The organism is Pantoea sp. XY16 (assembly GCF_025153065.1).
GTDB classification, from domain to species: domain Bacteria; phylum Pseudomonadota; class Gammaproteobacteria; order Enterobacterales; family Enterobacteriaceae; genus Pantoea; species Pantoea alfalfae.
The window spans coordinates 115,343-172,682 of the sequence record NZ_JANZNP010000009.1 but is presented as its reverse complement, the minus strand read 5'-3'; the positions used below and the strand labels follow the sequence as shown (position 1 = coordinate 172,682).

The 57,340-nt window shown below is 55.5% G+C and carries 53 protein-coding genes; 31 read left to right on the top strand and 22 right to left on the bottom strand.

The annotated features are described in order from the left end of the window. Window positions 1-189: 189 nt before the first annotated feature. The 7 genes from dksA (at window position 190) to panD (ending at window position 5,760) form a co-directional block, all read left to right on the top strand. Entirely contained in the window at window positions 190-645 is a 456-nt protein-coding gene (gene dksA, locus N1689_RS14120) for an RNA polymerase-binding protein DksA (protein WP_008925615.1), read from the top strand. Window positions 646-718: 73 nt separating this feature from the next. Continuing rightward, complete coding sequence (gene gluQRS / locus N1689_RS14115; RefSeq protein ID WP_161731535.1) at window positions 719-1,597, top strand: tRNA glutamyl-Q(34) synthetase GluQRS; 879 nt, start codon at window positions 719-721, stop codon at window positions 1,595-1,597. A gap of 86 nt (window positions 1,598-1,683) precedes the next feature. Next, on the top strand, window positions 1,684-3,102 hold the full coding sequence (pcnB, locus tag N1689_RS14110; RefSeq protein ID WP_260059242.1) for a polynucleotide adenylyltransferase PcnB: 1,419 nt from the start codon (window positions 1,684-1,686) through the stop codon (window positions 3,100-3,102). Continuing rightward, window positions 3,099-3,584 (top strand): 2-amino-4-hydroxy-6-hydroxymethyldihydropteridine diphosphokinase, encoded by a 486-nt coding sequence (gene folK, locus N1689_RS14105; protein WP_260059223.1) that lies wholly within the window; start codon window positions 3,099-3,101, stop codon window positions 3,582-3,584. Before pcnB ends, folK begins: the two co-directional genes overlap by 4 nt. A gap of 83 nt (window positions 3,585-3,667) precedes the next feature. Next, window positions 3,668-4,462: a 3-methyl-2-oxobutanoate hydroxymethyltransferase gene (gene panB, locus N1689_RS14100; protein WP_161731541.1), complete on the top strand. Its 795-nt coding sequence runs from the start codon at window positions 3,668-3,670 to the stop codon at window positions 4,460-4,462. 15 nt (window positions 4,463-4,477) lie between these two features. After that, entirely contained in the window at window positions 4,478-5,332 is an 855-nt protein-coding gene (gene panC / locus N1689_RS14095; RefSeq protein ID WP_253421106.1) for a pantoate--beta-alanine ligase, read from the top strand. A 47-nt stretch (window positions 5,333-5,379) separates the two neighbouring features. Beyond that, entirely contained in the window at window positions 5,380-5,760 is a 381-nt protein-coding gene (gene panD / locus N1689_RS14090) for an aspartate 1-decarboxylase (protein WP_013356815.1), read from the top strand. Window positions 5,761-5,990: 230 nt separating this feature from the next. Here the strand turns inward: panD and N1689_RS14085 are convergent, their stop codons facing one another. Both N1689_RS14085 and N1689_RS14080 read right to left on the bottom strand, forming a co-directional pair. Continuing rightward, window positions 5,991-6,761, bottom strand: a complete 771-nt coding sequence (locus N1689_RS14085; RefSeq protein ID WP_161731545.1) for an ABC transporter permease — start codon at window positions 6,759-6,761, stop codon at window positions 5,991-5,993. Next, entirely contained in the window at window positions 6,758-7,687 is a 930-nt protein-coding gene (locus tag N1689_RS14080; RefSeq protein ID WP_161731547.1) for an ABC transporter ATP-binding protein, read from the bottom strand. The genes N1689_RS14085 and N1689_RS14080 overlap by 4 nt, the downstream gene beginning before the upstream one ends. A 108-nt stretch (window positions 7,688-7,795) precedes the next feature. Here N1689_RS14080 and can point away from each other — a divergent pair, with 108 nt between their 5' ends. Further along, entirely contained in the window at window positions 7,796-8,452 is a 657-nt protein-coding gene (gene can, locus N1689_RS14075) for a carbonate dehydratase (protein ID WP_260059222.1), read from the top strand. Window positions 8,453-8,533: 81 nt separating this feature from the next. Here the strand turns inward: can and hpt are convergent, their stop codons facing one another. Then, on the bottom strand, window positions 8,534-9,070 hold the full coding sequence (gene hpt / locus N1689_RS14070; protein WP_260059220.1) for a hypoxanthine phosphoribosyltransferase: 537 nt from the start codon (window positions 9,068-9,070) through the stop codon (window positions 8,534-8,536). Window positions 9,071-9,305: 235 nt separating this feature from the next. On the opposite strand from hpt, the gene N1689_RS14065 reads away from it, so the two are divergent. Beyond that, the gene (locus N1689_RS14065) at window positions 9,306-10,589 is read left to right on the top strand and encodes a cystathionine gamma-synthase family protein (protein ID WP_260059218.1); all 1,284 of its coding nucleotides are present in this window, start codon (window positions 9,306-9,308) and stop codon (window positions 10,587-10,589) included. Here N1689_RS14065 and cueO read toward each other — a convergent pair whose 3' ends face one another. After that, a complete protein-coding gene (gene cueO / locus N1689_RS14060) occupies window positions 10,590-12,185 on the bottom strand; it encodes a multicopper oxidase CueO (RefSeq protein WP_260059216.1) in 1,596 nt (531 codons plus the stop codon). 181 nt (window positions 12,186-12,366) lie between these two features. On the opposite strand from cueO, the gene N1689_RS14055 reads away from it, so the two are divergent. From N1689_RS14055 to N1689_RS14040, 4 genes are all read left to right on the top strand, one after another. Next, window positions 12,367-12,714: a YacC family pilotin-like protein gene (locus tag N1689_RS14055; protein WP_150010759.1), complete on the top strand. Its 348-nt coding sequence runs from the start codon at window positions 12,367-12,369 to the stop codon at window positions 12,712-12,714. Window positions 12,715-12,816: 102 nt separating this feature from the next. Further along, window positions 12,817-13,680 carry a polyamine aminopropyltransferase gene (speE, locus tag N1689_RS14050; RefSeq protein WP_161731553.1) on the top strand — a complete coding sequence of 288 codons (864 nt, stop codon included), beginning with the start codon at window positions 12,817-12,819 and terminating at the stop codon, window positions 13,678-13,680. 28 nt (window positions 13,681-13,708) lie between these two features. Further along, on the top strand, window positions 13,709-14,518 hold the full coding sequence (gene speD, locus N1689_RS14045; RefSeq protein WP_003854677.1) for an adenosylmethionine decarboxylase: 810 nt from the start codon (window positions 13,709-13,711) through the stop codon (window positions 14,516-14,518). A 174-nt stretch (window positions 14,519-14,692) separates the two neighbouring features. Next, complete coding sequence (locus N1689_RS14040) at window positions 14,693-15,985, top strand: glycoside hydrolase family 28 protein (protein ID WP_161731555.1); 1,293 nt, start codon at window positions 14,693-14,695, stop codon at window positions 15,983-15,985. Window positions 15,986-16,065: 80 nt separating this feature from the next. Here N1689_RS14040 and N1689_RS14035 read toward each other — a convergent pair whose 3' ends face one another. From N1689_RS14035 to N1689_RS14025, 3 genes are read right to left on the bottom strand one after another with little or no spacing between them, the layout of a single operon-like run. After that, entirely contained in the window at window positions 16,066-16,830 is a 765-nt protein-coding gene (locus N1689_RS14035; RefSeq protein ID WP_222924537.1) for a DeoR/GlpR family DNA-binding transcription regulator, read from the bottom strand. Window positions 16,831-16,836: 6 nt separating this feature from the next. Then, window positions 16,837-17,817 carry a D-threonate 4-phosphate dehydrogenase gene (locus N1689_RS14030; protein WP_260059215.1) on the bottom strand — a complete coding sequence of 327 codons (981 nt, stop codon included), beginning with the start codon at window positions 17,815-17,817 and terminating at the stop codon, window positions 16,837-16,839. Continuing rightward, window positions 17,810-19,069: a D-threonate kinase gene (locus tag N1689_RS14025; protein ID WP_253421099.1), complete on the bottom strand. Its 1,260-nt coding sequence runs from the start codon at window positions 19,067-19,069 to the stop codon at window positions 17,810-17,812. The genes N1689_RS14030 and N1689_RS14025 overlap by 8 nt, the downstream gene beginning before the upstream one ends. Window positions 19,070-19,256: 187 nt before the next feature. On the opposite strand from N1689_RS14025, the gene N1689_RS14020 reads away from it, so the two are divergent. From N1689_RS14020 to N1689_RS14000, 5 genes are all read left to right on the top strand, one after another. Beyond that, window positions 19,257-20,405, top strand: coding sequence for an iron-containing alcohol dehydrogenase (locus N1689_RS14020; protein WP_260059214.1), 1,149 nt, complete (start codon window positions 19,257-19,259; stop codon window positions 20,403-20,405). A gap of 11 nt (window positions 20,406-20,416) precedes the next feature. Further along, complete coding sequence (locus tag N1689_RS14015; protein WP_260059213.1) at window positions 20,417-21,301, top strand: dihydrodipicolinate synthase family protein; 885 nt, start codon at window positions 20,417-20,419, stop codon at window positions 21,299-21,301. 79 nt (window positions 21,302-21,380) lie between these two features. Then, a complete protein-coding gene (locus N1689_RS14010) occupies window positions 21,381-22,796 on the top strand; it encodes a sodium:solute symporter family protein (RefSeq protein WP_161731567.1) in 1,416 nt (471 codons plus the stop codon). Window position 22,797: 1 nt separating this feature from the next. Continuing rightward, the gene (locus N1689_RS14005; RefSeq protein WP_161731569.1) at window positions 22,798-23,997 is read left to right on the top strand and encodes an exo-alpha-sialidase; all 1,200 of its coding nucleotides are present in this window, start codon (window positions 22,798-22,800) and stop codon (window positions 23,995-23,997) included. Window positions 23,998-24,001: 4 nt separating this feature from the next. Continuing rightward, on the top strand, window positions 24,002-24,673 hold the full coding sequence (locus tag N1689_RS14000) for an SDR family NAD(P)-dependent oxidoreductase (RefSeq protein ID WP_202604838.1): 672 nt from the start codon (window positions 24,002-24,004) through the stop codon (window positions 24,671-24,673). Between the two features lie 48 nt (window positions 24,674-24,721). On the opposite strand, the gene yacL is transcribed toward N1689_RS14000, so the two are convergent. The 4 genes from yacL to N1689_RS13980 form a co-directional block, all read right to left on the bottom strand. Beyond that, window positions 24,722-25,099: a protein YacL gene (gene yacL, locus N1689_RS13995; protein WP_013356797.1), complete on the bottom strand. Its 378-nt coding sequence runs from the start codon at window positions 25,097-25,099 to the stop codon at window positions 24,722-24,724. 190 nt (window positions 25,100-25,289) lie between these two features. After that, complete coding sequence (gene acnB / locus N1689_RS13990) at window positions 25,290-27,887, bottom strand: bifunctional aconitate hydratase 2/2-methylisocitrate dehydratase (RefSeq protein WP_260059210.1); 2,598 nt, start codon at window positions 27,885-27,887, stop codon at window positions 25,290-25,292. 544 nt (window positions 27,888-28,431) lie between these two features. Next, window positions 28,432-29,166 carry an MBL fold metallo-hydrolase gene (locus N1689_RS13985; protein WP_260059207.1) on the bottom strand — a complete coding sequence of 245 codons (735 nt, stop codon included), beginning with the start codon at window positions 29,164-29,166 and terminating at the stop codon, window positions 28,432-28,434. Between the two features lie 86 nt (window positions 29,167-29,252). Beyond that, window positions 29,253-29,762 carry a phenolic acid decarboxylase gene (locus N1689_RS13980; protein ID WP_010253965.1) on the bottom strand — a complete coding sequence of 170 codons (510 nt, stop codon included), beginning with the start codon at window positions 29,760-29,762 and terminating at the stop codon, window positions 29,253-29,255. A gap of 105 nt (window positions 29,763-29,867) precedes the next feature. Between N1689_RS13980 and N1689_RS13975 the strand changes: the two genes are divergently transcribed. Both N1689_RS13975 and N1689_RS13970 read left to right on the top strand, forming a co-directional pair. Continuing rightward, a complete protein-coding gene (locus N1689_RS13975; protein ID WP_260059201.1) occupies window positions 29,868-30,767 on the top strand; it encodes a LysR family transcriptional regulator in 900 nt (299 codons plus the stop codon). A gap of 142 nt (window positions 30,768-30,909) precedes the next feature. Continuing rightward, window positions 30,910-31,545 (top strand): hypothetical protein, encoded by a 636-nt coding sequence (locus tag N1689_RS13970; protein WP_260059199.1) that lies wholly within the window; start codon window positions 30,910-30,912, stop codon window positions 31,543-31,545. A 265-nt stretch (window positions 31,546-31,810) separates the two neighbouring features. On the opposite strand, the gene lpdA is transcribed toward N1689_RS13970, so the two are convergent. From lpdA to pdhR, 4 genes are all read right to left on the bottom strand, one after another. Continuing rightward, window positions 31,811-33,235, bottom strand: a complete 1,425-nt coding sequence (lpdA, locus tag N1689_RS13965) for a dihydrolipoyl dehydrogenase (RefSeq protein ID WP_010253950.1) — start codon at window positions 33,233-33,235, stop codon at window positions 31,811-31,813. Window positions 33,236-33,395: 160 nt separating this feature from the next. After that, window positions 33,396-35,300 carry a pyruvate dehydrogenase complex dihydrolipoyllysine-residue acetyltransferase gene (gene aceF, locus N1689_RS13960; RefSeq protein WP_260059197.1) on the bottom strand — a complete coding sequence of 635 codons (1,905 nt, stop codon included), beginning with the start codon at window positions 35,298-35,300 and terminating at the stop codon, window positions 33,396-33,398. A gap of 14 nt (window positions 35,301-35,314) precedes the next feature. After that, complete coding sequence (aceE, locus tag N1689_RS13955; protein ID WP_161731583.1) at window positions 35,315-37,981, bottom strand: pyruvate dehydrogenase (acetyl-transferring), homodimeric type; 2,667 nt, start codon at window positions 37,979-37,981, stop codon at window positions 35,315-35,317. Window positions 37,982-38,082: 101 nt separating this feature from the next. Further along, window positions 38,083-38,847 (bottom strand): pyruvate dehydrogenase complex transcriptional repressor PdhR, encoded by a 765-nt coding sequence (gene pdhR, locus N1689_RS13950; RefSeq protein ID WP_033731582.1) that lies wholly within the window; start codon window positions 38,845-38,847, stop codon window positions 38,083-38,085. 515 nt (window positions 38,848-39,362) lie between these two features. Here pdhR and aroP point away from each other — a divergent pair. The 4 genes from aroP to N1689_RS13930 all read left to right on the top strand — a co-directional run bounded on the left by aroP (window position 39,363) and on the right by N1689_RS13930 (window position 43,634). Next, window positions 39,363-40,718, top strand: a complete 1,356-nt coding sequence (aroP, locus tag N1689_RS13945; protein WP_161731585.1) for an aromatic amino acid transporter AroP — start codon at window positions 39,363-39,365, stop codon at window positions 40,716-40,718. A gap of 124 nt (window positions 40,719-40,842) precedes the next feature. Continuing rightward, entirely contained in the window at window positions 40,843-41,088 is a 246-nt protein-coding gene (locus N1689_RS13940; protein ID WP_260059194.1) for a hypothetical protein, read from the top strand. A 177-nt stretch (window positions 41,089-41,265) separates the two neighbouring features. Next, window positions 41,266-42,678, top strand: coding sequence for a glycoside-pentoside-hexuronide (GPH):cation symporter (locus N1689_RS13935; RefSeq protein WP_161731589.1), 1,413 nt, complete (start codon window positions 41,266-41,268; stop codon window positions 42,676-42,678). Then, window positions 42,675-43,634 carry a family 43 glycosylhydrolase gene (locus tag N1689_RS13930; RefSeq protein WP_161731591.1) on the top strand — a complete coding sequence of 320 codons (960 nt, stop codon included), beginning with the start codon at window positions 42,675-42,677 and terminating at the stop codon, window positions 43,632-43,634. Before N1689_RS13935 ends, N1689_RS13930 begins: the two co-directional genes overlap by 4 nt. Here the strand turns inward: N1689_RS13930 and ampE are convergent. Both ampE and ampD read right to left on the bottom strand, forming a co-directional pair. Continuing rightward, window positions 43,616-44,470, bottom strand: a complete 855-nt coding sequence (ampE, locus tag N1689_RS13925) for a beta-lactamase regulator AmpE (protein ID WP_161731593.1) — start codon at window positions 44,468-44,470, stop codon at window positions 43,616-43,618. The two genes, N1689_RS13930 and ampE, sit on opposite strands and share 19 nt — an antisense overlap. Before the next feature lie 16 nt (window positions 44,471-44,486). Then, complete coding sequence (gene ampD, locus N1689_RS13920; RefSeq protein WP_161731595.1) at window positions 44,487-45,038, bottom strand: 1,6-anhydro-N-acetylmuramyl-L-alanine amidase AmpD; 552 nt, start codon at window positions 45,036-45,038, stop codon at window positions 44,487-44,489. A gap of 197 nt (window positions 45,039-45,235) precedes the next feature. On the opposite strand from ampD, the gene nadC reads away from it, so the two are divergent. The 4 genes from nadC to hofC all read left to right on the top strand — a co-directional run bounded on the left by nadC (window position 45,236) and on the right by hofC (window position 49,326). After that, a complete protein-coding gene (gene nadC / locus N1689_RS13915) occupies window positions 45,236-46,132 on the top strand; it encodes a carboxylating nicotinate-nucleotide diphosphorylase (RefSeq protein WP_222925501.1) in 897 nt (298 codons plus the stop codon). A 174-nt stretch (window positions 46,133-46,306) separates the two neighbouring features. Next, complete coding sequence (gene ppdD, locus N1689_RS13910) at window positions 46,307-46,762, top strand: prepilin peptidase-dependent pilin (RefSeq protein ID WP_260059191.1); 456 nt, start codon at window positions 46,307-46,309, stop codon at window positions 46,760-46,762. Beyond that, window positions 46,749-48,134, top strand: coding sequence for a type II secretion system protein GspE (gene gspE, locus N1689_RS13905; RefSeq protein WP_161731599.1), 1,386 nt, complete (start codon window positions 46,749-46,751; stop codon window positions 48,132-48,134). The genes ppdD and gspE overlap by 14 nt, the downstream gene beginning before the upstream one ends. Continuing rightward, window positions 48,127-49,326 carry a protein transport protein HofC gene (gene hofC / locus N1689_RS13900; protein WP_260059188.1) on the top strand — a complete coding sequence of 400 codons (1,200 nt, stop codon included), beginning with the start codon at window positions 48,127-48,129 and terminating at the stop codon, window positions 49,324-49,326. The genes gspE and hofC overlap by 8 nt, the downstream gene beginning before the upstream one ends. A gap of 25 nt (window positions 49,327-49,351) precedes the next feature. Here hofC and N1689_RS13895 read toward each other — a convergent pair whose 3' ends face one another. Further along, on the bottom strand, window positions 49,352-50,392 hold the full coding sequence (locus N1689_RS13895) for a GMP reductase (RefSeq protein WP_260059186.1): 1,041 nt from the start codon (window positions 50,390-50,392) through the stop codon (window positions 49,352-49,354). 234 nt (window positions 50,393-50,626) lie between these two features. Between N1689_RS13895 and coaE the strand changes: the two genes are divergently transcribed. The 3 genes from coaE to yacG are packed head-to-tail and all read left to right on the top strand — an operon-like array spanning window position 50,627 to window position 52,189. Then, window positions 50,627-51,235, top strand: a complete 609-nt coding sequence (gene coaE / locus N1689_RS13890) for a dephospho-CoA kinase (RefSeq protein WP_253421079.1) — start codon at window positions 50,627-50,629, stop codon at window positions 51,233-51,235. 4 nt (window positions 51,236-51,239) lie between these two features. Further along, on the top strand, window positions 51,240-51,983 hold the full coding sequence (gene zapD / locus N1689_RS13885) for a cell division protein ZapD (protein ID WP_161731607.1): 744 nt from the start codon (window positions 51,240-51,242) through the stop codon (window positions 51,981-51,983). Between the two features lie 8 nt (window positions 51,984-51,991). Continuing rightward, window positions 51,992-52,189 carry a DNA gyrase inhibitor YacG gene (gene yacG, locus N1689_RS13880; protein WP_161731609.1) on the top strand — a complete coding sequence of 66 codons (198 nt, stop codon included), beginning with the start codon at window positions 51,992-51,994 and terminating at the stop codon, window positions 52,187-52,189. 27 nt (window positions 52,190-52,216) lie between these two features. Here the strand turns inward: yacG and mutT are convergent, their stop codons facing one another. From mutT to lpxC, 4 genes are all read right to left on the bottom strand, one after another. Beyond that, on the bottom strand, window positions 52,217-52,612 hold the full coding sequence (mutT, locus tag N1689_RS13875) for an 8-oxo-dGTP diphosphatase MutT (RefSeq protein WP_161731611.1): 396 nt from the start codon (window positions 52,610-52,612) through the stop codon (window positions 52,217-52,219). Window positions 52,613-52,766: 154 nt separating this feature from the next. Beyond that, window positions 52,767-55,472 (bottom strand): preprotein translocase subunit SecA, encoded by a 2,706-nt coding sequence (gene secA, locus N1689_RS13870; RefSeq protein ID WP_161731614.1) that lies wholly within the window; start codon window positions 55,470-55,472, stop codon window positions 52,767-52,769. A 74-nt stretch (window positions 55,473-55,546) separates the two neighbouring features. Beyond that, window positions 55,547-56,053 carry a secA translation cis-regulator SecM gene (gene secM, locus N1689_RS13865; protein WP_371876306.1) on the bottom strand — a complete coding sequence of 169 codons (507 nt, stop codon included), beginning with the start codon at window positions 56,051-56,053 and terminating at the stop codon, window positions 55,547-55,549. Between the two features lie 301 nt (window positions 56,054-56,354). Continuing rightward, complete coding sequence (gene lpxC, locus N1689_RS13860) at window positions 56,355-57,272, bottom strand: UDP-3-O-acyl-N-acetylglucosamine deacetylase (RefSeq protein WP_031376704.1); 918 nt, start codon at window positions 57,270-57,272, stop codon at window positions 56,355-56,357. Between the last annotated feature and the right edge of the window lie 68 nt (window positions 57,273-57,340).

The following is a 57,340-nucleotide window of genomic DNA, read 5'->3' as shown; positions in this document are numbered from 1 at the left end:
CCTCACAGGCTTGTCAAGGTGTGTTCATGAAGAATTGCCAACCCTGACTGCTTCTGTTATTTATAGCGGCCTGTTTTTTTCCCCAATGGGGGATCGATGTACCCCGCAGACGTCAGATGCAGGCCGGCAGCAACGCCCCTGCGGGACGTCAGTCAGAGGGTATAGTGCGTGTTATCCAGGAGAAGCAACATGCAAGAAGGTCAAAACCGTAAAACATCGTCCCTGAGTATTCTCGCTATCGCTGGCGTTGAGCCTTATCAGGTTAAGCCTGGCGAAGAGTATATGAACGACGCGCAGCTGACCCATTTTCGCAAGATTCTGGAAGCCTGGCGTAATCAATTGCGGGACGAAGTCGATCGTACCGTATCGCATATGCAGGATGAAGCTGCTAACTTCCCGGACCCGGTTGACCGTGCCGCGCAGGAAGAGGAGTTCAGCCTGGAGCTGCGTAACCGCGATCGCGAACGTAAACTGATTAAAAAGATCGAGAAGACGCTGAAGAAAGTTGAAGATGACGACTTCGGCTATTGCGATTCCTGTGGCGTTGAGATTGGTATCCGCCGTCTCGAAGCACGTCCTACTGCCGATCTCTGCATCGACTGTAAGACGTTAGCAGAAATTCGTGAGAAACAAATGGCCGGCTGATGCCGCGTCCATCCTGTTACCGCGCAGTGGAACAATGACTTTTTTGTCCACTGCGTGGTCACTTCTGAATCCTATGTCATCCTCCTGCATTGGTCGCTTCGCCCCTTCTCCCTCTGGTGAACTTCATTTTGGCTCGCTGATTGCTGCCCTGGGCAGTTACCTGAGCGCGCGCGCGCAAAACGGCATCTGGCGGGTGAGAATTGAAGATATCGATCCGCCGCGGGAAGTGCCGGGTGCCGCCAGCCGCATCCTGCATCAGCTGGAACACTATGGTTTGACGTGGGATGGCGAAGTGCTGTGGCAGTCGCAACGTCATGAGGCCTACCGTGACGCGCTCGCCTGGCTGCAGCAGCATCGTCAGAGCTATTTCTGCACCTGTCCCCGACGTCGCATTCAGGAGATTGGCGGTTTCTATGATGGTTACTGCCGTGAACGGCAACGCGGACCAGAGAATGCCGCGCTGCGTTTACGCCAGCATGCGCCGGTCTTTGCGTTTGAAGACCGATTACGCGGGTGCGTAGAGGCGGACAGACGTCTGGCACAGGAAGACTTTATTATTCACCGTCGTGATGGTTTGTTTGCCTACAACCTGGCGGTGGTCGTCGACGATCATTTTCAGGGCATTACCGAAGTGGTGCGCGGCGCAGATTTGATTGAGCCGACGGTACGGCAGATTGCACTTTATCAGCAGTTTGGCTGGCCGGTGCCGGCCTGGCTGCACCTGCCTCTGGCGCTTAATCACGATGGCAATAAGTTATCGAAGCAGAATCATGCTCCTTCCCTGCCTGATGGCGATGCCAGACCCCTGCTGGTAGCGGCATTACGCTTCCTCGGGCAGCCTGTTTCAGGTGGCTGGCAGGACTTAACGCAGGACAAACTGCTGTCTGATGCGGTAGCACAGTGGAATATCGCTTTGATGCCGCAACAGAACGCCCTGAAACCGGATGCATAGACAACAGCATTCTCAAACGGTTCTCAACAGGCTATGATTAGCCGCTGATTTTACCTACACCCTAATTGCCACTGTCGAGGTGTCCCATTTTTACCCGAGTAGCTAATTTTTGCCGAAAAGTCCTGAAGCGTGATGAAGAGGAAGCCCCTGCAGAGGTTGAACCAGAACGTCTGATGGCCATTATCCCTCGTGAAAGCCACAACATCTCACGTAAAGACATCAGCGAAAATGCCCTCAAAGTGCTCTATCGCCTGAATAAAGCCGGTTATGAAGCCTATCTGGTAGGCGGTGGCGTGCGCGATTTGCTACTGGGGCAAAAACCTAAAGATTTCGATGTGACCACCAACGCCACGCCTGAGCAGATGCGTAAGCTGTTCCGCAACTGTCGCCTGGTGGGTCGGCGTTTCCGTCTGGCTCACGTGATGTTTGGCCCGGAAGTGATCGAAGTCGCTACCTTCCGTGGCCATCATCAGGTTGAAGAGATCGCAGAAGATCGTAACAGTTCGCAGCGCGCCCAGAGCGGTATGCTGCTGCGCGATAATATCTTCGGCTCTATTGAAGATGATGCCCAGCGCCGCGATCTCACCATCAACAGCCTCTACTACAGCGTGGCTGATTTCAGCGTACGTGACTACGTTGGTGGCATCAGCGATCTCGAACAGGGCATCATTCGCCTGATTGGCGATCCGGAAACCCGCTACCGCGAAGATCCGGTTCGCATGCTGCGCGTCGCACGCTTTGCCGCCAAGCTCAATATGAGCATTGCGCCGGAAACCGCCGAGCCGATTCCACGTCTGGCCTCGCTGCTGCGTGATATTCCGCCCGCGCGTCTGTTTGAAGAGTCGCTGAAGCTATTGCAGGCAGGTTATGGCTACAGTACTTATCTCAAGCTGTGTGAATATCAGCTGTTCCAGCCGCTCTTCCCGACGCTGGCGCGCAACTTCACGGAAAACAGTGACAGCCACATGGAGCGGATGCTGGCACAGGTGCTGAAAAACACCGACAACCGCATTTATAATGATATGCGCGTGAATCCGGCGTTCCTGTTTGCTGCGATGTTCTGGTATCCGCAGCTTGAAGCGGCCGAACGCATTGCGCAGGAGAGTGGCCTGACCTACTTCGAAGCCTTTGCGATGGCGATGAACGATACGCTGGACGAAGCCTGCCGTGCGCTGGCAATTCCAAAACGTATTACCTCGCTGATCCGCGATATCTGGCTGCTGCAGTTGCGCATGTCACGCCGTCACGGTAAACGCGCCTGGAAGCTGATGGAGCATCCGAAATTCCGCGCTGCTTACGATCTGCTGGCGTTGCGTGCAGAAGTGGAAAATAACCCGGAACTGCTGCGTCTGAGCCAGTGGTGGGGGGAATTCCAGGTGGCTGCACCGCCACATCAGAAAAACATGCTGAATAATCTGGGTGACGATCCGGTGCCGCGCAATAAATCACGCCGTCCGCGCCGCCGCTCTTCCGCACCACGTCGTGACAATCAAAACGTGTCATGACACGAGTTTACCTCGCATTAGGCAGTAATCTGGCCGACCCGCTGCATCAGGTTGATGCAGCGCTGACGGCACTGGATGCGTTGCCGCAGACGCAACGCATCGCGACCTCGCCGTTCTACCGTACACCGCCTTATGGCCCGCCCGACCAGCCCGATTTTCTCAATGCCGCCGTGGCGCTGGAAACCCATCTCAGCGCAGAAACCCTGCTTGACCATACCCAGCAGATTGAGCGGGATCATGGGCGGGTGCGTAAGGCGGAACGCTGGGGTCCGCGCACGCTGGATATCGATCTGATGCTGTTTGGCGACGCAGAAATCAACACTGAGCGGCTGATTGTGCCGCACTACGACCTGCTGAATCGCGCCTTTATGCTGGTGCCACTGCTGGCGATTGCGCCCGATGCCCGCCTGCCCGATGGCCGCGCACTCAGCTCCGTTCTGGCCACCCTGGACAGTCGCAGCATCACGCTGTGGCATGGCTGATCAGACAAACGTACATCTCTGATTCCGCTCTTTCACGCTATCCAGTAAACTGCGCCCATCAGAATTCCTGAGTTGAGAGCGCCATGAAACCCACCACGATTTCACATCTGCGTCAGGCGAAAGCCAGCGGTAAAAAATTCGCGACGCTGACCGCCTACGATTTCAGTTTTGCCCGCCTGTTTGCCGATGAAGGCATTCAGGTGCTGCTGGTTGGTGATTCCTTAGGGATGACGGTACAGGGGCACGACTCCACCCTGCCGGTCACGGTCAGCGATATCGCCTATCATACCGCTGCCGTGCGCCGTGGTGCGCCACAGGCCCTGCTGCTCGCCGATCTGCCCTTTATGAGTTATGCCACGCCACAGCAGACCTTTGAGAGTGCCGCACAGCTGATGCGTGCCGGTGCCAATATGGTGAAACTGGAAGGCGGCAGCTGGCTGGCTGAGACCGTACAGATGCTGACCGAACGCGCCGTGCCGGTGTGCGGTCATCTTGGCCTGACCCCGCAATCGGTCAATATCTTTGGCGGCTATAAAGTGCAGGGCCGTGATGAAGCCGGTGCCGATCAGCTGCTGGCCGATGCGCTGGCGCTGGAAGCGGCAGGCGCACAGCTGATGGTGCTGGAGTGCGTCCCGGTGTCGCTGGCCCAGCGGATCACCGAGGCGCTCACTATCCCGGTGATCGGCATCGGTGCCGGTAACGTCACCGATGGTCAGATTCTGGTGATGCATGACGCGCTGGGCGTGACCGGCGGGCACATTCCCAAATTTGCCAAAAATTTCCTGGCGGAGACCGGCGATGTTCGCGCGGCGATTCGCCACTATATCGCCGAAGTCGAGGCCGGAACCTATCCGGCGGCAGAGCACAGTTTCCAGTAATTCAGGAGAGTCACCGTGTTGATTATTGAAACGCTGCTGATGCTGCGCAAGGAAGTCCGTCGCTGGCGTCAGCAGGGTAAACGCATTGCGCTGGTGCCGACCATGGGCAACCTGCATGAAGGCCATCTGACGCTGGTGGATGAAGCCCGGTCGCGCGGGGACATCGTCATTGTCTCGATATTCGTCAATCCGATGCAGTTCGATCGCGCCGATGATTTAGCCCGCTACCCGCGCACCCTGCAGGAAGATTGTGAAAAGCTGAACCGTCACCAGGTTGACGTGGTTTTTGCCCCGTCACCGGCTGAAGTCTATCCGCAGGGCGCGCAGAATCAGACCTTTGTTGAGGTGCCGGTGCTCTCTTCCCTGCTGGAAGGCGCGACGCGTCCAGGCCATTTTCGCGGCGTGGCGACCATCGTCAGCAAACTGTTTAATCTGGTGCAGCCCGATATTGCCTGTTTCGGTGAAAAGGATTTTCAGCAGCTGGCTATCATTCGTAAGATGGTAGCTGATATGGGCTTCGACATTGAGATTGTTGGCGTGCCAACAGTGCGGGCCAAAGATGGCCTGGCGCTGAGTTCGCGCAACGGCTACCTGACAGACGATGAGCGTAAGCTGGCACCGGTGCTGAGCCAGGTGATGCATCAGATGGCTCAGCAACTTGAGAACGGCGAGCGTCACATTGAAGAGATTATTGAGGCAGCCAGCGAGACACTGCTGGCACAGGGATTGCGTCCTGATGGCCTGGCAATCTGTGATGCGGACACGTTGCAGCCGCTGACGGTGGACAGCCAGCGTGCGGTGGTGCTGATGGCCGCCTGGCTGGGTAAAGCCCGACTGATTGATAATCAAACTGTTGACCTGACGCTGTAAGTACGCCCGCTGCAGGTTATTTTATTTCTCTGATAAGGTTTCTGGCTATGATTCGCACAGTTCTGCAAGGCAAATTGCACCGCGTAAAAGTGACGCAGGCGGACCTCAATTACGAAGGCTCCTGCGCTATCGATCAGGATTTCCTGGATGCTTCCGGCATTCTGCAATATGAAGCGATCGATATTTATAACGTCACTAACGGTCAGCGCTTCTCTACCTACGCTATCGCGGCTGAGCGTGGCTCGAAAATTATTTCGGTCAACGGTGCTGCTGCCCGCTGCGCCTGCGAAGGCGATATTTTAATTATCTGCTCGTATGTGCAGGTTGAGGATGCCGTCGCGCGTCAATGGCAGCCTAAGGTCGCCTATTTTGAAGGTGACAACCAGATGAAGCGTCTGGCGAAAGCATTGCCGGTACAAATCGCCTGAGTAATCGATCAGCTGACAAAAAAGGGCCGCCATTAAAATGGGCGGCCCTTTTTATTTCTGCTTCTGCAATTAAACCGCTTTGGTTGTCATCGGCTTCGATGACTTTTTCACCGCAGGCAGGTTTCAGGATGATTTCGAGGCCAGGGAGAACCGTCGTTCGGGTTGTTTTTCACTCACCAAAAAAAAGCCACGCCCTTATCGCAGCGTGGCCCGTACTATTCAACGTATTGTCAGGTGCGCAGTCCGCGTCCGCGCTGAATCAGCGCATAGACCAGCCAGTAGAATACCAGAATAAAGGCCACCAGTACCGAGAGCGTAAACACCAGTGGCACATCATTAATGCCCAGGAAGCCATAACGGAATCCGCTAATCATATAAACGATTGGATTCAGTTTAGAGATAGCCTGCCAGATTGGCGGCAGCAGACTCAGCGAATAGAATACGCCGCCCAGATAGGTCAGTGGCGTCAGCACAAAGGTCGGGATCAGGCTGATGTCGTCAAAGGTGCGCGCAAAGACGGCGTTGAGCAAACCGGCCAGTGAAAACAGAATCGCGGTCAGCAGCAGCGTAATCGCCACCATCGACCAGGAGTGCACGTGGAACGGCACAAAGAACAGCGAAATAGCCGTCACCAGAATGCCGACGCAGACGCCACGCGCCACACCGCCGCCCACATAGCCGGCAATGATAATGTGGGTCGGCACGGGTGCAACGAGCAGTTCTTCAATGTTGCGCTGGAACTTGGCACTGAAGAAGGACGATGCCACATTGGCGTAGGCATTGGTGATCACCGCCATCATGATCAATCCCGGCACAATAAACTGCATATAGCTGAAGCCGTGCATCTCACCAATGCGCGACCCGATCAGGTTGCCAAAGATGATGAAATAGAGCGTCATGGTGATGACCGGCGGCACCAGCGTCTGGATCCAGATACGGGCGAAACGGTTAACTTCTTTGGCCCAGATGCTTTTCAGCGCCACCCAGTACAAATGTGTCATGCTTTTGCTCCTGTTTTTCCCTGCGTCGTCAGGCCAACGAACAGCTCTTCAAGACGGTTGGCTTTATTGCGCATACTCAGCACCTGCACACCCTGCGCACTTAACTGACTGAACACGCTGTTAAGGCCCTGCTCACGCAGCACTTCCACTTCCAGCGTTGAAGTATCGGTCAGCCGGTACTGGAACCCCTCCAGCCTGGGCAGCGGACTGCGCGGCGCCAGATCCAGGATAAAGGTTTCTGATTTGAGCTTGGACAGCAGTTCTTTCATCGAGGTGTTTTCCACCAGCTCACCGCTCTGGATGATGCCGATGTTGCGGCACAGCATCTCGGCTTCTTCCAGATAGTGGGTAGTGAGAATGATGGTAGTGCCTTTGGCATTGAGATCTTTCAGGAACACCCACATTGAGCGACGCAGTTCGATATCCACGCCAGCCGTTGGCTCATCCAGAATCAACAGTTTTGGCTCGTGCATCAGTGCACGGGCGATCATCAGGCGGCGTTTCATCCCGCCGGAGAGCATGCGCGCACGCTCAGTGCGTTTGCTCCACAGGTCGAGCTGCTTCAGATACTTTTCCGCACGCTCATTGGCTTCACGACGCTCAACGCCGTAGTAACCCGCCTGATTCACGACGATCTGCATCACCGTCTCAAACGGGTTGAAGTTAAACTCCTGCGGCACCAGCCCGAGCTGGCGCTTGGCATTCACCACATCTTTTTCCAGATCGTAGCCAAACACCCGCACGCTGCCTTCGGATTTGTTTACCAGCGAACTGATAATCCCGATGGTGGTCGATTTACCGGCACCGTTTGGCCCCAGCAACGCATAAAAGTCACCCGCTTCAACGTTAAGATCAATGCCCTTCAGCGCCTGCACGCCGCCGGGATAGGTCTTAGTCAGCCGGGAAAGTTCCAGTGCATAAGTCATTCTGCATCCATACCCTGTTTTGATGGCATTGCAATGCCGTTTAAATTTATCAGGCCCTGGCATATAGTACGCGCGCGCACTTTGCGCAGTAACCGGTCGCTCAACGCCATGACAGACATCAATACCCTGATCAGAAACAACCGCGAATGGTCAAAACTGCTGGTTGAAGAAGATCCCAGTTTTTTTGAGCGGCTCGCCCAGGCACAAAAACCGCGATTCCTGTGGATTGGCTGTTCTGACAGCCGTGTCCCTGCCGAACGTCTGACCGGACTGGAACCAGGCGAACTCTTTGTTCACCGCAACGTCGCCAATCTGGTAATCCACACCGATCTGAACTGTCTGTCCGTGGTGCAGTACGCTATCGAAGTGCTGGAAGTGGAACACGTTATCGTATGCGGCCACTACGGCTGCGGCGGCGTGCAGGCGGCGATGGATAACCCGGAGCTGGGATTAATCGACAACTGGCTGCTGCACATCCGCGACCTCTGGTACAAGCATAGCGTGTTGCTGGGGGAACTCCCGCCGGATAAGCGTTTGGACAAACTGTGCGAAATCAACGTTATTGAACAGGTCTATAACCTGGGGCACTCGACCGTTCTGCAATCTGCCTGGAAACGTGGCAAGGATGTCTCCCTGCACGGCTGGGTTTACGGCATTCAGGATGGCTGCCTGCGTAACCTGGATGTCACGGCAAACAGCCGGGAGATCCTTGAACAGCGCTATCGTCACGGCATTGCTAATCTGCAGATGAACGGCCAGGCCTGAGCCGATCGCGGCGTAAAGCGCGACATAGCCTACACCAGGCAACCGGTGCAGGCCTTGGAAGAATGTGCGGTCAGAGCAGTATCAGGATTCCAGCGGCACCATTTTGCCGATGTAAGGCAGATGGCGATAGTGCTGAGCGTAGTCGATACCAAAGCCCACCACAAACTCATCCGGAATCGCAAAGCCGACATACTCGACATTGACTTCAACTTCACGGCGCTCAGGCTTATCCAGCAGGGTACAGATCGCCAGTGATTTTGGCTGACGCAGCTGCAGAATCTCACGCACTTTGCTCAGGGTGTTACCGGAGTCGATGATATCTTCGACGATCAGCACATCTTTGCCACGAATGTCTTCATCCAGATCTTTCAGGATTTTCACATCACGCGTGCTGGACATGCCGCTGCCATAACTGGACGCCGTCATAAAGTCGACTTCATGCGGCACATCAATGGCGCGACAGAGATCAGCCATGAACATGAATGAGCCGCGCAGCAGCCCCACCAGCACCATATCGCTGCCGCTGTCGCGGTAGTGCTCGTTAATCTCTTTCCCCAGTTCAGCGATGCGCGTGGCGATTGCCTGTTCAGGGATCATCACTTCAACAGTGTGTTTCATTGCGTTCAGCCCGGTTACGTCAGAAAAGCCCCGAAGTCTATCACAGACGCCGCAGCGACGACTGTGCGACCCTGTATGCAAACGATTACGTCGCAAAAATTATTACCTGTGGCCTTTAAGTCACTGAAAGGCGCATTACCTTAGAACATTCTGGCATTTACCAGCATGATTCGCTGCGTGGTAGCCTTTATCCAACAGATCGTTACCCTACTCGCGCCGCTGGCCGGAGATCACAATGACTTCATCATCAAGCAAAAAGACGCATATCGGCGACAGGCCGCTGCACCCCGAAACCCAGATGCTGAACTATGGCTATGATCCCCGCCTCTCTGAAGGTGCGGTAAAGCCGCCGGTGTTTCTGACATCGACCTTTGTCTTTGACAGCGCCGAAGAGGGACGGGATTTCTTTGATTACGTCTCTGGTCGTCGTGAGCCGCCGGAAGGCAAATCGGGCGGGCTGGTCTATTCGCGCTTTAACCATCCGAACAGCGAAATTGTTGAAGACCGGCTGGCGGTCTATGAGCAGGCAGAGAGCTGTTCACTCTTCTCTTCCGGGATGGCCGCTATCTCCACGGCCCTGCTGACGTTTGCCCGCCCGGGCGAGGTGATCCTGCACTCCCAGCCCCTGTATGGCGGCACCGAAACGCTGCTCAGCAAAACACTGCACAATCTGGATATTAAAGCAGTTGGTTTCAGCGACGGGAATGATGAAGTCAGGGTGCGCGAAGCCGCTCAGCAGGCGATGGCCCAGGGCCGGGTGGCGGTCATCCTGATTGAAACACCCGCAAATCCGACTAACAGCCTGGTCAATATCCGCCTGATGGCGCGCATTGCCGATGAAATTGACCAGCAGCAGGGTTCACGACCGATTATCGCCTGTGATAACACCCTGCTCGGCCCGCTGTTCCAGCAGCCGCTGACGCTGGGCGCGGATCTGTCACTCTACTCACTGACCAAATATGTTGGCGGTCACTCTGACCTGATTGCGGGTGCCGCGATGGGCAGTAAAGCGCTGATGGCGAAAGTGCGCGCCCTGCGCAGCGCCATTGGTACGCAGCTGGACCCGCACTCAAGCTGGATGCTCAGCCGCTCGCTGGAAACGCTGTCGCTGCGGATGGAGAAAGCCTTTCACAATGCAGAAGCGGTCGCGGCCTTTCTGCGCGATCACCCGAAAGTGGCGAAGCTGCACTGGCTGCCCTATCTGGATGCGGAGAGCGCCGAAGGGAAAACCTATCGCGAGCAGTGCAGCGGCGCGGGTTCGACCTTCTCGTTTGATATCGTCGGCGATCAGCCCGCTGCGTTCCGTTTTCTCAATGCGCTGTCGCTGTTCAAACAGGCGGTGAGCCTGGGCGGAACCGAGTCGCTGGCCAGCCATCCTGGCAGCACCACCCACTCCGGCGTGCCGCAGGCGGTGCGTCAGCGTATTGGTATCACTGACGCCACGGTGCGGCTGTCGATTGGCATCGAGAACGCCAGTGACCTGATTGAAGACATCAGACTGGCGCTGGATCAGGCGTAATCAGCTCACGGTAAAGCCCAGCATCATGCCAGTATCTTCATGCTCCAGCAGATGACAGTGGGCCATGTAAGCGTGCTCGGCGGCAGCGACATAGTTGAAGCGCACCAGCACTTCACTGCGCCAGCCGTCGACATTCACCATATCTTTCCAGCCCTGCCGATGCGGGGCGGGCGGTTTGCCGTTCTCGGAGAGAATGCGGAACTGGGTGCCGTGAATATGGAAGGGATGCAGCATGGCGTCGCCTTCTCCTGAAATCGTCCACTTCTCATAATCACCCAGCTTCACCGCAAATGACGGCTTTGTCATATCAAAAGCCTGGCCGTTGATCTTATTGCCATTGCGGAAATCGTAACTGGCGGGCTTCGCCATGCCGTGCATGCTGTGATCCATCCCTTCCATGTTTTCCATCGGCGGCATCGGCCCGGCAGCCGTTTTCTCCGGCATCGAATGATGACCGCCCTTGCCCATCGCTTTCTCGCCGTAGCGCTGCATCAGCGCCTGCATCCCCTGCTGGTCCAGCTGCGGGTCCATCATCAGCTGCAGCCAGCGTGTCGTCAGTCCGTCGGTGGCGGGAAGCGCAGGCAGCGTCGCCAGCTTATCCGGCAGCGTGGCGCTGGCCATCACCCGCAGCGGCAGGATCTGCACCAGCGGCAGCGGCTGGTCAAACGGCGGCAGCGTCATGCCCATCTGTTCGGTTGGCAGCGTCACCAGATCAAACGCTTTACCGTCAGAAGTATCGATCATCACCTCAAAACGCTCGCCCGGTAGCATCGGCAGTGCGTCGAGCTTCACCGGTTCAGCCAGCAGGCCACCGTCGCTGGCGATCACATAAAGAGGACGTTTATCACTGGCGGCAACGTGCAGCGAACGGGCATTACAGCCGTTCAGCAGACGCAGACGCAGCCAGCCGCGCGGCACCGCATGCTGCGGATACTGCACGCCGTTGGTCAGCATCATGTCGCCAAACCAGCCCACGGCTGCGCGCATTACGTCGAGCTGATAATCGATCCGGCCGCCATCTTTACTCAGTTGCTTATCCTGGAAAATCAGTGGCACATCATCCACGCCCCACTGCACAGGCAGGCGCAGTGTGCCGCTCTCCTTATCTTCCAGCAAAATCAGTCCCGCGAGTCCGTGTGCGACCTGATGCCCGGTTTTGCCATGCAGATGCGGATGATACCAGCAGGTTGCGGCGGGCTGGTCAGGGGTAAAAGAGACCTGACGCGAAGCACCAGGCGCAATCACGGCCTGCGGACCGCCATCTACCGCGCCGGGGATTTCCAGCCCGTGCCAGTGCAGGGTAGTCGCTTCGCTGAGTCGATTATGGATGTTCACCGTCACCGGTTTGCCACTCTGCAACTTCAGCACCGGTCCCAGCAGGCTGCCGTTATAGCCCCAGGTCGGCACGGCTTTGCCATTCCACTGCGAGGTGCCCTGCATCGCGGTAAGGCTGTAGCTGCCCCTGGCATCCGCTTCCAGCAGTGATGGAATCGGCAGCAGCGGACGGGTGGCTGCCATCAGCGAACGGCTCCAGAGCGGCAAGGCTCCGGCTGCACTCAGTGCGGCGGTAAGTTTCAGGAAGTGACGACGTTGCATGGTGATCATCCTTGTGACATCAGAGCGCACAGCCTAAACCCTGACCTTATGGGAAGGTCAAGTGTTAGCCGTGAGAATCTGATGAAAAAAGGCGGTGCAGCGGCTCACAGCGCCAAATTAATCGAAAACCTGAGAATAACTGTGCTAACGTCATGAGCAATATCCATTGAAGAGAACGACTATGAAGCAAAGCATCAAGATCCTGCTGCTGACGGGACTCCTTGGCTTCTCCTCCACCAGTTTTGCCCTGAGCGAATCCGAAGCGGAAGATCTGGCCGATCTCACGGCGGTTTTCGTCTATCTGAAAAATGATTGTGGCTATCAGGATTTACCGGACGCACAGATTCGCAAAGCGCTGGTCTTTTTTGCTCAGCAGAACCGCTGGGATTTAAGTAACTACAGCAACTACAACATGAAAGCGCTGGGTGAAGACAGCTATCGCGATCTCAGCGGCATCGCCATCACCAATGACAAAAAGTGCAAGTCACTGGCCCGTGATTCACTGAGCCTGCTGGCCTACGTCAGGTAATTACTCTGCCCTCTGCTGCCGGACATTGACCGTGCAACCACGGTCAGTGTTAGCTATCATGTGCCGCCCATCTTCATGGCGATGTCATCAGAGGAGAGCACCATGGCCCACAATGAAACGTGGTATGAAACCCTTCATGCCGGTTTTGGCCAGTATTTCACGGTAGATAAAGAGCTGTACCGTGAAAAAACTGCGCATCAGGATTTAATCATTTTCGAAAATGCCGCGATGGGCCGCGTAATGGCGCTGGACGGCGTGGTGCAGACCACCGAACGCGACGAATTTATCTACCATGAAATGATGACCCACGTTCCGCTGCTGGCGCACGGCGCGGCGAAGAGCGTCCTGATCATCGGCGGCGGTGACGGCGCAATGCTGCGCGAAGTGTCACGTCATCCGGAAATCGAAAAGATTACCATGGTGGAAATCGATGCAGGCGTGGTGACCTTTTGTCGCCAGTATCTGCCGAACCACAGCGCAGGTGCCTATGACGATCCGCGCTTTACGCTGGTGATCGATGACGGGGTTAACTTCGTTAATCAGACGCAGGAAAAGTTCGATGTCATCATCTCCGACTGCACCGATCCGATTGGTCCGGGCGAGAGCCTGTTTACCTCCGAATTTTATGCCGGCTGTAAAGCGGCCCTTAATGAAAATGGCATCTTCGTGGCGCAGAATGGCGTCTGCTTCCTGCAGCAGGATGAGGCCGTAAACAGCCATCGCAAGCTGGGCCATTACTTTTCGGATGTCAGTTTCTATCAGGCGGCGATTCCGACCTATTACGGCGGCATCATGACCTTTGCCTGGGCGAGCGATAATCCGGCGCTGCGCCAGCTCGATACCGCCACCCTGCAGGTGCGTTTCGAGGCCGCTGGCCTGGCGTGTCGTTACTACACACCAGCGATCCATACCGGCAGCTTTGCCCTGCCGCAATATCTGTTAAATGCGCTATCGGCCGCGTGCTGACAGTGCATTTTTAAGGGGGTGAACAAAATTGCAAAAGCTAAAACTACATGGCTTCAACAACCTGACGAAAAGCCTGAGTTTTTGTATTTACGATATCTGCTATGCGAATACTGAAGCTGAACGCGATGGTTATATCGCCTACATTGATGAACAATATAACGCCAACCGTCTGACGGAAATCCTGACCGAAACCTGCTCCATTATCGGGGCTAACGTGCTTAATATTGCACGCCAGGATTATGAACCGCAGGGAGCCAGCGTCACGATTCTGGTCAGCGAAGAGCCGATCGATCCCAAAGATATCGATAACTCCGAGCATCCTGGCCCGCTGCCCAATTCGGTGGTGGCGCATCTGGATAAAAGCCATATCTGCGTGCACACCTATCCGGAAAGCCATCCTGAAGGCGGGCTCTGCACCTTCCGCGCGGACATTGAAGTCTCAACCTGCGGCGTGATCTCACCGCTCAAGGCGCTGAACTACCTGATCCACCAGCTGGAGTCAGACATTGTTACCGTCGATTACCGGGTGCGCGGTTTTACCCGTGACGTGAAAGGGATGAAGCACTTTATCGATCACGAGATCAATTCGATTCAGAACTTCATGTCCGACGATATGAAAGCGATGTATGACATGGTGGATGTGAATGTCTATCAGGAGAACATCTTCCACACCAAGATGTTGTTGAAAGAGTTTGACCTGAAACACTATCTGTTTAACACCCGCCCGGAAGATCTCAGCCCGCAGGAGCATAAGCGTATTACTGACCTGCTGTGGAAAGAGATGCGTGAGATCTACTACGGCAGAAATATCCCCTCAGTGGGCCTGAAGACCCTCTGATTATCAGACGCGCAGCGTGACACCCCATAACCTGCGCGTCTCTTCCCGCTTATCCCTCCGACTTCTCATCACGGTAACCGCCGGCATTCCCTGATCGTCAGCAATAATTTGCCTGTCAGAGCGTGCTACTTTCAGCGCTGAACGCTTATTTCTTCATCGACTACAGGCAAAAAAATGGCAAGAATTAACATTATTGATTTCGCTGCCGTCCCGGACGCCACCTCACTTTCCACTCAGGCGATACAGCGCGCGATTGATAGCGCATCAGCAGGCGACACGGTGCTGATCCCGGCAGGCCGCTTTCTGACGGGCGCGCTGTTTCTGAAAAGTGAGATGACGCTGGAGCTGGCGAAAGATGCCGTGCTGCTCGGCAGCGAGCGGCTGGAGGATTACCCAGATATCGCTACGCGCGTGGCGGGGATTGATATGGTCTGGCCCGCGGCGATGCTTAACATCAATCATTGCCGCGACGTCACTGTCTGCGGCAATGGCACGCTCGACGGACACGGTGCCGTCTGGTGGCATAAATTCTGGGGCGAAGACGAAAACAGCGGGATGCTGGCGGACTATACCCGTCGCGGCCTGCGCTGGGTGGTGGATTACGACTGCAAACGTCCACGTAACGTGGTGGTTTATCAGAGTGAATACGTGACGCTGGAGGACTTTACCTCACAGGATTCCGGCTTCTGGAACCTGCACGTCTGTTATTCGAAACAGGTTAATTTGCAGCGGCTACGTGTGATGAACGCTACCGGACCCAGCACCGACGGCATTGATATTGATTCCAGCCAGTTGGTTCGCGTTGAAGGCTGTACGGTCTCCTGCAATGACGACAATATCTGCGTGAAATCGGGTCGCGGCGCGGAAGCACAGCAGCTCGGCAGAACCGCACGCGATATCATTATTCGCGACTGCACTCTGCTGAAAGGCTCGGGCATTACCCTGGGCAGCGAAACCTCTGGCGGTATCGAAAATGTCATCATCGAACACAACCGTTTCTCCGGCACGGGTGTCGGCTTTCGCATCAAGTCAGCCCGTAATCGCGGCGGCTGGATCAAAAACATCGTGGTTCGCCATCTGAAGATGGAGGATGTCTGTTATCCGTTTATGCTGCAGCTGAACTGGTTCCCGCAGTATAGCTACAGTGAGCAGCCCGCCGACACCGAACAGCCGCCACACTGGCGTAAGCTGGCATCGGGCGTCACAGGTGATGCTGGCCTGACGCGGGTTGAGAATATCAGTATCAGTCATATCAGCAGCAGCCTGACTGAGCCTGCGGCGTTTTCCCGCGCCTTTTTTATTGAAGGCACGCCGGAAAATCCGATTGAACGGCTGAGTTTCAGCGACATCACACTGCAGGCGCAGGAGTTTGGCAAAATAGCGGGCGTAAGGAATCTGAGTTTTGAACGGGTTACGGTAGACGCGCCGGCAATGACGCGCGAAGAGCATGACGCCTACGCGCGTTAGCGGCAATTGCAGAAGATAAACGCGCGGTGCTGCTCGCGCCCTGCTTCAGGATAAGGTCAGAGAAGCACGGCGCGTTCAGTTCAGGTGGAAGTCAGCGCCAGCGTAATGCCACGCTCGCGCAGCGTGCGGCACACCTCCTGATCTAACCGGCTGTCGGTCACCACATCGGTCAGGTCATCAACCGGTGAGGCGCAGAACAGCGACCAGGAGCCATATTTACTGCTGTCCGCCAGCAGGACCCGGCGCGCCGCATTGGCCAGCAGATCGTGTTTCAGCCCCGCTTTCTCTTCAGTCGGCGTGGTAATGCCGCGCTCAAGGCTCCATGAGTTACAGCTGACAAAGGCGATATCTGGATTGATGCTGCGCAGCAACCGCCGTCCATGTTCGCCCACGCAGGACTGACTGGAGTCATCAATCCGCCCGCCAATAATCGTTACTTCGATCTGCTTAAACTCAGACAGAAACAGCGCAATGTGCAGGTCGGCGGTAATCACCCGCAGCGGCAGATGCGTGAGCTGTCGCGCCAGCTCCAGCATAGTCGTACCGGCATCCAGTACCACCGCATCCCCCGCCCGGACAAAGCTGGCGGCGCACTCCGCGATCGCCTGCTTCTCGGCCAGGTTCCGCTGCATTTTCTCCAGCGTGGTCGGCTGGGCAGGAATAAAACGATTCAGGGTGACGCCGCCATGACTGCGGCTGATCACGCCCTCTTTATCCAGCTTAATTAAATCACGTCGAATCGTGGCGGGTGAGGCGGAAATCGCACTGACCAGTTGCTCAACAGTCACCAGATTATGGCTTTTCAGGTAATCCATAATCTGGTCAAGACGGCTCTGTCCCTTCATATTTCCCTATGCGAGCTGCATCGCGAGTTTAATCGAGATCGCCATGCTGTCAGACTTCGCTTTACCTGTCCAGGCGATATCAAATGCCGTGCCGTGGTCAGCAGAGGTGCGGATAAACGGCAGGCCTGCGGTAATGTTCACGCCATCATAGAAGCCCAGCAGTTTAAGCGGGATGTGTCCCTGATCGTGGTACATCGCCACCACCATGTCATAGCGTCCATCCTGGCACTGCAGGAATACCGTGTCCGGCGGGCAAGGCCCGGCGACATCAATCCCCTCCGCTTTCATCGCTTCAATCGCGGGAGCAACGGTGGTGATCTCCTCATCGCCAAACAGCCCGTTCTCACCGGCGTGCGGATTGACACCCGCGACGGCGATGCGTGGTGCGCTGTAACCGACACGACGCAGGAAGGTGTCCGCCATACCAATCACCGTTTTGATGCGTGTCTGGTTGAGCGTATCGAGGAACTTACGCAGCGCAATATGGGTCGTGACATGAATCACCTTGAGCTTATCGGTATAGAGCACCATAGCGTAATCTTTGGTGTCGGTAAGATGCGCCAGCAGTTCGGTGTGACCCGGGTAGAGGTGGCCCGCCGCGTGCATCGCCTCTTTATTCAGCGGCGCGGTAGCAATCGCATGCACGTCACCGGCCAGTGCCAGTTCGGTGGCACGCTTCACGCAGCGCCACGCCAGATCCCCCGCCTCTTTCTGTACCACGCCAGGTTTCAGCGCGTCGGGATCGGCCAGCGGCTCATCGATCACATTGATAATGCCGGGCGCAAAGCGCGCATCGGCTACCCGATCCAGCACCCGCAGCTCGGCCTGTGGGGTGATGTTCATCGCCATAATGCGGCGCAGCGTACTGGCACAGCCAATCACCACGGCAGGGATGCCATTCAGCTCACCTTCAGAGAGCGCTTTGATGATGATTTCCGGGCTGATGCCCGCCGGATCGCCCATGGTGATCGCAATAATTTTACTCACTCGACTTCTCCTCAATAAAACTAATGGCTGCTACCAGGGTATTTTCATCACCAAAGCCACCCGCTTTGGTCATCACCGGCAGAGTAAATTCACTGTTAAGCAGGACCCCGTGCGGCACACAGCCCGCCACCAGACCCTGAATTTTAAAGCCGCTGGCCCCCAGCGCCTGCGCGACGGCAATCGCCACGTCGCCGCCTGACAGATAGAGCGCATGCGGCAGCCGTGCCCGGCACAGACTCAGGGTGATTTCGCCTAGCAGCTGACAGATCGCCTCACCCAGCTGCTGGCGCGTCACGCGGTGCTGCTGGCAAAGATCCTCGATCTCGTGCCGCTGGGATGCATGCTGGCAGGTGCGGATCACCGTATGGCGACCGGCACGCAGTGCGGTGGCCGCCTGTTCGATCCAGCGATCCCGCTCAGGCCAGGCGGACTGCTGAAACAGCTGACGGATATCGACATCGACGACCTCAACGGCGCGCTGAGTACGCAGCGCGGCGATCTGCTGCTCTGCCTGACGACTCATCGATCCCACCACCGCCAGCACAGGTTGCGACGGGCGAACGGAGAGCGCAGCGCCCAGCGCATCGCTTAATCCGGCGGCCCCGACCAGCAGGGGCGTCTCACTCAGCCGCGACGCAGCGGTTATCAGTCGCGCCAGGTCGGCCTCCGTTTCGGCATCCACTACCACGACGCCATCTGCTTCGGCTAACACAGCATCAAGCCGATCGCTATGCAGCGTCGCGAGATCGATCTCCATGCCGTCGATCTGCATCTGATGAATGACGCGGGCGCTGCGGATCGGGGTTTTAGGATCGCTGGCAAATTCGGTGTCTGTCAGTAACCGCTGATTGACCCACACGCTGCCCTCACGTGTGGTGCGGCCCAGACGCGGTACGGCCGGTGCCACCAGCGCCAGCCTTTTGCCGCTGGCGCGCAGTGCCGCCACCGTTTCAGCCCCGATATTGCCGCGCAGCGTGGAGTCTATCTTTTTAAACAGCCAGCCCTGCTGAAGCTGTGCCGCGTAATGCTGCACCACCTGCGTAACGCGCTCTGCAGCCTGAGTGGCACTGACAGCCCGGCTGTCGGTGCTGATTACCAGTACATCCGCCGCCTCGTCGGGTAACGTTGCTGCGGAGCCGAACAGCACATGTACACGGGCACCGGCCTGTGCCAGTCCACTACCTGCATCGTTGGCACCGGTAAAGTCATCGGCGATAACCAGCACCGGGGTTTTCCATACTGATGAGCCCATCCTCACTCCTGTCAGGCTATTGCCGCTGCATTTGATTATATTCAATCATGATTGATTATATGTGAGCAAGTTCAAATTAATCGAAATCGATATGCCTTATAAAATTAGCCACAGAGAGTGACTGACATCGCATTGCGCTGAGCAAAATTAATCATCTGCTCAGACATGACAGAAATAAGGGTATGAAATGAACATTAACAGCACGGTGATCAGCGGTTATCAGGCGTTAAACGACATGCGCTATCTGCTGGATGGGATAGCGACGGCAGTCGTGGTCACTGACCGGAACATTGAGGCGATTCCGGCGGTACAGGCGCTGATGGGGCAACTCCGGGATCAGATCCCGCGTATCAGCGTGGTCAACAGCGTTCCACCTGAACCGAGCCAGCATGATGTGGCCGCGATTATAAAAACGCTCTCGCAGCGCCAGGCCGACATGGTGATTGGCATCGGCGGTGGCAGCGTACTGGATGTGGCGAAGCTGCTCTCGGTGCTGTGCATCAACGGCGCACCGTCGCTGGACGCCCTGCTGGCAGGCGAAAAACCGCAGCGTCGCACCCGTTCAATGCTCATCCCGACCACTGCTGGCACCGGCTCTGAAGCGACCCCGAATGCGATTCTGGCGATCCCGGAGAAAGAGACCAAAGTCGGCATTATTTCACCGGTCATGCTGCCCGATGTGGTGGCGCTGGTGCCGGAACTCACCACCAGCATGCCGCCGCACATCGCCTCGTCTACCGGCATTGATGCCCTGTGTCACCTGATTGAGTGCTTCACCGCCAACGTTGCCAATCCGGTCAGCGACAACTATGCGCTGATTGGGATGAAGAAGCTGTTCGCGAATCTCGAAACCACGCTGCGCGAGCCGGAGAATTTGCAGGCACGGCTGGAGATGCTCTGGGCCTCTTATTATGGCGGCGCATCGATTGCCCATGCCGGGACGCATCTGGTGCATGCGATGTCCTATCCGCTTGGCGGCAAATATCACCTGCCACACGGCGTTGCCAACGCCATTCTGCTGGCCCCCTGCATGCGCTTTGTCCGTCCGGCCGCAGTGAGCAAATTCGCTCAGGCCTATGACCTGCTGCCCGACGCTGACGTCCGTTTAAGCGATGAAGAGAAATCACACGCGCTGGTCGACTACTTCACCGCGCTGGTTGCGCGGCTGCAGTTGCCTGCCAGCCTGGAAGCGCTGGGCATCGGCCCGGATCACCTGCCTTATTTAGTGGAAGCGGCACTCGACGTGCAGCGCCTCATGAAAAACGTGCCGATGGCGGTCACCGCCGATGATGTGCGCGCCGTCTACCTGACGCTGTTCCCTTCCTGCCAGGCGTAATGAGGATTGTCATGAATAAGAAAATCAACGGCGTACTGACCGCCATCGTCACCACCTTTGACCGTGAAGGTGCCTTTGACCCGGTAAGGCAGCGTGGGCAGGTCAGACGCCAGATCAACGCCGGAAACGGCATCTTCTGTGGCGGCACCAACGGCGAGTTCTTTGTGCTGAACGAGCAGGAGAAGATTGCCGTTACCACCACCTGCGTCGATGAAGTCAATGGTCGTGCGGCCGTCGTGGCGCATATCGGCGAGATTTCGACCCGTGAAACGATCCGGCTCGGCAAACAGATCGCCCGCCTTGGCGTGGATGCCGTCTCGGCGATCACGCCATGGTTTGTGCCGCTGAAGCAGCAGGAGCTGATCGACCACTATCAGCGCGTGGCTGACGCGCTGACGGTGCCGCTGTTCCTCTACAACATTCCGGCGCGAACCGGCAATACCCTGCAGCCAGAGACCGTTCGTACGCTGGCCGCGCACCCGAACATCATCGGCATTAAAGACTCCGCAGGCAGCTATGAAAGTCTGAGCGGTTTTCTGCAGGCTACCGCCGACTGTGAGGGCTTTGATGTGCTAAACGGCCCTGACTCGCTGATTCATCAGGGATTCGTTGATGGCTGCTCCGCCTCCATTTCCGGGCTGGCAAACGTGGCACCGGAAGCAATTAACGCCATCTGGGCGCGCTTCAGTGCCGGTGACATTGCCGGTTCGCATCAGGCACAGGAGAACGTTACCGGCCTGCGCACCGCGCTGTACAGCATCGGTTTCTCACCGGCCGCCGTGAAAAAAGCGGTCAGCCTGCAGGGCTTTGAAGTGGGTGAAAGCCGCTATGCGGTGCAGTTCAGCGCCGACGAACAGCAGCAGATCCGTCAAATTGTGAACCACTACCTGCAATAACGTCCATCGCCTTTGCACCCTATCGGTCAGATGAGAACGAACCTGATGGTCGCCATCTGCCAGAACAATCGAGGTTACGATGAAAGCATTCTCAACTGAGAGCACCTTACTGATCGTCGGCATGGTGGTCGCCTATATCCTGTTCACCACCTGGCTGACATGGCGGTTACGCAGTAAAACCAGCGGCGACTTTATGGAAGGCTCCCGCGCCATGCCGGCCTTTATCGTCGGCATCATGCTGATGTCAGAGTATATCGGGGCAAAATCGACCATCGGCACGGCGCAGGCAGCCTTTGAGGATGGCTTCGCCGCTTCCTGGTCGGTCATCGGTGCCGCGATAGGTTTTCCGCTGTTTGGCCTGATTCTGGTCAAACGCATTTATAACACCGGGAAGATCACGATCTCTGGTGCTATCGCCGAGAAATATGGCCGTTCGACCAGGAACATTATCTCGCTGATCATGATCTATGCGCTGCTGCTGGTGAATGTCGGGAACTACATCAGCGGTGCGGCGGCGATCTCAACCGTGCTGAAGATCGACCTGACACAAGCGGCCTTTATTACCGCAGTGGTAAGTACCTTCTACTTTGCATTTGGCGGCATGAAAGGCGTTGCGTGGGTTACGCTGCTGCACAGCGCCATCAAGTATATGGGGATTCTGATCATCCTCTATGTGGCACTGAAGATGACCGGCGGCGTCGCTCCGATGATCGAGAAAATGCCGGCGTTCTACTGGACGTGGGATGGCCATGTCGGGGCCAGCACCATTGTGGCCTGGCTGATCGGGACCGTGGGTTCGATCTTCTGTACGCAGTTTGTGATCCAGGCGATCTCATCCACCAAAGATGTGAAGTCAGCGAAACGCGCTACCTGGGTTGCCTTCATTTTCTGCCTGCCGATTGGTCTGGCGATGGCGCTGATTGGTGTGGCGGCGAAGTTTGCGCACCCCGATATCAAGAGCCTCTATGCGCTGCCCGTGTTTCTGCAGGATATGTCACCGTGGCTGGCAGGCATTGTCACCACCTCGCTGGTGGCCTCGATTTTCGTCAGCGTCGGCACCGTTGCGCTGGCCATCGCCTCGCTGGTCGTAAAAGACTTTTACGTGCCCTGGCGTAACCCGACGCCAGAGCGCGAATTCAAAATGACGCGCTGGATTTCGATTGGCATCGGCTTCTTCCCGCTGCTGTTTGTCCTGTTCTTCCCTGAAGTGCTGAAGCTCTCCTTCTTTACCCGCGCAATTCGCCTGTCGATCACCGTGGTAGCGATTATGGCGTTCTATCTGCCATGGTTTAAGAGCACGCGCGGTGCCAACGCCGGTCTGATTGGTGCCTGCGTGGTCACATCCGTCTGGTTCCTGATGGGTAACCCCTTCGGTATCGACAATATGTATGTGGCGCTGATTACACCGGCCATCATTATGGTAATTGACCGCTGTATCCCGTCACGCCAGTCTCAGCCTCAACCGCAACACAATGCACAAAATAGTGGAGCCTAATATGACTCAGGAAACCGTCACCGCAGAACGCACCGGCCTGGTTGCGCCGCACCCGCAGGATAGCGCCCAGCAGATTGCGATGCTGCCCTCCTCCTGCCCGCAAAACCACGCGGCTAACCTGCTGCCGCTGCCCGATGGCGATCTGCTTTGCGTCTGGTTTGGTGGCACGCAGGAAGGGATTGCCGATATCTCGGTCTGGTGTTCCCGGCTGACAAAAGGCAGCGATCGCTGGAGTGACGCGCAGAAGCTGTCTGACGATCCGGGTCGTTCAGAACAGAACCCGGTGCTGTTTCTCGATCCGGACCAGATACTGTGGCTGCTGTGGACGGCACAGAAATCGGGCAATCAGGACACCGCGATTGTGCGCTATCGCCAGTCTCACGATTTCGGCAAGCACTGGGGCGAGATCAAAACGCTGCTGGATAAGCCCGGCACCTTTATCCGCCAGCCGATTGTGGTGTTGCCCAACGGCAACTGGTTGCTGCCGGTGTTCTACTGCCTGACGCAGCCCGGCGAAAAGTGGGTCGGCAGTTATGACGTCAGCGCGGTAAAAATCTCGGAAGATAAAGGCCAGAGCTGGCGCGACGTCAGCGTGCCTGACAGCACCGGCTGCGTTCATATGAACGTCACCCTGCTGGATGATGGTTCGCTGCTGGCTCTCTACCGCAGTCGCTGGGCCGACCATATCTACCAGAGCCGCTCGTTTGATCAGGGTGAAAGCTGGAGTGCGCCTGAGCCGCTGTCGCTGCCCAACAATAACTCGTCCATTCAGGTCACAACGCTGCGCAACGGTCATCTGGCGCTGGTGTTCAATGCCATGAGCGCCGAAGGTGCCAGCGAGCGCCGGTTGTCGCTGTATGACGAAATTGAAGATGATGAAGAGGACAGTGACGTTGCGGTTGCCGCCGAGCCGGTGGTGCACAGCGGGCGGACCGCCTTCTGGGGCGCGCCACGTGCGCCCATGACGCTTGCTATCTCAACGGATGGCGGCAAAAGCTGGCCGCTACAGCGCAATCTGGACGAAGGCGATGGCTACTGCATGACCAATAACTCTCAGCAAAAGTTAAACCGTGAGTTCTCTTACCCCAGCATCAAACAGGGCGTAAACGGCGAACTGCATATCGCCTACACCTGGTATCGCCAGGCGATCAAGTATGTGAGGGTCGACGAATCCTGGGTGCGGGGGGTGATGCGTGATTGAAAAGATGGCGCTGGTGACCGGAGCCAGCTCCGGCATCGGTCAGGCGATTGTGGACCGCCTGCTTGATGAGGGCTGGCAGGTTACCGGCCTGAGCCGCTCGGCGATAAATCGGGCAGACGCGGGCTGGCAGAGCCATCAGGTCGACATCAGCGACAGCGCAGCATTGCAGGCTTTACTGGACAAACTGCCGGTGCCGCAGGCGGTGATCCATGCAGCGGGAATGATGCAGGCCGCGCCGCTCGGGGAGCTGGATCTGAACGCCAGCACACGCCTGTGGCAACTGCATGTTGCCGCTGCAGAACAGCTGGCCAATCATTTTGCGCCCCGGATGAGCGCGGGTGGCAGAATCGTGCTGCTGGGCAGCCGCACGTCAGGCGGTGCGTCGGGCCGCAGTCAGTATGTGGCCACCAAATCGGCGATGATCGGCATGGTGCGCAGCTGGGCGGCAGAGCTGGCACCGCTCGGCATTACGGCAAATATTGTAGCGCCAGGCGCCACCGAAACGCCGATGCTGCAACAGCCGGGCCGGGCCAGTTCACCACCGCGCTTGCCGCCAATCGGGCGTTATATTCAGCCGCAGGAAGTGGCCGGGCTGGTCGGCTTCCTGCTTTCGCCGGCGGCAGCGGCGATCACCGGTCAGCAGCTGGTGATGTGCGGTGGTGCGTCGCTGAATTAATTAGCAGGCCGGGCAGCTCAGGTGGCCCGGCCTGTATTAGCGTAAAAATTACCGTACGGGTTTACCATACTGGTTCACAAACTGGCGATAAGCGGCAATCACCAGCTGAAAATCTTCAATACCGCAGAAGGAGAGGCTCTCTTCGTCGTAGTAATTCATCCCCTCTTCCATGCCGTCATCTTCCAGTGCCAGCAGATTAGCGCGAATCATCACCTCTTCCTCATCCAGCAGGATGGTGTACTCGCTGCCGATGCGCTGCCACTGACGCACGCTGCCTTTGACGTCTTCGATTGCGGCTTCCACTTCATCCAGCAATCCTGGATCGTTTTTCACCTCTTCGTTGAACCAGTGGCCGACCGCTTCATGATCCATCGACATACGAACCTTAATCTGTCCGGTCACATCGCGTAAAAATTCATATTCCATCGCCCGTTCCTCTTAACGTCATCGCGTCACCTGGTAAGTGTTCGTGCTGCTCTCGCGGCACAGTGTGACACGTCGCGCATTATTACAGGCTGCCTGCCGAAAGCCAGCTTTTGATCGTCTCTCTACCCCATGTACAGACGTAAAAAAGGGGCGAATCATCGCCCCTTAGTCATAACTGACAGGTGAAGAATCAGACCGCGGTCTGGAAAATCACGCCATCAGCTTTGTCGGTGTACTGCGTCAGCTGGTCGAAGTTGAGATAGCGATACGTGTCGCTGGCCGTTTTATCGACCTGCGCCATAAATTGCTGATACTCATCCGGCGTTGGCAGTTTACCAAGCAGAGACGCGACCGCAGCCAGCTCCGCTGACGCCAGGTAGACATTAGCACCGGTACCCAGACGGTTCGGGAAGTTACGGGTCGAAGTGGACACCACCGTCGAACCATCAGCCACACGTGCCTGGTTACCCATGCAGAGTGAACAGCCCGGGATCTCGATACGCGCACCGCTTTTGCCGAATACGCTGTAGTAGCCCTCTTCGGTCAGCTGTGCCGCATCCATCTTGGTTGGCGGAGCCACCCACAGACGGGTTGGCAGCTGGCCTTTGTGGCTATCCAACAGTTTACCGGCAGCACGGAAGTGACCAATGTTGGTCATGCACGAACCGATGAACACTTCGTCGATCTTCTCGCCCTGAACGTCAGAGAGCAGACGGGCATCGTCCGGATCGTTTGGCGCACAGAGGATCGGCTCTTTGATTTCAGCCAGATCGATTTCGATCACGGCAGCATATTCAGCATCCGCGTCCGGCTCCAGCAACTGAGGATCGGCCAGCCATTTCTCCATGCTTTCAACGCGACGCTCAAGCGTACGACGATCGCCGTAGCCTTCTGCGATCATCCACTTCAGCAGCACGATGTTGGAGTTCAGGTATTCGATAATCGGCGCTTTATCCAGCTTGATAGTACAGCCCGCAGCGGAACGCTCGGCTGACGCATCGGACAGCTCAAACGCCTGCTCGACTTTCAGATCCGGCAGACCTTCAATCTCAAGGATGCGGCCAGAGAAGATGTTCTTCTTACCTTTCTTCTCAACGGTCAGCAGACCCTGTTTGATGGCATACAGCGGAATGGCGTGAACCAGATCGCGCAGGGTAATGCCTGGCTCCATCTTACCTTTGAAGCGCACCAGCACTGATTCCGGCATGTCGAGCGGCATAACGCCCGTCGCTGCCGCAAACGCCACCAGGCCTGAACCCGCCGGGAAAGAGATGCCGATAGGGAAACGGGTATGGGAGTCACCACCGGTACCCACGGTATCCGGCAGCAGCATACGGTTCAGCCAGCTGTGGATAATGCCGTCACCCGGACGCAGTGACACACCGCCACGGTTCATGATGAAGTCTGGCAGTGTATGGTGCGTGCTCACATCCACAGGCTTCGGATAGGCGGCGGTGTGACAGAAGGACTGCATCACCAGATCGGTCGAGAAGCCCAGGCAAGCCAGATCTTTCAGCTCGTCACGGGTCATCGGGCCGGTGGTATCCTGCGAGCCAACCGAGGTCATTTTAGGTTCGCAATAGGCACCCGGACGAACGCCGGTTACGCCACAGGCGCGGCCAACCATTTTCTGCGCCAGCGAGAACCCACGGGTACTCTCCGCGACATCTTTCGCCTGACGGAATACGGTGCTGTGCGGCAGACCCAGCGACTCGCGCGCTTTGGTGGTCAGACCGCGACCGATGATCAGCGGAATACGGCCACCGGCGCGCACTTCGTCAATCACTACTTCGGTTTTGAGCTCGAAGCTGGCCAGCAGCTCATTGGTTTCGTGGTTGCGGACTTCGCCTTTGAATGGATAGATGTCGATCACATCGCCCATGTTCAGGTTGTTTACGTCCACTTCAATGGGCAGTGCGCCCGCATCTTCCATGGTGTTGAAGAAGATGGGTGCAATTTTGCTGCCCAGCACCACGCCGCCGCCTTTTTTATTTGGCACGTTCGGGATGTCGTCGCCCATAAACCACAGCACCGAGTTGGTGGCGGATTTACGTGAAGAACCGGTTCCGACAACATCACCGACATAGGCCAGCGGGAAGCCTTTGGTCTTCAGAGCTTCGAGCTGTTTGATCGGGCCGATATTGCCCGCGTCATCAGGCTCAATGCCTTCACGGGCATTTTTCAGCATCGCCAGGGCGTGCAGAGGAATGTCTGGACGTGACCAGGCATCCTGGGCCGGAGAGAGATCGTCGGTGTTGGTTTCGCCAGTGACCTTAAACACTGTAACCGTGATCTTCTCTGCCAGTTCAGGCCGTGACAGATACCATTCCGCATCTGCCCAGGATTGCATCACCTGCTTCGCGTATTCATTACCCGCTTTCGCTTTCTCTTCGACATCATAGAAGTTGTCGAACATCAGCAGCGTGTGTGAAAGGGCTTTCGCGGCAATCGGAGCCAGTTTGCTATCGTCCAGCGCCTCAATCAGCGGATGAATATTGTAACCGCCCTGCATGGTGCCAAGCAGTTCAACCGCTTTTTCAGGAGATATCAGAGGAGAGGTTGCTTCGCCTTTGGCGACAGCCGCCAGGAAACCGGCTTTGACATACGCCGCTTCATCGACGCCAGGTGGGACGCGGTTGACCAATAAATCGGTCAGAAATTCTTCTTCACCCGCAGGTGGATTTTTCAGCAGTTCAACCAGCGCGGCCATCTGGGAAGCCTCTAAAGGCTTAGGTACAATTCCCTGGGCAGCACGCTCGGCAACGTGCTTACGGTATTCTTCTAGCACGACGTTATCCTCGCTCTCATTATGTAGGGCTTTCCGACCACCTTGCTCACTTATGGAGAACACACTTCCCTTTCTCGTCCAGGTTGAGGTGCCCGGTTTCGCGGAGGGCAGAATAGCAGGATTTCGTCTGTTTGTTAATCTGTTTACAAAAATACAACATAATCCACTGCGCCCATTTTACCCGCTTATTATCCCGCATCAGCCAGCTAAGTCAGCTGATTGGCTCTCTCAGCAGCGTACCGCATTCCGCTCAAATGACAGCGCGAGGACGTCAGCTTTGCCGCGGTTTTAACGAAATGATTCAGTGAAATAGATAACTGGCAGGAATAGAAACAGCAGGCGTCTGGTGTACAGTAGAGGAGGGTTCGGGAGCAGATCAACACCAGGCTGCAAATCAGCCTGGTGCTCTTCTCGCGTCAGAGGATTACAACGTGGTTTTCATTTCCCGCAGTGATACCGGCCAGTCACCCGGCCAGACGTAGTGATCTTTCAGAATCCGCGCACTGTAGTCGAGACAGATTTTCACCGGCAGGTTGGGATAGATTCACTCCATCTCCTGCACCAGCTCTTCGCTGTTTTTGACCTTGTGCAGCGTCTTAATGAAATCGTTGATATAGGTGCGGGTAAAGCCTATTGCTGAGGGGCTAAGCGATGGCGTCGTTCGCGAATGGCCAGGGATCAGGACTTTCGGCGCCAGCGCTTCGAGTTTATCCAGACTGCCCATCCATTTCGCCATGCGCTCCGGCGTGCGCATATCGGCAATCCAGACATGTGCATCCGCGAAGACCACATCGGAGGCGATCAATGTTTTCGTCGAGGGGATCCAGAGCGGTGTCACCCGGATGCAATCGCCACTGAGATCGCTCAGGATTTTAATCTCCTGCCTGTCCAGCCAGATCGTATCCTCTTCCAGTTCGGTGATCGCAAACTTAGTGCGGGCACCGTTCTCTTTTAAAACCTGCTTACCCCAGTAATCAATTTTGAAATCAAAGGCGTCATTAACGTCTTCGGCGACCTGCCTGTAAGAGAGAATTTCAGCAGCCGGAAAAACCGACTTAATCACTTCAAGACCCAGAAAATGATCGGGATGCAGATGGGTAATAAAGATGCGTTTCAGGTCGAGACCGGTTTCGATAATCTCAGCGACTAAACGATGCGCATTCGCCAGCGTGAACTGGGCGTCGACTAACATCGCCTCTTTCTCACCCATAATGGTGGAACTGACACCGAAGCCGTCGTGCTGATCGCTGCTGATAAAAACCTTCGTCGATAAATCCATTTTTCGTCCTCATACGTTACACATCAGAAGCTGCACGTCAGAAACAACTAAGCAGAAGAGGTCATGATGACCTCTTCTGTTCACTCTTAATTTTTCAGGTTTTCCGGAAAATTGGCGGGCAGCTGATCAGGCGGACAGTCAATGACGCTTTCGTTGTTTTCACCGACATCGCGGATTACGGTCAGCGTCGCGAACTCATCAATCACTTCGGTTGGATAAGCCGGGCCCGCTTCGCGGAATTTCGCCATCTCTTCCAGATGATCATTCTGGAAGCAGACGGTTTTTTCCGGATTGTTCATGACCCAGCGTGGGAAAAAGATGGTGCCGTGGAAAATTTTATCCGCCAGATTGACGGCCAGGCTGACATCAGTGCCGGTGGGTTCAGTCCAGGAAACTTTATAGACATCCTGTGCCAGGCGAACCACATAAACATGCTGGTTTTTAACCCAGCGATTGCCGACCATGCCACTGTGAATGCGATAGTCGATGGTGCTGGCATTTTTAATGTAGAGCTCGTAGTTCCAGCCGTTGTCATAGGTGTAAACCAGATGTTTGCCAACGATGCCAGACAGGTCATGTTTATCAAAAGTGCTCATAATGAATTCCTCATTTGTTTTCCTTGTGGTGATTATTGCGCGTTACAAAAGCGATGAATAACGCTATTTTTAGCATTAAATAATTCAATTTTTAGATGGATTAACATGTACAAAACAACGCTGGAACAGTGGTATCTGCTCGACGCCGTCATAAAGGAAGGGAGTTTTGCGCTGGCAGCGGAGAAAAATAATCGTAGCCAGTCCTCATTAAGCTATCAGCTGGGTCTGCTTCAACAACGGCTGGACATGGAACTGCTGGAGCAGGTGGGACGCCGTGCCGTTCTGAGTGCTGAAGGACATCAGTTACTTGCGCAGGTACGTCCACTGCTGGAAGGATTTAGCGCGCTCGAAGCTAAGGCCAGTGCCCTGCGACGGGGTGAGCGTTCGCGCATTGATTTAATGGTAGATGCTACTTTTCCTAAACCTCTGCTGTTTGACGTGCTCAATATATTTCAGCAACGCTATCCACATGTGCGCATCTGGTTCAGCGAAATTGTCCGCAGCGAAACGCCAGACAGGCTGGCGGAACAACAGGCCGATCTCTGGCTGGTGGCGCAATATGGCGCTGAACCATTGGCTGGCGAAAGCCTGATGAGCGTCGATTTCGTTGCCGTGGCGCATCGCCATCACCCGCTGCACAGTGAACCTGCCCCGCTTAATGCTGCCACACTGGCGCGCTGGCCCTGTATTACCATTCTGGATCGCCAGCAACAGCAGCAGTCAGAGGTGAGTGGCGATCAGGCAGAAAACTGGTCATTCACTACCCTGTCGGCAGCGATTGAAGCGGTCCAGCACCAGCTAGGCTATGGCTGGCTGCCGGAACAGAATATCGCGGGGCTCTTAGAGAGCGGTGAACTCCGTCCCCTGCCGCTGCTCCAGGGTCGCCGGCGCAGTAGTACGCTGGTGATGTACATCAATGAAGAGAGGCTGCCCGGCAACAGCGCTATTGCTGAACTGGCGCAGATGTTTGTTGAACGGGTGGCGGCGTGGGAAGTGCGTCGCTGAACGTAAATCGAAGGGCACGCGTACAGCAGCTCTTTCTGGCCGCTCGCTCCTTATAACCCCGCTATTTCGCTAGCTCTCATCATTTCCTTTCGCTAAACTGCGGGGCTGGATTCCTCCCAGCATAAATTGCGCAGAGTAACCCATGACCCGCAAATTCAAGCCTTTCACCTCACTTTCCCGCCGCCACCGTCGCACGCGTGTTCAGCACATCAAAAATCTTATCCATCGCGAGCGTGAGCGCTGCGGTGGGCTACATTACGATGATTGTGATTCTGAAAACGCAGAGGCTATTGCGGCGGGCTGGGTCTGGACCTGGAGTGATGTACTTTTCCTGGATGATCAAGATCCCACCATCTATTGGAACGCTGAGATCGTTACTGCTGATGTCGCTCGCATGGATATCATCGAAAACCGGGTACTCAATGAGGCCACTGCAATGCTTGACCAGACCCAACTGGAGGATGAATTCCGTTCAGAGACAGTGTCCAGCTATGACGCGAAAGGAAAGATTGTCAGCTATAAGCAGGTCAAACGCACCCGCGTTGCTTATCCCCAGTTCGGCGGGATGACATATCATGATTACATTAACAAGCGCGTGGCAGATATTCTCCGCGACACCCCACCCGTAATCACCCCTGGTTATCGCATCCAGCACGGCTATCGTAGTGGTATTGGTCTGCAAATTATCGTCGCAGAGTCAGAGCTGACGCGTGAAGTCATCGATAATGCCATCCGCACATTTCTGGCAGGTAACATGCCTTCTCTTAGGTCTACATAGCCGTTCTGATGTCCCACCTTTCCCCTGCCCGGGCTTTTTGACACACCGCTTCACGGTTAGGGGTTAACGGCTTACTGGCATTGCTAGTCCGGCAGCACAAAGGCTGAATATCTGTAATATTGAAGTGTGATTCCAGGCGATTTTCCCTCGGCCTAAAGTGTCTGTCAGAGGAATGAATGGCAGAATCTACTGACGCTTATGATAAAAATGACAGCGCAAAAAAAAGCCCCCGTAACGGGAGCTTTCTCTTTGCAGCAGCAGAAACTTACTTCTTTTTCGCTTTCGCGTTAGGCAGATCGGTGATGCTACCTTCGAAGATTTCTGCGGCCAGACCCACTGATTCATGCAGGGTCGGGTGAGCGTGGATGGTGAGCGCAATATCTTCCGCATCACAACCCATCTCAATCGCCAGACCGATTTCGCCTAACAGCTCGCCGCCGTTAGTGCCGACAATCGCGCCACCGATAATACGGTGCGTCTCTTTGTCGAAAATCAGTTTGGTCATGCCGTCTGCACAATCAGAAGCGATAGCACGGCCTGAGGCAGCCCACGGGAAGGTGGAGGTCTCGTAGCTGATGCCCTTCTCTTTCGCTTCTTTCTCGGTCAGACCGACCCAGGCAACTTCTGGCTCAGTATAGGCAATCGAAGGGATCACTTTCGGATCGAAGTAGTGCTTCAGACCAGAGATCACTTCTGCCGCTACGTGGCCTTCATGCACGCCTTTATGCGCCAGCATCGGCTGACCGACGATGTCGCCGATAGCATAGATGTGTGGCACATTGGTACGCATCTGCTTGTCGACGCGGATGAAGCCGCGATCGTCCACTTCCACGCCCGCTTTACCGGCATCCAGACCTTTACCGTTCGGCACACGACCGATCGCCACCAGCACGGCATCATAACGCTGCGCTTCGCCTGGTGCCTTTTTACCTTCCATGGAAACGTAAATGCCATCGTCTTTTGCTTCAACGGCGGTCACTTTGGTTTCCAGCATCAGGTTAAATTTCTTGCTGATTTTTTTGGTAAAGACTTTCACTACGTCTTTATCCGCAGCCGGGATAACCTGGTCGAACATCTCAACCACATCGATTTCTGAACCCAGCGCGTGATAGACCGTCGCCATTTCCAGGCCGATGATGCCGCCGCCCATAACCAGCAGACGCTTTGGCACTTCTTTCAGCTCCAGCGCATCGGTAGAGTCCCAGACGCGTGGATCTTCATGTGGAATGAATGGCAGTTCGATAGGGCGTGAACCCGCAGCAATGATGGCGTTATCGAAGTTGATGGTGGTCGCGCCGCCCTCTCCTTCAACCACCAGGGTGTTAGCACCGGTGAATTTGCCGAGGCCATTCACCACGGTGACTTTACGACCTTTTGCCATACCTGACAGGCCGCCAGTCAACTGGTTGATAACCTTCTCTTTCCAGCTGCGAATCTTGTTGATATCAGTAGATGGCTGGCCAAACACGATGCCGTGCTCTTCAAGGGCTTTCGCCTCTTCAATCACTTTAGCAACGTGCAGCAGCGCTTTAGATGGGATACAACCGACGTTCAGACAAACACCACCGAGGGTGCTGTAACGCTCTACCAGTACGGTTTCCAGACCTAAATCCGCACAACGGAAGGCTGCAGAGTAACCTGCAGGACCTGCCCCAAGTACCACGACCTGGGTTTTAATCTCTGTACTCATCATGACCTCTTAATTGATATCCGGCGGGTCAGACGTTCTTATAATGCCCTTGTTCCACCGGGACTTTCACCGCAAGAGTTTACAGAATTGTTAACAAACTGCCAACAGCGGCGCGACGAATCGTTAAAGGAAGGCCGGCATACGCCGGCCTTCTTCACACTTACATAACTAAACGACGAATGTCAGACAACATATTGCCGATAATGGTGATGAATCGCGCACCATCAGCACCGTCGATCACGCGGTGGTCGAAGGAGAGAGAAATCGGCATCATCAGACGCGGCGTAAACTCTTTACCATTCCACACCGGCTCCATCGCCGATTTAGAGACACCCAGGATAGCCACTTCCGGCGCGTTAACGATCGGCGCGAAGTGTGTGGTGCCCAGGCCGCCCAGGCTGGAGATGGTGAAACATCCGCCCTGCATGTCGCCCGCTGTCAGCTTACCGTCACGCGCTTTCTTCGAAATCGCCATCAGTTCACGCGACAGCTCGGTGATGCCCTTCTTATTCACGTCTTTGAAGACCGGAACAACCAGGCCATTTGGCGTATCAACCGCCACACCGATGTTGATATATTTCTTCAGCGTGAGTTTCTGCGCATCTTCAGACAGCGAACTGTTGAAGCGTGGCATCTGCTCAAGCGCCGCAGCGACCGCTTTCATGATGAACACCACCGGGGTGTACTTCACATCCAGCTTACGCTTCTCTGCTTCAGCATTCTGCTGCTTACGGAACGCTTCCAGATCGGTGATATCGGTTTTGTCGAAATGCGTAACGTGCGGGATCATTACCCAGTTACGGCTCAGGTTCGCGCCAGAAATTTTCTGGATACGACCCAGTTCGACTTCTTCGATTTCGCCAAACTTACTGAAATCAACTTTCGGCCATGGCAGCATGCCTGGCAGACCACCGCCGCTGGCCGCAGCAGGTGCTGCTTCAGCGCGTTTCACGGCCTCTTTCACGTAAGTCTGCACGTCTTCTTTCAGAATGCGACCTTTACGGCCGGTGCCTTTGACTTTCGCCAGGTTAACACCGAACTCGCGCGCCAGGCGACGGATCACCGGAGTCGCGTGAACGTAAGCATCGTTCTCTGCAAACTCACCTTTGCTGTCGGCTTTAGCTGCTGGTGCCGCGGCGGCTGGCTTAGCATCAGATTTGGCAGCAGGCGCCGGAGCGGCGTCCTGTTTCGCTGCCGCAGGGGCGGCCGGAGCAGCACCTTCGACTTCGAACACCATGATCAGTGAGCCGGTGCTGACTTTATCGCCCGTGGCAACTTTCAGCTCTTTGACAGTACCGGCAAACGGCGCAGGGACTTCCATTGAGGCTTTGTCGCCTTCAACCACAATCAGTGACTGCTCAGCGTCAACTTTGTCGCCAACTTTGACCAGAATCTCGGTGACTTCAACTTCATCACCGCCGATATCCGGGACGTTGACCTCTTTTGCGCCCGCAGCAGCAGCGGGCGCCGATGCCGCTTCTTCTTTCACTTCTGGGCTGGCGTCAGAGGCCGGTGCTGCGCCTTCTGCTTCAAAGACCATGATGGCTGAACCGGTGCTGACTTTGTCGCCGGTCGCAATGGTGATCTCTTTGACCACACCCGCAAACGGAGCCGGAACTTCCATTGAGGCTTTATCACCTTCCACCACAATCAGTGACTGCTCGGCTTCGACTTTGTCGCCAACCTTAACCAGAATCTCAGTGACTTCGACTTCGTCACCGCCGATATCCGGCACAGCCACTTCTTTGCTGGCCGTCGCCGCAGCAGCGGCTGGCGCTGGCGCCGCGTCCGCTTTTTTCTCTGCGGCCGGTGCTGGTGCTGCTTCCGCAGCGCCTTCAGCATCAAACACCATGATCAGTGAGCCGGTCTCAACTTTGTCACCGGTAGAGATCTTAATCTCTTTCACTACACCAGCCTGTGGCGACGGCACTTCCATTGAGGCTTTGTCGCCTTCCACGGTGATCAGCGACTGCTCGGCTTCCACCTTGTCGCCAACTTTCACCAGAATCTCGGTGACTTCAACTTCGTCAGACCCGATATCCGGTACCTTAATTTCGATAGCCATTACTCTATTACCTCTTAAGCCAGACGCGGGTTAACTTTATCGGCATCGATATTGAATTTGGTGATCGCATCGGCCACCACTTTCTTCTCGATCTCGCCGCGTTTAGCCAGCTCACCCAGCGCGGCAACCACCACATAAGATGCATCCACTTCAAAGTGATGACGCAGATTCTCACGGCTGTCAGAGCGACCAAAGCCATCGGTACCCAGTACGCGATAATCGCTGGCTGGGACATAGCTACGAACCTGCTCAGCGAACAGCTTCATGTAGTCGGTTGAAGCAACAGCAGGTGCGTCGTTCATCACCTGAGCGATGTAAGGTACGCGCGCTTCTTCAGTCGGATGCAGCATATTCCAGCGCTCACAATCCTGGCCATCACGCGCCAGCTCGGTGAACGAGGTCACGCTGTAGACATCAGAGCCGATACCGTAATCTTTCGCCAGGATCTGCGCAGCTTCACGAACGTGACGCAGGATAGAACCTGAGCCCAGCAGCTGCACTTTACCTTTGCTGCCTTCTACCGTTTCCAGCTTATAGATACCCTTACGGATACCTTCTTCAACGCCCTGCGGCATTGCTGGCATATGGTAGTTTTCATTCAGCGTGGTGATGTAGTAGTAAACGTTCTCCTGCGCTTCGCCATACATACGCACCAGACCGTCATGCATGATGACTGCGACTTCATAAGCGTAAGATGGATCGTAAGAGATACAGTTCGGGATAGTCAGAGACTGAATATGGCTGTGACCATCTTCATGCTGCAGACCTTCGCCGTTCAGCGTCGTACGGCCTGAGGTACCGCCGACCAGGAAGCCGCGCGCCTGCTGGTCGCCCGCCAGCCACATCAGATCGCCAATACGCTGGAAGCCGAACATCGAGTAATAAATGTAGAACGGGATCATCGGCAGGTTGTTGGTGCTGTATGAGGTCGCCGCAGCCAGCCAGGATGAACCTGCGCCCAGCTCGTTGATCCCTTCCTGCAGAATCTGGCCTTTCTCGTCTTCTTTGTAGTAGGCAACCTGCTCGCGGTCCTGCGGGGTATACTGCTGACCGTTCGGGCTGTAGATACCGATCTGACGGAACAGACCTTCCATACCAAAGGTACGCGCTTCATCGGCGAGGATCGGAACCAGACGATCTTTGATCGACTTGTTCTTCAGCATCACGTTCAGGGCACGCACAAAGGCGATAGTGGTCGAGATCTCTTTGTTCTGCTCATCCAGCAGCGCACTGAACTCTTCGAGTGCTGGCATTTCCAGCTTTTCAGTGAACTTCGGCTGACGCGTTGGCAGGTAACCGCCTAACTTCTCACGCTGACCGTGCAGATAAGTATGCTCTTCTGAGCCTTTCTCAAAGGTGACGTACGGCAGTTCTTCGATTTTATCGTCAGCAACCGGCACGTTAAAGCGATCACGGATATAGCGTACGCCATCCATGTTCATCTTCTTCACCTGGTGGGCAATGTTTTTGCCTTCCGCGGTGTCGCCCATACCATAACCTTTGATGGTATGCGCCAGGATCAGTACTGGCTTGCCTTTGGTATCCTGCGCTTTTTTCAGTGCCGCATAGATTTTCTTCGGATCGTGGCCGCCACGGTTCAATGCCCAGATTTCATCATCGGACATATCTTTAACCAGCGCCGCGGTTTCCGGATACTTGCCAAAGAAGTGCTCACGCACGTAGGCACCATCACGGGATTTGAAGGTCTGGTAGTCACCGTCAACGGTTTCGTTCATCAGCTGAATCAGCTTACCGCTGGTATCTTTGCGCAGCAGCTCGTCCCAGCGACCGCCCCAGATGACCTTGATCACTTCCCAGCCAGCACCGGCAAAGATGCCTTCCAGCTCGTTGATGATCTTGCCATTACCGGTTACCGGGCCATCCAGACGCTGCAGGTTGCAGTTGATGATGAAGACCAGGTTATCCAGTTTTTCACGGGTGGCGATGGTGATCGCACCTTTTGATTCCGGCTCATCCATCTCACCGTCACCCAGGAAGGCGTAAACGGTCTGGGCAGAGGTGTCTTTCAGGCCACGGTGTTCCAGATACTTCAGGAACTTCGCCTGATAGATCGCTGACAATGGACCCAGACCCATTGATACGGTCGGGAACTGCCAGAACTCCGGCATTAATTTCGGGTGCGGATAAGAAGAGAGGCCTTTGCCATCAACTTCCTGACGGAAGTTATTCATCTGATCTTCGGTCAGGCGACCTTCAAGGAACGCACGGGCATAGATACCCGGAGAGATGTGGCCCTGGAAATAGACCAGATCGCCGCCATCCTTCTCACTGCGCGCGCGGAAGAAGTGGTTGAAGCACACTTCATAAATCGTCGCAGAAGACTGGAAGGAGGACATGTGGCCACCGAGTTCCAGATCTTTCTTCGACGCGCGCAGCACCGACATGATGGCGTTCCAGCGGATTGCGGAACGGATACGACGTTCAAGAGAGGTGTTGCCCGGATAATCGGGTTCATCTTCAACGGCAATAGAGTTGATATAGTTGCTGATTGCAGACGAACCTGCAGCCACTTTTACGCCGCCTTTGCGGGCTGCACCCAGTACCTGATCAATCAGATACTGTGCACGTTCAACACCTTCTTCACGGATGACCGATTCGATCGCCTGTAGCCAGTCACGAGTTTCAATCGGATCCACGTCATTGTGTAAACGTTCTGACATGGGTGTGTTCCTTATCTGTGTCTAATACGTTGAATAATCGGGAGCCTGTTAAAGCAGATGCCGGCAGGCTCGTCTGATGTCAGTACGATCTTTGTCGCACGTTATTCCTTACGTTGCTGTAAACGACGCAGGGAGCGTTCCCGACGGCTCTGCTCCCGACTTCTGTCCAGCAAGATTTCCTCTATGAACGCCAGGTGACGGTGTGAAGCCTCGCGCGCTTTTTCTGGCTCACGGGCCACAATCGCCTCAAAGATTCTGGCGCGGTGACCGCTCACTTTTGCCAGCATTTCCCGGCGCGAGTAGAGCAATTCGAAATTCTGACGGACGTTTTGTTCCAGCATAGGGCCCATTGAGCGTAGCAAATGTAAAAGCACAACATTATGGGCCGCTTCTGTGACAGCGATCTGATACTGCATCACTGCGTCCGCTTCGGCGTCTAAGTCGCCGCTATCCTGCGCCTGCTGGATATTCACATGGCAGTCGCGAATGCGCAGCAGGTCTTCCTCTGTGCCGCGCAGTGCCGCGTAATAAGCCGCGATGCCCTCTAAGGCATGGCGCGTTTCCAGCAGATCAAACTGTGATTCCGGATGGTCGGCGAGAAGCTCAACGAGGGGATCGCTCATGCTTTGCCAGAGATGCTCCTGTACAAATGTTCCGCCACCCTGTCGGCGCAGCAATAATCCTTTGGCTTCTAAGCGCTGGATCGCTTCGCGGAGGGACGGACGTGAGACATCGAATTGTTTAGCGAGTTCGCGCTCAGGCAGCAGCTTCTCTCCCGGACGCAGGGTCCCTTCCATAATCAGCGATTCGAGCTGTTGCTCGATAGCGTCGGAGAGCTTAGGTTGGCGAATCTTACTGTAAGCCATCGTCCCTTCTTATTAAGCCAATCGTCCGGAGTAAATTGGTAATACCAATTGCAAAGAGGTGCCGGTAAAGTAACAAAGTATTCACCTTGTGTCTATATGGTGTCTGCGACATTCACCTGTCCCCAAAGCCTGTGCTGGCGCTAACTTGCGGTTAAAAAAATGAAAAATTCGCGTTGCCACAAATGTTAAATAATTTCACTTTTACCAAACCTTACACCCGCTTAGCGCGTTAGCGCTGCGGCAGGCATAAGTGAAACCTATTCGTCATTAACGGCATTTCATGGCAGAAGTTGCTGTGGGCAGACGTGACCAGGACGGCGTTTTTTCAGTCAACTCTCAGCACGAAAGGCGAAAGCAGGTGCAAAGCGATCCGCTTATCACTATTCTTGTCGCCAGGGTAGCAGATGGCAGCATTCAGCACGCCGGATACCGTAAAATAATCAATACGTTATTGTAACTACTTCATTACAGCGGACTGCGCTGCGAACGAAGAATAAAAACATCACGAGGTTTGTATGGAACAACAGCAAGGCGAAGCGCTGAAACGTGGTCTTAAGAACCGCCATATTCAGCTCATCGCGCTGGGTGGTGCAGTGGGAACCGGGCTGTTTCTGGGCAGCGCATCGGTCATTGAATCCGCCGGACCGGCCGTTATTCTGGGCTATGCGATTGCCGGTTTTATTGCCTTTTTAATCATGCGTCAGCTGGGTGAAATGGTGGTGGAAGAGCCGGTCGCCGGCAGCTTCAGCCACTTCGCGTATAAATACTGGGGCAACTTTGCCGGGTTCGCCTCAGGCTGGAACTACTGGGTCCTTTACGTACTGGTTGCCATGGCAGAACTTACTGCCGTTGGTAAATATATCCAGTTCTGGTGGCCAGACTTTCCTACCTGGGCCTCAGCCGCCATCTTCTTCGTGATGATCAACGCCATCAACCTGACCAACGTGAAAGTGTTCGGTGAGATGGAGTTCTGGTTCGCCATCATTAAAGTGGTTGCGGTCATCGGCATGATTCTGTTCGGTGGCTGGCTGCTGTTCGGCGGTCACGCGGGTCCGCAGGCGACCGTGCGCAACCTGTGGGAACAGGGCGGCTTTTTCCCGCATGGCATCGGCGGTCTCGTCGCGGTCATGGCAATTATCATGTTCTCGTTCGGCGGACTGGAGCTGGTAGGTATCACCGCAGCAGAGGCTGATAACCCGGAAGTGAGCATTCCAAAAGCAACTAACCAGGTGCTGTGGCGTATCCTGATTTTCTACATTGGTTCGTTGGCAGTGCTGCTGTCTCTGATGCCGTGGAGTCGTGTCACGTCAGAAGTCAGCCCGTTTGTCTTTATCTTCCACGAGCTGGGCGATGCCATGGTGGCGAATGCGCTGAACGTGGTGATCCTGACGGCGGCCCTGTCGGTCTATAACAGCTGCGTTTACTGCAACAGCCGTATGCTGTTTGGTCTGGCACAGCAGGGCAATGCGCCGAAAGCGCTGCTGAAAGTCGATCGTCGCGGTGTGCCGGTGTTAACGATTCTGGTCTCGGCTGTTGCCACTGCACTGTGCGTGCTGATCAACTACCTGATGCCGGGCGAAGCGTTTGGCCTGCTGATGTCGCTGGTCGTCTCCGCGCTGGTCATCAACTGGGCAATGATCAGCCTGGCGCACCTCAAGTTCCGTCGTAAGAAAGATCAGCAGGGCGTCACCACCCGCTTCAAAGCGCTGCTCTATCCGGCGGGTAACTGGATTTGCCTGGTCTTCCTGGCGGCGATTCTGGTGCTGATGGTGACCACGCCGGGCATGGCGATCTCTGTCTGGCTTATCCCGGTCTGGCTGGTCATTCTGGGTATTGGTTACTTTATTAAGAACCAGACGCAGAAAGCCTGATCTTTTTGCTCATCCGGTGCGCGCTGTCAGGCGCACCGGCCACTTTAGCTCTATTACTATTTTTATTACTGGCTTGAGATGGTAATTTTTTCCTGCTTCTAACCTGATTAAGGAAAAAATTATTATGCGGGAACTCGCACCATCAGAAATTTTGGCCGTAAGTGGCTGTGGCATGATTCAGGATATTACTACCACCGTGGGTAAGCAGGCCGGTTCATTAATCGGTAACATACTCGGCTCCCTGATCCCGGTGCCATTTATTTCCGGTTTAGTAGGTTCTGTTGCCAGCACTCTCTTTGGCAATATTGGTGGCTGGCTCGGCAGCTTCGTTGGCGGACTGGTTGAAGGCCGGAACAAAAGCGCTGCGTAAACACCCTTTCGTTAAAAATACCCTCTATAAACTAATGTGAACTGGCTCGCTGGTGCGTACCAGTTCACATTTTTTTGCGCCCGCCTGTTTTGTCCATCTTTGTAACCAATTGCTGCTGCGTCACAGACGGCTTCGACCCTAATAATCACTGGCTTCACGGTTTGCAGGAGAAGCAAAATGAAGCCCGCAGCACTCTCATTTAAAGAAAAGCTGGGTTATGGCATGGGCGATGCCGGATGCAACATGATTGGCGGTGCCATCATGTTGTTCCTGAACTACTTCTATACCGATGTTTTCGGGCTGGCTCCGGCGCTGGTGGGAACTCTGTTGCTCTCGGTCAGGGTGCTCGATGCAGTCACCGATCCGATTATGGGTGCCATCGCCGATCGCACCCAGAGTCGCTGGGGCCGTTTTCGTCCCTGGCTGCTGTGGGTTTCCGTGCCCTATGTGGTCTTCAGCGTACTGATGTTCACCACGCCAGACTGGACTTACCACAACAAGGTGATCTGGGCCTTCGTCACCTATTTCCTGATGTCGCTAACTTACACAGCGATTAACATTCCTTACTGTTCTCTGGGCGGCGTGATTACCAACGACCCCGGTGAGCGTGTCTCCTGTCAGTCTTATCGCTTTGTCATGGTCGGCATCGCCACGCTGATACTCTCTCTGTCCCTGCTGCCGATGGCAGAGTGGTTCGGTGGCGAAGACAAAGCGCGCGGCTACCAGATGGCGATGGCGGTACTGGCAACCATTGGCCTGGCAATGTTTCTGTTCTGCTTTGCCACGGTACGTGAACGTATCCGCCCGGCCGTGCCGAGTAATGATGATCTGAAGAAAGATCTGCGTGATGTCTGGAAAAATGACCAGTGGGTGCGCATTCTGCTGCTCACCTTCTGTAACGTCTGCCCTGGCTTCATCCGCATGGCGGCCACCATGTATTACGTGACCTGGGTCATGGGCCAGTCAACGCACTTTGCCACGCTGTTTATCAGCCTGGGAGTCATTGGCATGATGGTCGGCAGCACGCTGGCAAAACTGCTCACCGATCGCTGGTGCAAACTCAAAGTCTTCTTCTGGACCAATATCGCACTGGCCCTTTTTTCCAGCGCCTTCTACTGGATCGATCCCCACGCTACCGTGATGGTGGTGGTCGCCTATTTTGTGCTGAACATTCTGCATCAAATCCCCTCTCCGCTGCACTGGTCACTGATGGCCGATGTGGATGACTACGGCGAATGGAAAACCGGCAAACGCATTACCGGTATCAGCTTTTCCGGCAACCTCTTTTTCCTTAAGGTAGGGCTGGCAGTGGCCGGTGCGATGGTCGGCTTTCTGCTGTCGATCTATGGCTACAATGCGGGCGCTAAGCAGCAGTCACCTGAGGCGATTAACGGCATCATGCTGCTCTTCACCATTATTCCTGGCGTCGGCTATCTGATTACCGCAGGTGTGGTACGACTGATGAAGGTCGACCGCAAAATGATGATTACCATCCAGCAGGATCTCGCGCTGCGCCGCGAAAACTTCCATGAGTTACACACTGTTCGCCTGCGCGACGGTGTTGTCACGCCAACCGGAGATGTTAAATGACCGCAATCTTGCCGAATCCTTTTATCGAGCAGCGTGCCGACCCCTTTATTTTGCGTCATGAACAGTACTATTACTTTGTGGCATCGGTGCCTGAGTATGACCGGCTGGAGATCCGTCGCGCCACGACGCTGGCCGGCCTGCGCAGCGCCGAGCCGGTGGTCGTCTGGCGCAAGCCCGAGAGCGGCCCCTTTAGCGAGTTAATCTGGGCACCTGAGCTGCACTACATTAACGGACAGTGGGTCATCTATTTCGCAGCAGCACCCACACGCGAAATCAAAGAGGGACTGTTTCAGCACCGGATGTATGCGCTGGTGTGTGAGGCGGCAGATCCGTTGCAGGGCGAATGGCAGCCCTGCCGCAGGGTCTTCACCCACCTGGACAGCTTCTCACTGGATGCAACCCACTTCGTGCATCAGGGCAAAAACTGGTATCTCTGGGCGCAGAAAGATCCCCTGATTCCCGGCAACTCTAACCTCTACCTGGATGAGCTGCTGAATCCCTGGACGCTAAAAGGTACGCCCGTAATGCTGAGCCGGCCGGAATATGAGTGGGAGTGTGCAGGGTTCAGCGTTAATGAAGGACCGGCGGTTATCCGTCACGGCGATCGGCTGTTTGTGACCTATTCCGCCAGCGCCACCGATGAAAATTACTGTCTGGGGATACTGTCGATTGCCGCGAATGCCAACCCGCTTGATGTCGCAGCCTGGCAGAAATCAGCGCGTCCGGTATTTGTGACCAGCTGGGACAACCACCAGTACGGGCCGGGCCACAACAGTTTTACCCAGGATGAGGCAGGACGCGACGTACTGGTGTACCACGCGCGTAACTACACTGAAATTGAAGGCGATCCGTTATGGGATCCGAACCGCCATACCCGACTGAAATATTTCAGCTGGCGGGAAGATGGCACGCCTGATTTCGGCGTGCCACCTGCTGATTACACCAGCGTGCCGTAAATCGTCAGCAACGCGACGGCAACAACCAGCACCAGCGAAGTCCGTTTCGCTAACGCCACGGCCACCCGTGGCGTTTCAACTTTATCGGTGTGCGGATCGCGCGACAGTGAGAACTGCGCCAGCGTCGTCAGCACGTGATACTGAGAACGGTGACGATCGGTCAGCGAGGCAAACCAGGCGGGCAGCGCTTTTTCGCCATGGCCCAGCAGCGCGTAAGCGACACCCGCCAGCCGCACCGGGATCCAGTCGAGCAAATGCAGAATCGCATCCACGCCTGATTGCGCTCGCGCCATTGGTGTGCCGAATTTTGCCAGCCAGCCTTGCCAGGCGCGCAGAAACGCGTAACCCACCAGCAGCACCGGCCCCCACGGGCCACCCACCACCAGCCAGAACATCGGGGCGAGATAGAAACGGAAGTTTATCCAGATCAGCGCATTCTGCAGCTCGCGCAGAAACTCACGCTCGCTGCACTCCACCGGCACACCATGGATCAGCGTCAGCTCAGCCGCCATCGCTTGATGTGCCGCGTCGTCGTCATGGCTGGCCGCCTTCAGATAGTTATGGTAGTGCTGACGCACTGAGCCGGCACCGATACAGAGCAGTCCGGCAACAATCCAGAACAGCAACTGCAGCACGCCAAACAGCAATCCTTTCAGACTCCAGACCACCAGTGCGGTCAGCGCCATTGCCAGTAGGGTCATCAGCAAAGTACGCATCATGGAGTAATGGCGACGATGGCGAAAAATCGGCTCCAGCCGGTGTTCGAGCTGCCAGTGCTCGCCCAGTTTAAACAGGCGCTCCCAGCCTAAAACCAACAACAAGGTAAACAACGTCATACTGACTCCGCAAAAATCAGGATTTTTGCTGCGTTAACAGCTGTTTGTAGTAGTCCCAGTCAAAAGCAGGCCCGGGATCGGTTTTGCGTACCGGCGCGATATCGCTGTGCCCCGTGATACGTGCAGGCGTTACCGGATAGTGTTGCAGCAGTAACTGCGTGACCTGCTGCAAGGCCCGATATTGCGCCTCGCTATACGGCTCGCTGTCAGTTCCTTCCAGCTCAATACCGATGGAGAAGTCGTTGCAGTTCTCACGTCCTTCGAACTGCGAAATGCCTGCATGCCAGGCGCGTTTGTCAAAAGGGACATACTGCACGATCTCCCCGTCACGACGAATCAGGCAGTGTGCTGCCACTTTCAGCGCGGCGATATCCGCAAAATAGGGATGGGCATCAGGCGGTAATGTGCCGGTAAACAGTCTGTCGATCCAGGGTCCGCCAAATTCACCGGGTGGCAGGCTGATATTGTGGATCACCAGCAGTGAAGGCACCTCATTGTCAGGGCGTTCATTGCAGTGTGTTGACGGCACGTGACGCACACCGGTCAGCCAGCCCTGTTTGATTTTCATACCGCTTTTCCTTATATCACCAGGCTGAGAATAGCATGAATAATAAAGGATTCTTGCCTCTTAGTGTGTCGGTCCGGTGACATTAAATAGCCCATTGTTAAGGATACTAAACAAAATAGCATCCGTTGCTGGAACCTGATGCCGGTTCAGGCTATTGTGACCGCCTCTGTCCTTTCTGTTTCTGGAGTAAAATGCCTATGTCATCCCGTGGTTATGATCCCGACAATCGCCGTCACGCACTGATTAAACGTAGTGAAAGTGACATTCCGGATGCGGTTGCGCTGGCGTTAAAAGAGGATCTCGGTGGTGAAATCGACGCTGAACGCGACATTACTGCGCAGCTGTTACCTGCTGAAACCCAGGCCCATGCGCAGGTCATCACCCGTGAAGCCGGTGTTTTCTGTGGTAAACGCTGGGTTGAAGAGGTCTTCATTCAGCTCGGCTCGCACGCGACCCTGATCTGGCATGTTGAAGATGGTGATCAGATCGAGGCTGACCAGTTGCTGTTTGAAATCGAGGGGCCTGCCCGGCTGCTGCTGACCGCCGAGCGAACGGCGCTTAATTTTGTGCAGACGCTCTCAGGCGTTGCCACCGAAGTCAGCCGCTATGTCGCGCTGCTGGCGGGAAGCCAGACGCAACTGCTGGACACGCGTAAAACCCTGCCCGGACTGCGGACTGCGCTGAAATATGCGGTACTGTGCGGCGGAGGCAGCAATCATCGCCTGGGTCTCTCTGACGCTTATCTCATCAAAGAGAACCATATTATTGCCAGCGGCTCGATTCAGCAGGCAGTGGAAAGAGCGCAATGGCTGCAGCCCGATGTGCCGGTTGAAGTTGAGGTGGAATCGCTGGAGGAGTTATGTCAGGCGCTGGAAGCGGAAGCCGATATCGTGATGCTGGATAACTTCAGCCTGGAAGCGATGCGTGAAGCCGTCGAACTCAACCAGGGGCGGACGCTGCTGGAGGTCTCCGGCAACGTCACCGAAACCACCCTGCCACAGATCGCCCTGACCGGCGTGGACTACGTCTCGGTCGGTGCGCTGACCAAGCATGTGCGGGCGCTGGATCTCTCGATGCGCTTTAAACAAAAATAGCCTGCCTCGCCGTCACTCAATACAGCGATTTTGCGATCCCGCTTCCGGCGCAGTTTCGACTGCGCTGTAAGTCTGAAATCTCTTCACATCATGCTTTCCAGTTCGCCGATCTCTGACTGTCTTTCACCGTCCCCGATTTTTACCCTGTCGCCTTCTTAATACGGAGACGATGTGATGAATTATCAACGTGGATTTACGCTGGTTGAACTGATGATTGTGGTGGGTATTGTGGCAATCTTAAGTGCCATCGGCCTGCCCGCTTATCAAAATTATCTGCAGCGTGCTGCCCTTACCGACATGCTGCAAACCATGGTGCCCTTTAAGACCGCCGTAGAGCTTTGCGCCATGGAGCGCGGCGGCCCGACGCAGTGCCAGGCCGGAGAAGCGGGTATTCCTGCCGCCAGAGGATCGCGCTATGTCTCGGCACTGAGCGTAACCAACGGGGTGATTACGCTGACTGGCCAGGAGAGTCTGAATGGCCTGAGTGTTGAAATGTTGCCAATCTGGGACAGCATAGAGGGCGGCATCAGCTGGCAACGCAGCTGCACCAGCAATAACACCAGCCTGCGGGACAATTGCCGGGAACAATTCCGCTTTGCGGATAAAGGAGCCAGCGATGAGCAAGCCTGATGAGACGATTATGGCATTATGCCAGCGCTATCGCGCTCTGGTTCTGCACCATGATGCCAGTCTGCTGCGCGTTGCCGTTGCGGAGAGCGTGCCGCCCGGACTGGCTGAAGCGCTCAATTTTGCCAGCCAGTGTCAGATTGAGATCGAATGCTGGCCGCAGGCCCGGCTTGACCAGCTCCAGCACGCTGATAAAGGGCTGGTGGCGCGCGAAGAGACACCCACCGAGTCAGCAATAGAAGCGACACAGCTCATCCTGCGTCAGGCACTGGAGCGACGGGCCTCCGATGTGCATATCGAACCCTGCCGCGAGGGTCTGCGTGTGCGACTGCGTATTGATGGCGTACTGCATCCGCTCTCTTCACTGCCTTTCACTCAGCCTGCGGCGTTGCTGGCACGACTGAAGATCCTTGGCGGGCTGGATATCGCCGAACGCCGGTTACCGCAGGATGGTCAGTTCAGCATGGAGATTGCCGGTAAACCCGCCTCTTTTCGCCTGGCGACCTTACCCATCTATGGTGGCGAGAAAGCGGTGGTCCGGCTGCTGCAGAGTGAAAGCGCGGCGCTGTCTCTGGATAAGCTCGGCTTACCGGCTGCCCAGTTGCGTCGGTTCTGTGCCGCACTGGCCCAGCCGCAGGGACTGATCCTGGTCACCGGCCCCACCGGCAGCGGCAAGACGTTTACGCTTTATAGCGGACTCAGTGCCCTGAATAAACCAGAAAAAAATCTGTGCAGCGTTGAAGATCCGATTGAGATTCCGCTGCCCGGCATTAACCAGACACAGATCCACACTAAAAACGGTCTTGATTTTAACCGTGTGCTGCGGGCGCTGCTGAGACAGGATCCGGATGTGATCATGGTGGGCGAGATCCGCGATGCCGAAACAGCGGAGATTGCGGTGAAAGCGGCGCAGACCGGGCATCTGGTACTGTCAACGCTGCACACCAACTCCACCGCCGAGACGCTGACCCGGCTGCGACAGATGGGGATTCCCGGTTATCTGCTGGGGTCGGCGCTGAAACTGATTGTTGCGCAGCGTCTGGTGCGGCGCCTCTGCCCCCATTGCCGTCAACCCGCTGAGGCGGTGGCGCACTATCCTGCGGAACTCTGGCCCGGCACCCTGCAAACCTGGCGGGCGTCCGGGTGCGACCACTGCTTTTCCGGTTATTTTGGCCGGCTAGCGCTGTTTGAACTTCTGCCGATCAATGCCAGACTGCAGAATGCGATTGCAGCCGAGATGCCGCTGGAGAATCTCCTCAATCTGGCGAAACAGCAAGGATTGCGCACTTTACTGGTTTCCGGCCTGGAAGCGGTAAGCCGGGGCGATACCTCGCTGGAAGAGATGCAACGGGTGATTGGGCTGGACGATGGCTAACGCAGCTTTATTCAGCTGGCAGGCGGTCGACAGCCAGGGCCAGTTACTCAGTGGTCAGCTACTGGCTGTCGACACTGACAACCTGCTACTCATCCTGGAGCAGCGCGATCTTCTGCCGGTGAGCTGGAAGCGGGAAAAAATCTGGCGTCAGAGGGACTGGACGTGGCAGCACAAAACCGATCTGATTCGTCAGCTGGCTACCCTGCTCAAAGCGGGCCTGCCACTGGCAGAAAGTCTGGCTTTACTGGCTGAGGGGCATCCTCATGCAGGCTGGCGGGCTCTGATGCTCGCCCTTCATCATCGGGTACTCAGCGGTGCCCCTTTTTCACAGGCTTTGCGTGAATGGCCGCAGATTTTTCCGCCGCTCTACCCGGCGCTGATGGAAGTGGGCGAACTGACGGGGCAGCTGGATGTTTGCTGCAGTGAGTTGGCTCAGCAGCAGATCCGCCAGCAGCAGTTATGGCATCAGGTGGCAAAGGCGTTACGCTATCCGCTCTTCATTCTGCTGGTGGCAATCGCTGTCACCTGCGGCATGTTGCTGTTCGTGCTGCCAGAGTTCGTTGCGGTGTATGACTCTTTTGACGCGCCTCTGCCCGCTTTTACAGCCACGGTCATGCAGTTATCTGCCGCACTTCAGGAGTGGGGAGCGGTGTTAGCCATCGGCGTATCGCTGATGCTGGTGGCCTGGCATCAGTTACGACGACGCTCTGTGGGCTGGCAACGCCGTGAGCAGGCGATTTTCCTGCGCATCCCGCTGCTTTCCGGGTTATGGCGTGGCACGCAGCTGACGCAGATCTACACCATTCTGAATCTGACACAGCGAGCCGGGTTAACGCTGTTACAGGGACTGGCTGCTGTTGAAGTCACGCTCTCCTCATTACTCTGGCGAGAAGCGATGACCGGACTGCAGCAGCATATTGCCCAGGGGAGTCCTCTGCATCAGGCGCTGATGCAGCATCCGCTGTTCACGCCCTTATGTGCTCAGCTGGTTCGGGTTGGGGAAGAGGCGGGCGCACTGGATTTGATGCTGGCCCGGCTGGCGGAATGGCATGAGGCAGAAACACGAGAGCGCGCTGACACACTGGCGGCGTCGCTGGAACCGATAATGATGGTGGTGATTGGCGGCATTGTCGGCACGCTGGTGATTGCAATGTATCTGCCGGTGTTTGGGCTGGGGGATGTAATGCATTAAGGGGCGCGGGCTGCGCCCCGGATGCCTATCGGTTGAAGACCCGGTTCTCCTGCTCGTTAACGCGGATAAAGGTCGTGCGCTTGGTCAGCTCTTTCAGGCGCTCCGCTCCGACGTAAGTACAGGCAGAACGCAGTCCACCCAGAATATCGCGCGCGGTGTCAGCGACCGGCCCCCGCAATGGCAGTTTCACCGTTTTACCTTCGGCGGCACGGTACTGGGCGATACCACCAACGTGACGCTTCATCGCTGATTCGGAACTCATGCCGTAAAAGAGCATAAAGCTTTCGCCATTCTCTTCGACGACCTGCCCTTCACACTCATCATGTGCTGCCAGCATGCCACCCAGCATCACAAAGTCAGCGCCGCCGCCAAAGGCTTTGGCAATATCACCCGGCACGGAACAACCGCCATCACTGACAATCTGTCCGCTTAAGCCATGCGCCGCATCGGCACACTCAATGACTGCAGAAAGCTGCGGATAGCCCACGCCGGTTTTCACCCGGGTTGTACAGACCGAACCCGGGCCAATACCGACTTTGACGATATCCGCGCCGGAGAGGATGAGCTCCTCTACCATTTCGCCTGTGACCACGTTTCCGGCACAGATAGTTTTAGTCGGGAAGGTTTCACGTGCACGCTGCAGGAAATCGACAAAATGCTGTGAGTAGCCGTTGGCCACGTCAATGCAGATAAACTGCAGATCGTCAGACAGCGCCATAATCGCGACCAGTTTAGTGAGGTCGGCTTCTGACGTGCCGGTTGAAACCATCACATGTTTCAATACCGTCGCGGGGACGCGCTGAATAAACGCCCGCCAGTCGTCTGCGCTGTAATGCTTATGGACGGCAGTGAGGATATTGAAGCTGGCCAGCGCCTCAGCCATTGAAAATGTGCCGACGGTATCCATGTTGGCGGCGATGATCGGTACGCCGCTCCAACTGAGACCTGAATGTCTGAAGGTAAAGCTGCGCTCAAGCTCAACCTGTGAGCGACTTTGCAGCGTTGAACGTTTGGGGCGGATCAAGACATCTTTAAAGCCCAGTTTCAAATCTTCTTCAATACGCATAAACAGTGTCCTGGTAAGTGGCAATGAATCGTCGTTCACGAAGTAAGCACAGCTCCAGTGACGTTATGATACGCGCCTCTCGCTGCGCGACAAGACTGCGAATTACACTTTATTTACGCTACAATCCGTTAAATTTAGTTGTGCTTTATCGGTGTGATCTGCCGCGCATTTTTGCCTTTTTTAGCCAGATCATTACCCTGAACCTATGTCGGAATATGAAGTCAGGTGAGAAACATGCCCTATATCGTCGCGCTTACAGGGGGAATCGGCAGTGGAAAGAGTACGATTGCCCAGGCATTCGCCGCGTCTGGTGTGGAAATTATTGACGCTGACCTGATCGCCCGAGAAGTTGTTGAACCTGGCACGCCCGCTTTGCAGGCTCTTCAGGCACGCTATGGCGCGTCAATCGTGACGGATCAGGGAATGCTTGATCGTAAACAGCTTCGCGACATTATTTTTCAGCAGCCGGAAGAGAAAAGCTGGTTAAACGCGCTGCTCCATCCGCTGATTAACGCCCGGACACGAGAACTGATCGCCCAGGCCACCTCACCTTATGTGCTCTGGGTGGTGCCATTACTGGTGGAAAATCAGTTACAGCACCAGGCTGATCGGGTGCTGGTAGTCGATGTTGATGAGGCAACGCAGTTAGCGCGTACCCAGCAACGTGACCATCTTTCCGTCGAACAGGCGAAACGTATTCTTGCCGCACAGGCCACGCGCCAGCAGCGCCTCGCCTGTGCCGATGACATTATTGATAACAGTGGCAAGCCCGACGACGCCTTGCCACAGGTTGCCGAACTCCATCAGCGCTATCTCAGGCTGGCGGCAACGAAACAGGATTAATACCATGAGCACACCCGTTCTGTTTGAACACCCACTGAATGAAAAAATGCGAACCTGGTTACGGGTTGAGTTTTTGATTAATCAGTTAGATGAAACGACACCACTGGATAAAACCGTTAATGCGCTGACCTTTTTTCGCCTGATTAGCGAGCTGCTCGATATTTTTGAGCGCGGCGATATGCGGACAGAACTGTTGAAAGAGCTTGAGCGCCAGCAGCAAAAATTACGGGCGTGGGCTGACGTGCCCGGCGTCGATATGACGCTGGTGGATGCCCTGCGCGATAAGATCAAAATTCAGTCAACGCAGTTGATGAATGCCCCACGTATGGGCCAGCAACTCCGCGAGGATCGTCTGATTGCCCTGGTGCGGCAGCGTCTGAGCATCCCCGGTGGATGCTGCAGCTTTGATTTGCCGGGCCTGCACATCTGGCTCCATCTGCCGCAGGAAGCACGCGATGCGCAGGTCGAAGCCTGGATGTTGACGCTGGAGCCACTGCATCATGCGCTGGCGATGATACTGGATCTGATCCGCCAGTCTGGCGCGTTTCATGTGCAGACCAGCCTTAATGGTTTTTATCAGGATAATGCCGAAGGCGCCGATCTGCTGCGACTGCAGTTGTCGCTGGAGGATGCGCTCTATCCACAGGTGTCCGGACATAAAAGCCGCTACGCCATTCGTTTTATGCCGCTTGATAGTGAGCGTGGTGAAGTTCCGGCCCGCCTTAATTTTCAACTGGCCTGTTGTTAGAGGTAAAAATGCAGCAAGAAGTGATGACCGTTTCCTGTCCGCAGTGCGGCAAAGATGTGATCTGGGATGAGCTCAGCCCGTGGCGCCCTTTTTGCAGTAAGCGCTGCCAGCTCATCGATTTAGGGGAATGGGCCGCAGAAGAAAAACGCATTCCCAGCAGCAACGACATGAACGACAGTGACAACTGGAGTGAAGAAGATCGTTGATAAGATGGGGCGCACTGCCCCATTCAGTCAGAGTTCGCCCGCGACCAGTCGCGCAATCAGCTGGTGATTCGCGGGTGGAAACTCCTCCGCCACCAGCGCATGCTGATCAACCCAACGCTGTGGCTGACCCTCTTTGCCCCACGGCTCGCCGTTCCACCCTTCAACCAGAAAGAAATGCAGCGTTACGCGCAGATCGTCATAGCTGTGGTCTGCATGACCAATCGGGCGCGCCTCAGTGACGTCAATCCCGGTCTCTTCGTGTAGCTCCCTGATCAGCCCCTGTTCGGCGCTTTCGCCCGCTTCAATCTTACCGCCAGGAAACTCCCACTTGTTCGCCATGTAAGAGCTTGCCGCGCGCTGGGCAAGGAAAATCTGTTTATTGGCATTGCGAATGATGCCAACTGCAACCTGCAGGTGCTTCATGGAAACTATCCGGTCGTCATAGGTGAATGAAGGCTGATTCTAGAGCATGCCGGAGCGGAAGTTAACCGCTTTAGCTCAGCGCTGGCGCAGAGATTACGTTAGCAGAGCGCATAAAAAAAGGAGCCATTGGCTCCTTTTTCATCAGCATTCAGTCTCAGGCAATACGGCCATGGCACTGTTTGTACTTTTTGCCGGAACCACATGGGCAGGGGTCGTTGCGGCCGACTTTGCGTTCACCACTCTGCTCCGCCACAGGCTCGGCTGCCAGCAGATCTTCTTCTACATGGCTTAGCTGCTGTTGCTGCGCCAGACGTTCAGCTTCCTCACGACGCTGTTGCTCCATCGCTTCAACTTCTTCTGGCATACGCACCTGCACTTTGCTCAGCGTACTGATCACTTCATATTTCAGTGATTCAAGCATCGCAGCAAACATGGCGAAGGATTCACGCTTGTACTCCTGCTTAGGATCTTTCTGCGCATAGCCGCGCAGATGAATACCCTGACGCAGGTAGTCCATCGCAGCCAGATGCTCTTTCCACAATGAATCCAGCGTCTGCAGCATCACGCCTTTTTCGAAGTTGCGCATCATCTCTGCGCCAACGATCTGCTCTTTCTCAGCGTAGCTTTCCGTGGCGTGGGTCATGATGCGCTCACGCAGCACTTCTTCGTGCAGGTCAGGCTCTTTATCCAGCCACTCTGCAATCGGCAGGTTCAGATCGAAGTCAGCACGCAGACGCTCTTCCAGGCCTGGCACGTCCCACATTTCTTCCAGCGACTGTGGCGGAATGTAGGTATCAATCGTCACTTTGTAAACATCGTGACGAATGCTGTTAATGGTTTCGCTAACATCAGACACATCCAGCAGCTCATTACGCTGACTGTAGATTGCGCGACGCTGGTCATTCGCCACATCATCATATTCCAGCAGTTGCTTACGAATATCGAAGTTACGGCTTTCAACTTTGCGCTGTGCATTGGCAATCGCTTTGGTGACCCATGGATGCTCAATCGCTTCGCCTGGCTTCATGCCCAGTTTACGCATCATGTTGGAGACGCGGTCTGAGGCGAAAATACGCATCAGCGCATCTTCCATCGACAGGTAGAAACGCGAAGAACCGGCATCACCCTGACGGCCGGCACGACCGCGCAGCTGATTATCGATACGACGTGATTCGTGACGCTCAGTACCGACGATGTGCAAACCACCTGACGCCAGCACCGCATCATGACGAATCTGCCATGCCGCTTTGATCTCTTCGATTTGCGCTTCAGTTGGCTCTTCCAGTTCAGCCACCTCGGCATGCCAGCTACCGCCCAGCATAATATCCGTACCACGTCCGGCCATGTTGGTGGCAATAGTGACCGCACCCGGCTGACCGGCCTGCGCCACGATATCCGCTTCGCGGGCGTGGAATTTGGCGTTCAGGACGTTATGTTTGATACCGGCACGGGTCAGTTCGTTAGAAACCACTTCTGATTTTTCAATCGAGATGGTTCCCACCAGCACTGGCTGACCGTTGGCAGTACGCTCACGGATATCTTCGATAATGGCATCGATCTTCTCTTTCTCGGTCATGTAGACCAGGTCGGCCAGATCTTTACGCACCATCGGACGGTTAGTCGGCACCACAATGGTGTCGAGCTTGTAAATAGAGCTGAATTCGAACGCTTCGGTATCGGCAGTACCGGTCATACCGGCCAGCTTCTCGTAAATACGGAAGTAGTTCTGGAAGGTGATAGAGGCCAGCGTCTGGTTCTCGTTCTGAATCTCAACGCCTTCTTTCGCTTCAATCGCCTGATGCAGACCATCGGACCAGCGACGGCCCTGCATGGTACGGCCGGTGTGTTCATCAACAATCACCACTTCGCCATCTTTCACGATGTAATCAACATCGCGGGTAAAGAGTGCGTGCGCACGCAGCGCCGCAGTGACGTGGTGCATCAGCATGATGTTGGTCGGTGAGTAGAGAGACTCGCCTGCTTCCATGATGCCCTGGCTGACCAGCAGCTCCTCCACTTTCACCAGACCACGCTCAGACATATGAGCCTGACGCGCTTTCTCATCAACCCAGAAGTCGCCTTCACCCTGATGGGTTTCGGTATCTTCTTTATCCTGGCGTACCAGATGAGGGATGATTTTGTTCACTTTGGTATAAAGCTCAGAACTGTCTTCTGCCGGACCGGAGATAATCAGCGGCGTACGCGCTTCATCGATCAGGATGGAGTCGACCTCATCCACCAGCGCATAGTGCAGTTTACGCTGCACGCGCTCTTCCGGGCTGAAAGCCATGTTGTCGCGCAGGTAATCAAAGCCATATTCGTTGTTGGTGCCGTAGGTAATATCAGCAGCGTAAGCTTCACGCTTCGCCACCGCTGGCAGGCCCGACATGTTGATACCGATGCTTAACCCCAGGAACTCAAACAGTGGACGGTTGTTTTCCGCATCACGCTGTGCCAGATAGTCGTTGACGGTCACCACATGAACGCCTTTGCCAGAGAGCGCATTCAGATAGGCTGGCAGCGTTGCGGTCAGGGTTTTACCTTCACCGGTACGCATCTCAGCGATGCAGCGATCGTTCAGCACCATGCCGCCGATCAGCTGCACGTCGAAGTGACGCATACCGAACACACGTTTACTCGCTTCACGCACGGTCGCGAACGCTTCAGGGATCAGGCTTTCCAGCGATTCACCTTTTTTCAGGCGCTCGCGGAACTCGTCGGTTTTCGCTTTCAGTTCATCGTCAGAGAGCTTCTCAAAATCGGGCTCCATCTTATTGATGACGTCCACCACTTTGCGCATACGGCGCAGCGTACGATCGTTACTGCTACCAAAAACCTTGGTCAATATTTTGCTTAACATAGTAAATATATTCTCAATTCAGCCGGCGCATTCCGGACTGCGAAATCTAAACAGAGTGAATAAAACCAAAAATATTAGCAGAACAATCGGGCGGGTCCGGCGCGAATGCCATGCACACTGGCATGCCATTCTACCCATGAGCGGGTAGCGGCCATGAAAAGAGGGGGGGCAGATATCTGCTGCGGTGCAGTGTGCAGCGCAGAATGTGATGTCAGTAAATTATGCAGTGAGTCAATCAGCGCCAGCTTTTGTGCCGCCAGCGGTAATTGCTGTTGCTCCGCCTGCACCTGAGGTGCCAGCGTGAAAGAGAGGTGACGGATAACGGTGCGGATGGCGTGCTGATGCCAGTAATCCACGCTGAAGCTCGGTCGCCGGGACGCTTCCTGAAGCCGGATTAAATGATCAAAGCGGGTAGCATTGCCCAGAAAGAGACTGCTGGCCGGCGATTCAGACGAGGCGTTGAGTTCGGAGCTTTGCGCACAGGCTGGCAGGCCAAAGCTGGCCGCTACCATCCCTAACAGGAGATGGGGCCAGAAGTAGCGTCTACCTAATTGTCGCCAGCGCAGAAGAATCCCGATCACAACCTTTCCATCGCGCATGCTCTGTTGCGCTCTTGTTTTCTGGTACCCGCCGCGAGCCGCAACGGATTTCGGCCTGTAAAAGCGCCACAGATAGTAACATTAATGTGGGGCATCCACACCTGGGATTAAAGAGGCGGCGAGAGAAAACGCGTGTGATTGTTCAGCAATTCAGCAGAACAGACAACGCTTTGCGGGCGAGGTCGCCGTTATCAGGTGTGTTATGGAAGGCAATAAAAAAACGGCTGGTGCCGCTGACCGGAGAGGGTGTCAGCATAACCAGCCGTTTCACGTTCTGGGGTAGTTAAGCCAGAACCAGATTCGGTGCTTTGAATGCCAGCGGCAGTTCGGCTTCGTCTTCGAAGGTTGCCCATTCCCAGGCTTCCTGCTTAGCCAGAACTGCTTGCAGCAGCTTGTTGTTCAGCGCGTGGCCCGATTTGAACGCAGTGAATGCGCCAATGATGTTGTGACCACACATAAACAAGTCGCCAATCGCGTCCAGCATTTTGTGACGGACAAACTCGTCTTCAAAACGCAGACCTTCTTCATTCAGTACGCGGAAATCATCCAGACCTATCGCACAATCTAAGCTACCGCCCAGGCACAGGCCTTTAGACTGCAGATATTCGATTTCACGCATAAAGCCAAATGTACGCGCCCGGCTGATTTGACGAACAAAGGCGTCAGCAGAGAAGTTCATCGCATAGCGCTGTGAGCTGGAATCGATAGCCGGGTGCTTGAAGTCGATGGTGAAATCGAGTGAGAAACCGTTGTACGGTTTGATCTCAGCCCATTTGTCACCCTCTTCCACACGCACGGTCTGCTTAACACGCACAAATTTCTTCGCGCTGTTGAGCTGCTCGATGCCCGCATCCATCAGCAGATAGATAAACGGTGCTGCGCTGCCATCCATGATCGGGATTTCTGGCGCATCGACTTCAACAATAATGTTGTCAATACCGAGACCCGCCAGGGCGGCATTAAGGTGTTCAACCGTTGAAATACGCACGCCTTCATCGTTCACCAGGCAGGTACTCAGCATGGTGTCGCGCACGTATTTTGCATCAGCCGGAAAATCTACCGGTGGATTCAAGTCGGTGCGACGATAGATGACCCCGGTATTAGCCGACGCAGGGCGTAATGTCAGTGTGACTTTTTTGCCGGTATGTAAACCGACACCAGTCGCCTGAACAATACGTTTTAATGTCCTTTGTTTGATCATCGCATTATCTCGCAGTATCACCTTTCCGACCGCCAGTATACTTTACCAGCGGACAGACACTTTAGCAC

What these genes read in the sequence shown, in the direction of transcription:
- N1689_RS14010 (WP_161731567.1), top strand. Translation starts at nt 21,381, where the DNA reads ATGAAAGCATTCTCAACTGAGAGCACCTTACTGATCGTCGGCATGGTG.
- ampE (WP_161731593.1), bottom strand. Translation starts at nt 44,470, where the DNA reads ATGACGTTGTTTACCTTGTTGTTGGTTTTAGGCTGGGAGCGCCTGTTT.
- aroP (WP_161731585.1), top strand. Translation starts at nt 39,363, where the DNA reads ATGGAACAACAGCAAGGCGAAGCGCTGAAACGTGGTCTTAAGAACCGC.
- N1689_RS14025 (WP_253421099.1), bottom strand. Translation starts at nt 19,069, where the DNA reads ATGGGCTCATCAGTATGGAAAACCCCGGTGCTGGTTATCGCCGATGAC.
- dksA (WP_008925615.1), top strand. Translation starts at nt 190, where the DNA reads ATGCAAGAAGGTCAAAACCGTAAAACATCGTCCCTGAGTATTCTCGCT.
- panB (WP_161731541.1), top strand. Translation starts at nt 3,668, where the DNA reads ATGAAACCCACCACGATTTCACATCTGCGTCAGGCGAAAGCCAGCGGT.
- N1689_RS14055 (WP_150010759.1), top strand. Translation starts at nt 12,367, where the DNA reads ATGAAGCAAAGCATCAAGATCCTGCTGCTGACGGGACTCCTTGGCTTC.
- N1689_RS14015 (WP_260059213.1), top strand. Translation starts at nt 20,417, where the DNA reads ATGAATAAGAAAATCAACGGCGTACTGACCGCCATCGTCACCACCTTT.
- N1689_RS14040 (WP_161731555.1), top strand. Translation starts at nt 14,693, where the DNA reads ATGGCAAGAATTAACATTATTGATTTCGCTGCCGTCCCGGACGCCACC.
- hofC (WP_260059188.1), top strand. Translation starts at nt 48,127, where the DNA reads ATGGCTAACGCAGCTTTATTCAGCTGGCAGGCGGTCGACAGCCAGGGC.
- secA (WP_161731614.1), bottom strand. Translation starts at nt 55,472, where the DNA reads ATGTTAAGCAAAATATTGACCAAGGTTTTTGGTAGCAGTAACGATCGT.
- gspE (WP_161731599.1), top strand. Translation starts at nt 46,749, where the DNA reads ATGAGCAAGCCTGATGAGACGATTATGGCATTATGCCAGCGCTATCGC.
- yacL (WP_013356797.1), bottom strand. Translation starts at nt 25,099, where the DNA reads ATGGAATATGAATTTTTACGCGATGTGACCGGACAGATTAAGGTTCGT.
- zapD (WP_161731607.1), top strand. Translation starts at nt 51,240, where the DNA reads ATGAGCACACCCGTTCTGTTTGAACACCCACTGAATGAAAAAATGCGA.
- N1689_RS14020 (WP_260059214.1), top strand. Translation starts at nt 19,257, where the DNA reads ATGAACATTAACAGCACGGTGATCAGCGGTTATCAGGCGTTAAACGAC.
- N1689_RS14080 (WP_161731547.1), bottom strand. Translation starts at nt 7,687, where the DNA reads ATGACTTATGCACTGGAACTTTCCCGGCTGACTAAGACCTATCCCGGC.
- ppdD (WP_260059191.1), top strand. Translation starts at nt 46,307, where the DNA reads ATGAATTATCAACGTGGATTTACGCTGGTTGAACTGATGATTGTGGTG.
- gluQRS (WP_161731535.1), top strand. Translation starts at nt 719, where the DNA reads ATGTCATCCTCCTGCATTGGTCGCTTCGCCCCTTCTCCCTCTGGTGAA.
- N1689_RS14005 (WP_161731569.1), top strand. Translation starts at nt 22,798, where the DNA reads ATGACTCAGGAAACCGTCACCGCAGAACGCACCGGCCTGGTTGCGCCG.
- lpdA (WP_010253950.1), bottom strand. Translation starts at nt 33,235, where the DNA reads ATGAGTACAGAGATTAAAACCCAGGTCGTGGTACTTGGGGCAGGTCCT.
- lpxC (WP_031376704.1), bottom strand. Translation starts at nt 57,272, where the DNA reads ATGATCAAACAAAGGACATTAAAACGTATTGTTCAGGCGACTGGTGTC.
- hpt (WP_260059220.1), bottom strand. Translation starts at nt 9,070, where the DNA reads ATGAAACACACTGTTGAAGTGATGATCCCTGAACAGGCAATCGCCACG.
- N1689_RS13940 (WP_260059194.1), top strand. Translation starts at nt 40,843, where the DNA reads ATGCGGGAACTCGCACCATCAGAAATTTTGGCCGTAAGTGGCTGTGGC.
- N1689_RS13985 (WP_260059207.1), bottom strand. Translation starts at nt 29,166, where the DNA reads ATGGATTTATCGACGAAGGTTTTTATCAGCAGCGATCAGCACGACGGC.
- N1689_RS13970 (WP_260059199.1), top strand. Translation starts at nt 30,910, where the DNA reads ATGACCCGCAAATTCAAGCCTTTCACCTCACTTTCCCGCCGCCACCGT.
- N1689_RS14085 (WP_161731545.1), bottom strand. Translation starts at nt 6,761, where the DNA reads ATGACACATTTGTACTGGGTGGCGCTGAAAAGCATCTGGGCCAAAGAA.
- N1689_RS13895 (WP_260059186.1), bottom strand. Translation starts at nt 50,392, where the DNA reads ATGCGTATTGAAGAAGATTTGAAACTGGGCTTTAAAGATGTCTTGATC.
- N1689_RS14000 (WP_202604838.1), top strand. Translation starts at nt 24,002, where the DNA reads ATGGCGCTGGTGACCGGAGCCAGCTCCGGCATCGGTCAGGCGATTGTG.
- coaE (WP_253421079.1), top strand. Translation starts at nt 50,627, where the DNA reads ATGCCCTATATCGTCGCGCTTACAGGGGGAATCGGCAGTGGAAAGAGT.
- N1689_RS13980 (WP_010253965.1), bottom strand. Translation starts at nt 29,762, where the DNA reads ATGAGCACTTTTGATAAACATGACCTGTCTGGCATCGTTGGCAAACAT.
- aceE (WP_161731583.1), bottom strand. Translation starts at nt 37,981, where the DNA reads ATGTCAGAACGTTTACACAATGACGTGGATCCGATTGAAACTCGTGAC.
- N1689_RS13930 (WP_161731591.1), top strand. Translation starts at nt 42,675, where the DNA reads ATGACCGCAATCTTGCCGAATCCTTTTATCGAGCAGCGTGCCGACCCC.
- ampD (WP_161731595.1), bottom strand. Translation starts at nt 45,038, where the DNA reads ATGAAAATCAAACAGGGCTGGCTGACCGGTGTGCGTCACGTGCCGTCA.
- cueO (WP_260059216.1), bottom strand. Translation starts at nt 12,185, where the DNA reads ATGCAACGTCGTCACTTCCTGAAACTTACCGCCGCACTGAGTGCAGCC.
- pdhR (WP_033731582.1), bottom strand. Translation starts at nt 38,847, where the DNA reads ATGGCTTACAGTAAGATTCGCCAACCTAAGCTCTCCGACGCTATCGAG.
- folK (WP_260059223.1), top strand. Translation starts at nt 3,099, where the DNA reads ATGACACGAGTTTACCTCGCATTAGGCAGTAATCTGGCCGACCCGCTG.
- N1689_RS14065 (WP_260059218.1), top strand. Translation starts at nt 9,306, where the DNA reads ATGACTTCATCATCAAGCAAAAAGACGCATATCGGCGACAGGCCGCTG.
- N1689_RS13935 (WP_161731589.1), top strand. Translation starts at nt 41,266, where the DNA reads ATGAAGCCCGCAGCACTCTCATTTAAAGAAAAGCTGGGTTATGGCATG.
- N1689_RS14035 (WP_222924537.1), bottom strand. Translation starts at nt 16,830, where the DNA reads ATGAAGGGACAGAGCCGTCTTGACCAGATTATGGATTACCTGAAAAGC.
- N1689_RS13975 (WP_260059201.1), top strand. Translation starts at nt 29,868, where the DNA reads ATGTACAAAACAACGCTGGAACAGTGGTATCTGCTCGACGCCGTCATA.
- panD (WP_013356815.1), top strand. Translation starts at nt 5,380, where the DNA reads ATGATTCGCACAGTTCTGCAAGGCAAATTGCACCGCGTAAAAGTGACG.
- nadC (WP_222925501.1), top strand. Translation starts at nt 45,236, where the DNA reads ATGTCATCCCGTGGTTATGATCCCGACAATCGCCGTCACGCACTGATT.
- aceF (WP_260059197.1), bottom strand. Translation starts at nt 35,300, where the DNA reads ATGGCTATCGAAATTAAGGTACCGGATATCGGGTCTGACGAAGTTGAA.
- yacG (WP_161731609.1), top strand. Translation starts at nt 51,992, where the DNA reads ATGCAGCAAGAAGTGATGACCGTTTCCTGTCCGCAGTGCGGCAAAGAT.
- mutT (WP_161731611.1), bottom strand. Translation starts at nt 52,612, where the DNA reads ATGAAGCACCTGCAGGTTGCAGTTGGCATCATTCGCAATGCCAATAAA.
- speE (WP_161731553.1), top strand. Translation starts at nt 12,817, where the DNA reads ATGGCCCACAATGAAACGTGGTATGAAACCCTTCATGCCGGTTTTGGC.
- can (WP_260059222.1), top strand. Translation starts at nt 7,796, where the DNA reads ATGACAGACATCAATACCCTGATCAGAAACAACCGCGAATGGTCAAAA.